The 57,087-nt window shown below is 56.8% G+C and carries 51 protein-coding genes, 4 tRNA genes and 2 pseudogenes (2 of these 57 only partly in view); 21 read left to right on the top strand and 36 right to left on the bottom strand.

All coding sequences use genetic code 11. The features are described from left to right. The 4 genes from rplK to CFBP5473_RS06150 all read right to left on the bottom strand — a co-directional run. Positions 1-156, bottom strand: the start of a protein-coding gene (gene rplK, locus CFBP5473_RS06165; protein WP_027677153.1) for a 50S ribosomal protein L11. Its footprint begins 276 nt before the window's first position; only the first 156 of its 432 coding nucleotides appear in the window; its start codon is at positions 154-156; its stop codon lies off the left edge, out of view. 214 nt (positions 157-370) lie between these two features. Further along, entirely contained in the window at positions 371-901 is a 531-nt protein-coding gene (nusG, locus tag CFBP5473_RS06160; protein ID WP_027677154.1) for a transcription termination/antitermination protein NusG, read from the bottom strand. A gap of 20 nt (positions 902-921) precedes the next feature. Next, positions 922-1,122 (bottom strand): preprotein translocase subunit SecE, encoded by a 201-nt coding sequence (gene secE / locus CFBP5473_RS06155; RefSeq protein ID WP_003523719.1) that lies wholly within the window; start codon positions 1,120-1,122, stop codon positions 922-924. Positions 1,123-1,310: 188 nt separating this feature from the next. Then, a tRNA-Trp gene (locus CFBP5473_RS06150) sits at positions 1,311-1,386 on the bottom strand. 313 nt (positions 1,387-1,699) lie between these two features. Here CFBP5473_RS06150 and CFBP5473_RS06145 point away from each other — a divergent pair. Continuing rightward, complete coding sequence (locus tag CFBP5473_RS06145) at positions 1,700-2,467, top strand: hypothetical protein (RefSeq protein ID WP_136954324.1); 768 nt, start codon at positions 1,700-1,702, stop codon at positions 2,465-2,467. A 39-nt stretch (positions 2,468-2,506) separates the two neighbouring features. Here the strand turns inward: CFBP5473_RS06145 and CFBP5473_RS06140 are convergent, their stop codons facing one another. Further along, a complete protein-coding gene (locus CFBP5473_RS06140; protein ID WP_027677156.1) occupies positions 2,507-3,193 on the bottom strand; it encodes a glycosyltransferase family protein in 687 nt (228 codons plus the stop codon). Positions 3,194-3,402: 209 nt separating this feature from the next. Then, positions 3,403-4,578, bottom strand: coding sequence for an elongation factor Tu (gene tuf, locus CFBP5473_RS06135; RefSeq protein WP_136954323.1), 1,176 nt, complete (start codon positions 4,576-4,578; stop codon positions 3,403-3,405). Between the two features lie 377 nt (positions 4,579-4,955). On the opposite strand from tuf, the gene CFBP5473_RS06130 reads away from it, so the two are divergent. Next, the gene (locus CFBP5473_RS06130; RefSeq protein ID WP_027676078.1) at positions 4,956-5,594 is read left to right on the top strand and encodes a TerC family protein; all 639 of its coding nucleotides are present in this window, start codon (positions 4,956-4,958) and stop codon (positions 5,592-5,594) included. A gap of 394 nt (positions 5,595-5,988) precedes the next feature. On the opposite strand, the gene CFBP5473_RS06125 is transcribed toward CFBP5473_RS06130, so the two are convergent. From CFBP5473_RS06125 to CFBP5473_RS06110, 4 genes are all read right to left on the bottom strand, one after another. Further along, complete coding sequence (locus tag CFBP5473_RS06125; protein ID WP_234881784.1) at positions 5,989-6,327, bottom strand: MliC family protein; 339 nt, start codon at positions 6,325-6,327, stop codon at positions 5,989-5,991. A 104-nt stretch (positions 6,328-6,431) separates the two neighbouring features. Continuing rightward, entirely contained in the window at positions 6,432-6,857 is a 426-nt protein-coding gene (locus tag CFBP5473_RS06120) for a PAS domain-containing protein (RefSeq protein WP_169696876.1), read from the bottom strand. Between the two features lie 315 nt (positions 6,858-7,172). After that, positions 7,173-7,246, bottom strand: a tRNA-Gly gene (locus CFBP5473_RS06115). Positions 7,247-7,271: 25 nt separating this feature from the next. Beyond that, a tRNA-Tyr gene (locus tag CFBP5473_RS06110) sits at positions 7,272-7,356 on the bottom strand. A 211-nt stretch (positions 7,357-7,567) separates the two neighbouring features. On the opposite strand from CFBP5473_RS06110, the gene rlmB reads away from it, so the two are divergent. From rlmB to CFBP5473_RS06095, 3 genes are all read left to right on the top strand, one after another. After that, positions 7,568-8,449: a 23S rRNA (guanosine(2251)-2'-O)-methyltransferase RlmB gene (rlmB, locus tag CFBP5473_RS06105; protein WP_027676075.1), complete on the top strand. Its 882-nt coding sequence runs from the start codon at positions 7,568-7,570 to the stop codon at positions 8,447-8,449. Between the two features lie 33 nt (positions 8,450-8,482). After that, on the top strand, positions 8,483-8,869 hold the full coding sequence (locus CFBP5473_RS06100; RefSeq protein ID WP_027676074.1) for an acyl-CoA thioesterase: 387 nt from the start codon (positions 8,483-8,485) through the stop codon (positions 8,867-8,869). A 129-nt stretch (positions 8,870-8,998) separates the two neighbouring features. Continuing rightward, positions 8,999-9,376 carry a hypothetical protein gene (locus tag CFBP5473_RS06095; protein ID WP_027676073.1) on the top strand — a complete coding sequence of 126 codons (378 nt, stop codon included), beginning with the start codon at positions 8,999-9,001 and terminating at the stop codon, positions 9,374-9,376. 26 nt (positions 9,377-9,402) lie between these two features. On the opposite strand, the gene CFBP5473_RS06090 is transcribed toward CFBP5473_RS06095, so the two are convergent. Together CFBP5473_RS06090 and CFBP5473_RS06085 are read right to left on the bottom strand one after the other, a co-directional pair. Then, positions 9,403-10,584, bottom strand: coding sequence for a DUF1501 domain-containing protein (locus CFBP5473_RS06090; protein WP_027676072.1), 1,182 nt, complete (start codon positions 10,582-10,584; stop codon positions 9,403-9,405). A 3-nt stretch (positions 10,585-10,587) separates the two neighbouring features. Then, complete coding sequence (locus CFBP5473_RS06085) at positions 10,588-12,180, bottom strand: DUF1800 domain-containing protein (RefSeq protein ID WP_027676071.1); 1,593 nt, start codon at positions 12,178-12,180, stop codon at positions 10,588-10,590. A gap of 186 nt (positions 12,181-12,366) precedes the next feature. Here CFBP5473_RS06085 and CFBP5473_RS06080 point away from each other — a divergent pair, with 186 nt between their 5' ends. After that, positions 12,367-12,771 carry a DUF2946 family protein gene (locus CFBP5473_RS06080; protein WP_027676070.1) on the top strand — a complete coding sequence of 135 codons (405 nt, stop codon included), beginning with the start codon at positions 12,367-12,369 and terminating at the stop codon, positions 12,769-12,771. A gap of 139 nt (positions 12,772-12,910) precedes the next feature. Further along, positions 12,911-14,367: pseudogene (locus tag CFBP5473_RS06075) on the top strand (PepSY-associated TM helix domain-containing protein). Positions 14,368-14,508: 141 nt separating this feature from the next. Here CFBP5473_RS06075 and CFBP5473_RS06070 read toward each other — a convergent pair. From CFBP5473_RS06070 to CFBP5473_RS06060, 3 genes are all read right to left on the bottom strand, one after another. Beyond that, positions 14,509-14,934 (bottom strand): GNAT family N-acetyltransferase, encoded by a 426-nt coding sequence (locus tag CFBP5473_RS06070; RefSeq protein ID WP_084631700.1) that lies wholly within the window; start codon positions 14,932-14,934, stop codon positions 14,509-14,511. Positions 14,935-14,996: 62 nt separating this feature from the next. Beyond that, entirely contained in the window at positions 14,997-15,806 is an 810-nt protein-coding gene (locus CFBP5473_RS06065; protein WP_027676068.1) for a cell envelope integrity TolA family protein, read from the bottom strand. Between the two features lie 13 nt (positions 15,807-15,819). Further along, positions 15,820-16,173 (bottom strand): DMT family protein, encoded by a 354-nt coding sequence (locus CFBP5473_RS06060; protein WP_027676067.1) that lies wholly within the window; start codon positions 16,171-16,173, stop codon positions 15,820-15,822. A 466-nt stretch (positions 16,174-16,639) separates the two neighbouring features. Between CFBP5473_RS06060 and uvrB the strand changes: the two genes are divergently transcribed. Together uvrB and CFBP5473_RS06050 are read left to right on the top strand one after the other, a co-directional pair. Then, a complete protein-coding gene (uvrB, locus tag CFBP5473_RS06055) occupies positions 16,640-19,690 on the top strand; it encodes an excinuclease ABC subunit UvrB (RefSeq protein WP_027676066.1) in 3,051 nt (1,016 codons plus the stop codon). 107 nt (positions 19,691-19,797) lie between these two features. Then, positions 19,798-20,838, top strand: a complete 1,041-nt coding sequence (locus CFBP5473_RS06050) for an alpha/beta hydrolase (RefSeq protein WP_084631696.1) — start codon at positions 19,798-19,800, stop codon at positions 20,836-20,838. 169 nt (positions 20,839-21,007) lie between these two features. On the opposite strand, the gene CFBP5473_RS06045 is transcribed toward CFBP5473_RS06050, so the two are convergent. Continuing rightward, a complete protein-coding gene (locus tag CFBP5473_RS06045; protein WP_051441317.1) occupies positions 21,008-22,498 on the bottom strand; it encodes an anti-phage dCTP deaminase in 1,491 nt (496 codons plus the stop codon). 213 nt (positions 22,499-22,711) lie between these two features. Between CFBP5473_RS06045 and CFBP5473_RS06040 the strand changes: the two genes are divergently transcribed. After that, on the top strand, positions 22,712-23,179 hold the full coding sequence (locus tag CFBP5473_RS06040; protein WP_027676065.1) for a PRC-barrel domain-containing protein: 468 nt from the start codon (positions 22,712-22,714) through the stop codon (positions 23,177-23,179). A gap of 356 nt (positions 23,180-23,535) precedes the next feature. Beyond that, positions 23,536-24,141: a DUF922 domain-containing Zn-dependent protease gene (locus CFBP5473_RS06035; protein WP_027676064.1), complete on the top strand. Its 606-nt coding sequence runs from the start codon at positions 23,536-23,538 to the stop codon at positions 24,139-24,141. Between the two features lie 21 nt (positions 24,142-24,162). On the opposite strand, the gene CFBP5473_RS06030 is transcribed toward CFBP5473_RS06035, so the two are convergent. Next, on the bottom strand, positions 24,163-24,801 hold the full coding sequence (locus tag CFBP5473_RS06030; RefSeq protein ID WP_169696875.1) for a J domain-containing protein: 639 nt from the start codon (positions 24,799-24,801) through the stop codon (positions 24,163-24,165). Between the two features lie 328 nt (positions 24,802-25,129). Here CFBP5473_RS06030 and CFBP5473_RS06025 point away from each other — a divergent pair, with 328 nt between their 5' ends. The 4 genes from CFBP5473_RS06025 (at position 25,130) to CFBP5473_RS06010 (ending at position 28,129) form a co-directional block, all read left to right on the top strand. After that, complete coding sequence (locus tag CFBP5473_RS06025) at positions 25,130-25,483, top strand: nuclear transport factor 2 family protein (RefSeq protein WP_027676062.1); 354 nt, start codon at positions 25,130-25,132, stop codon at positions 25,481-25,483. 98 nt (positions 25,484-25,581) lie between these two features. Beyond that, a tRNA-Thr gene (locus CFBP5473_RS06020) sits at positions 25,582-25,657 on the top strand. Positions 25,658-25,879: 222 nt separating this feature from the next. Continuing rightward, positions 25,880-26,137 (top strand): hypothetical protein, encoded by a 258-nt coding sequence (locus CFBP5473_RS06015; protein ID WP_084631692.1) that lies wholly within the window; start codon positions 25,880-25,882, stop codon positions 26,135-26,137. Between the two features lie 285 nt (positions 26,138-26,422). Beyond that, positions 26,423-28,129, top strand: coding sequence for a GGDEF domain-containing protein (locus CFBP5473_RS06010; RefSeq protein ID WP_157835806.1), 1,707 nt, complete (start codon positions 26,423-26,425; stop codon positions 28,127-28,129). 7 nt (positions 28,130-28,136) lie between these two features. Here the strand turns inward: CFBP5473_RS06010 and CFBP5473_RS06005 are convergent, their stop codons facing one another. The 6 genes and pseudogenes from CFBP5473_RS06005 to CFBP5473_RS05980 form a co-directional block, all read right to left on the bottom strand. After that, positions 28,137-29,246: an endonuclease/exonuclease/phosphatase family protein gene (locus CFBP5473_RS06005; protein WP_027676060.1), complete on the bottom strand. Its 1,110-nt coding sequence runs from the start codon at positions 29,244-29,246 to the stop codon at positions 28,137-28,139. 59 nt (positions 29,247-29,305) lie between these two features. Next, entirely contained in the window at positions 29,306-30,334 is a 1,029-nt protein-coding gene (locus CFBP5473_RS06000) for an ABC transporter ATP-binding protein (protein ID WP_027676059.1), read from the bottom strand. Then, positions 30,322-32,010, bottom strand: a pseudogene (locus CFBP5473_RS05995) (ABC transporter permease). Before CFBP5473_RS05995 ends, CFBP5473_RS06000 begins: the two are co-directional and overlap by 13 nt. Positions 32,011-32,411: 401 nt before the next feature. After that, positions 32,412-33,389: an ABC transporter substrate-binding protein gene (locus CFBP5473_RS05990; protein ID WP_027676058.1), complete on the bottom strand. Its 978-nt coding sequence runs from the start codon at positions 33,387-33,389 to the stop codon at positions 32,412-32,414. Positions 33,390-34,004: 615 nt separating this feature from the next. After that, a complete protein-coding gene (locus CFBP5473_RS05985; protein WP_027676057.1) occupies positions 34,005-34,838 on the bottom strand; it encodes a PhzF family phenazine biosynthesis protein in 834 nt (277 codons plus the stop codon). A 311-nt stretch (positions 34,839-35,149) separates the two neighbouring features. Next, a complete protein-coding gene (locus tag CFBP5473_RS05980; protein WP_027676056.1) occupies positions 35,150-36,394 on the bottom strand; it encodes an aminotransferase-like domain-containing protein in 1,245 nt (414 codons plus the stop codon). Positions 36,395-36,634: 240 nt separating this feature from the next. On the opposite strand from CFBP5473_RS05980, the gene CFBP5473_RS05975 reads away from it, so the two are divergent. Further along, positions 36,635-37,087, top strand: a complete 453-nt coding sequence (locus tag CFBP5473_RS05975; protein WP_027676055.1) for an RbsD/FucU family protein — start codon at positions 36,635-36,637, stop codon at positions 37,085-37,087. A gap of 150 nt (positions 37,088-37,237) precedes the next feature. Here the strand turns inward: CFBP5473_RS05975 and CFBP5473_RS05970 are convergent, their stop codons facing one another. From CFBP5473_RS05970 to CFBP5473_RS05955, 4 genes are all read right to left on the bottom strand, one after another. Further along, a complete protein-coding gene (locus tag CFBP5473_RS05970) occupies positions 37,238-37,744 on the bottom strand; it encodes a nuclear transport factor 2 family protein (protein WP_051441315.1) in 507 nt (168 codons plus the stop codon). Between the two features lie 144 nt (positions 37,745-37,888). After that, entirely contained in the window at positions 37,889-38,908 is a 1,020-nt protein-coding gene (gene ilvC, locus CFBP5473_RS05965) for a ketol-acid reductoisomerase (RefSeq protein WP_027676054.1), read from the bottom strand. Positions 38,909-38,953: 45 nt separating this feature from the next. After that, positions 38,954-39,607: a TetR/AcrR family transcriptional regulator gene (locus CFBP5473_RS05960; protein ID WP_027676053.1), complete on the bottom strand. Its 654-nt coding sequence runs from the start codon at positions 39,605-39,607 to the stop codon at positions 38,954-38,956. Positions 39,608-39,757: 150 nt separating this feature from the next. Beyond that, positions 39,758-40,162: a winged helix-turn-helix transcriptional regulator gene (locus tag CFBP5473_RS05955; protein WP_027676052.1), complete on the bottom strand. Its 405-nt coding sequence runs from the start codon at positions 40,160-40,162 to the stop codon at positions 39,758-39,760. 114 nt (positions 40,163-40,276) lie between these two features. Between CFBP5473_RS05955 and CFBP5473_RS05950 the strand changes: the two genes are divergently transcribed. Beyond that, positions 40,277-41,161 carry an SDR family oxidoreductase gene (locus tag CFBP5473_RS05950; RefSeq protein ID WP_027676051.1) on the top strand — a complete coding sequence of 295 codons (885 nt, stop codon included), beginning with the start codon at positions 40,277-40,279 and terminating at the stop codon, positions 41,159-41,161. Positions 41,162-41,393: 232 nt separating this feature from the next. Here the strand turns inward: CFBP5473_RS05950 and CFBP5473_RS05945 are convergent, their stop codons facing one another. Further along, on the bottom strand, positions 41,394-42,302 hold the full coding sequence (locus CFBP5473_RS05945) for an AraC family transcriptional regulator (protein ID WP_027676050.1): 909 nt from the start codon (positions 42,300-42,302) through the stop codon (positions 41,394-41,396). Between the two features lie 193 nt (positions 42,303-42,495). Here CFBP5473_RS05945 and CFBP5473_RS05940 point away from each other — a divergent pair, with 193 nt between their 5' ends. Then, positions 42,496-43,542 carry an NAD(P)-dependent alcohol dehydrogenase gene (locus CFBP5473_RS05940; RefSeq protein ID WP_027676049.1) on the top strand — a complete coding sequence of 349 codons (1,047 nt, stop codon included), beginning with the start codon at positions 42,496-42,498 and terminating at the stop codon, positions 43,540-43,542. A 902-nt stretch (positions 43,543-44,444) separates the two neighbouring features. Here CFBP5473_RS05940 and CFBP5473_RS05935 read toward each other — a convergent pair. Both CFBP5473_RS05935 and CFBP5473_RS05930 read right to left on the bottom strand, forming a co-directional pair. Then, on the bottom strand, positions 44,445-45,710 hold the full coding sequence (locus tag CFBP5473_RS05935) for an NAD(P)/FAD-dependent oxidoreductase (RefSeq protein WP_027676048.1): 1,266 nt from the start codon (positions 45,708-45,710) through the stop codon (positions 44,445-44,447). 81 nt (positions 45,711-45,791) lie between these two features. Next, a complete protein-coding gene (locus CFBP5473_RS05930; RefSeq protein ID WP_027676047.1) occupies positions 45,792-46,547 on the bottom strand; it encodes a pyridoxine 5'-phosphate synthase in 756 nt (251 codons plus the stop codon). Between the two features lie 297 nt (positions 46,548-46,844). On the opposite strand from CFBP5473_RS05930, the gene CFBP5473_RS05925 reads away from it, so the two are divergent. Next, a complete protein-coding gene (locus CFBP5473_RS05925) occupies positions 46,845-47,525 on the top strand; it encodes a MerR family transcriptional regulator (RefSeq protein ID WP_051441314.1) in 681 nt (226 codons plus the stop codon). Between the two features lie 53 nt (positions 47,526-47,578). Here the strand turns inward: CFBP5473_RS05925 and CFBP5473_RS05920 are convergent, their stop codons facing one another. After that, on the bottom strand, positions 47,579-48,706 hold the full coding sequence (locus tag CFBP5473_RS05920; RefSeq protein ID WP_027676045.1) for an ATP-dependent DNA helicase: 1,128 nt from the start codon (positions 48,704-48,706) through the stop codon (positions 47,579-47,581). A 336-nt stretch (positions 48,707-49,042) separates the two neighbouring features. On the opposite strand from CFBP5473_RS05920, the gene CFBP5473_RS05915 reads away from it, so the two are divergent. After that, positions 49,043-50,968: a methyl-accepting chemotaxis protein gene (locus CFBP5473_RS05915; protein ID WP_027676044.1), complete on the top strand. Its 1,926-nt coding sequence runs from the start codon at positions 49,043-49,045 to the stop codon at positions 50,966-50,968. Between the two features lie 50 nt (positions 50,969-51,018). Here the strand turns inward: CFBP5473_RS05915 and CFBP5473_RS05910 are convergent, their stop codons facing one another. Continuing rightward, the gene (locus tag CFBP5473_RS05910; protein WP_027676043.1) at positions 51,019-51,612 is read right to left on the bottom strand and encodes a LysE family translocator; all 594 of its coding nucleotides are present in this window, start codon (positions 51,610-51,612) and stop codon (positions 51,019-51,021) included. A gap of 143 nt (positions 51,613-51,755) precedes the next feature. Between CFBP5473_RS05910 and CFBP5473_RS05905 the strand changes: the two genes are divergently transcribed. After that, on the top strand, positions 51,756-52,601 hold the full coding sequence (locus tag CFBP5473_RS05905) for an aldo/keto reductase (protein ID WP_027676042.1): 846 nt from the start codon (positions 51,756-51,758) through the stop codon (positions 52,599-52,601). 142 nt (positions 52,602-52,743) lie between these two features. Here the strand turns inward: CFBP5473_RS05905 and CFBP5473_RS05900 are convergent, their stop codons facing one another. The 4 genes from CFBP5473_RS05900 to CFBP5473_RS05885 form a co-directional block, all read right to left on the bottom strand. Further along, a complete protein-coding gene (locus CFBP5473_RS05900; RefSeq protein ID WP_027676041.1) occupies positions 52,744-54,666 on the bottom strand; it encodes a methyl-accepting chemotaxis protein in 1,923 nt (640 codons plus the stop codon). A 352-nt stretch (positions 54,667-55,018) separates the two neighbouring features. After that, positions 55,019-55,342 (bottom strand): hypothetical protein, encoded by a 324-nt coding sequence (locus tag CFBP5473_RS05895; protein WP_027676040.1) that lies wholly within the window; start codon positions 55,340-55,342, stop codon positions 55,019-55,021. 295 nt (positions 55,343-55,637) lie between these two features. Beyond that, positions 55,638-56,210 (bottom strand): acetolactate synthase small subunit, encoded by a 573-nt coding sequence (gene ilvN, locus CFBP5473_RS05890; protein ID WP_027676039.1) that lies wholly within the window; start codon positions 56,208-56,210, stop codon positions 55,638-55,640. Between the two features lie 21 nt (positions 56,211-56,231). Continuing rightward, positions 56,232-57,087, bottom strand: the 3' portion of a protein-coding gene (locus CFBP5473_RS05885; protein ID WP_027676038.1) for an acetolactate synthase 3 large subunit. The gene runs 938 nt beyond the window's last position; the window shows 856 of its 1,794 coding nt (coding positions 939-1,794); its start codon lies off the right edge, out of view — the gene reads right to left on this strand; the stop codon is at positions 56,232-56,234.

Below are 57,087 nucleotides of genomic sequence, written 5' to 3'. Positions count from 1 at the left end.
ACCCTTTTCCATTTCCTGCGTAGCGGCGTTGAACGCCTTGCAGAATTCCATGATGTTAATGCCACGCTGACCAAGCGCCGGGCCGATTGGCGGGGACGGGTTAGCCGATCCTGCCTTAACCTGAAGCTTGAGCTGGCCTGCAACTTTCTTAGCCATATCTCTCTGCCTTTCAAATCGAACCGGTTACCCGGTCCATATGCCGGAACATCCGGCGGCTGCGGTTGCGTGGTTCGATCCCTGCCCCGGCTAAGAGCCAGGAAATCTTCCACGCGGTTTGCGGCATTGCCGCATCGCATCATTCAAGATCAACAACTTGCCGATACTTTTTGATGCATTAGCTGAAAGGCGCATGAGCGCCTTTCGAAATTCGTCAGACCTTTTCGACCTGCGCATATTCCAGTTCGACCGGAGTAGCGCGACCGAAGATCGAAACTTCGACCTTCAGACGGGCGCGCTCTTCATCGACATCCTGAACCACACCGTTGAACGATGCAAAAGGACCGTCGGAGACGCGAACCTGCTCGCCGATCTCGAACGAAACCGAAGACTTCGGACGCTCGACACCTTCCTGGACCTGACCCAGGATGCGATCGGCTTCAGAGTCCGGAATCGGAACAGGCTTGCTGTCCGAACCGAGGAAGCCGGTCACCTTCGGCGTATTCTTGATGAGGTGATAAGCCTCATCCGTCAGGTTTGCGCGCACCAGCACGTAACCCGGGAAGAACTTGCGCTCGCTATCGACCTTGCGACCGCGGCGAACCTCGACAACCTTTTCGGTTGGAACGAGAATTCTTTCGAAAAGATGATCAAGGCCCTTCTGACGGACCTTTTCTTCGATCGACTCAGCGACCTTCTTTTCAAAATTCGAATATGCTTGAACAATGTACCAGCGCGCCGCCATCTTACTCTCCGTTCAATTCGTTAGCGACCGACATTCAGCACGAGGCTGAGCAACCAGCCGATGAGCTGATCTGCCGCAAAGAAGAACAGAGCCGCAAAGATGACCATTACCAGCACCATCGCCGTGGAAATCATGGTCTCGCGGCGCGACGGCCAAGTGATCTTTGACGCTTCGGCGCGCACCTGCTGCAGAAACGTAAACGGGTTGGTTTTGGATGCCATTGACTGCCCACGCAATTACGGCGCGTAAAGCCGATACTAATCAGCCCCACGCACCGCGTGTCTGTTTTGACCCTACATAAACACCGATTCCCTTTTTAACAAGAGGAAATCGACATTCGGCGAAATTCGCCGGATAACCGGCACCCCATCCGCCATGCAGCGAAGTTGCGCGCTTGCGAGTGAGGAAGTGGCAGGGGCAGAGGGGCTCGAACCCCCGACCTGCGGTTTTGGAGACCGCCGCTCTACCAACTGAGCTATACCCCTAAATCCGAACAATCTGCTGAGCTTCAAGCCGCATCATTGCCCGTGCCGCCCGTGTAAGGCCACCTATCTGGATTGGCAAGTGTTTTTTTCATTTTTCACAGGACAGTTTCGCAGGCAATGGGAGGGGACGGCCCTATGACGCCTTAGCCCTTGGAATAGGCGTATGATGCCTCGCGAAAATAAATTCCGATTTTGGAAAGCGCAGTGCGCTAGTGCTATAGAGCGAACAATCGCACGTCGCGGATCGCAATAAGGAAGAAAGCCGATGTCTAAATCCGATGCAACGCTGGACTATGAAGGCTTTCTAGAGCTTTTGGGCTCTTACGATGCCATTGCTCTCATTGCCAACAGCGAAAGCCTCGTCATCGATTCGGTTACGGCTGCCCTTCCCCAGAATACGCTCTACGTCTTCTTCACCGGATGCGCGAAAGTACTGAGCAAGCCCTTTCCGAAGGATTCGATTCTATGTCATCGGCTTGTGGCAGAAGGGACGCGCTTCCTGAAATCCAGAAAGCATTTTGAAAGTGCCTATAGCTTCTTCCCCCAAGGCCTGAAGGCCGAGGTTGGCATTCTCGCTGACAAGGCAAAGACGGCTAGCGTTGTTCTCCCCGCCCCCAGAACGAGCCCGATCATCTCCCTTGTGATTGATTTCGATTACATGTTCCATCGGCTTTATCCCGCGGGACGAATGCCGACGACAGGCTTTGCACTTGCGCTGTCGCTGCTGGATTTCCGACCTGAAACAAAAGTCTATCTATGCGGATTTACCGGCGTTCCTGGAACCGAGTTCAACATGTATTCGGAGCACGACTGGACGTTCGAACAAACAGTGCTTCAGCTGTTCGCAAAAAAGGGACGCATCATCCAATTGCAGGAAAGCGACGTGGCTGCGGCACAGAATTGGCTCACCGGTGTATCGACTCGTTTTCCGGAATTTGCCCACGACGAAGTTGCCATGATGGCCGCGCAGGTGATCGGTAACCGTCTAACGGGAACGGAGCGTCGCGTCGCCAAGCTGTGGGACCAAACGAAATGGCAGCGGAAGATAAAGGCTTACTTCAAACGCTTCCGCAAAAAATAATGGCGAGCGTGACACTCGTTCACACTCGCCTTGGCTTATTTAAGCACGCTGAACCACGGTCAGCATTCTGTCGCGAGCAGCAAACCACTCTTCAGCATAATCGTCGTTCTTGTATTCTTCGAAATACGGGCCACCGTCGGTGAAATGCACGTTGTCGGCGTCGAGGTTATGGTCGTATTCGTTGACGAGCCAGTTCCACGTCGCAGGGATTTCGCCGATGAGCTCTTCCGATTCGAGCCACTTGAACTGGTGCAACTGCAGGCCTGTTGCCGTGTTGACATAGTCCTTGGTCAGGGCCTTGCACTTGGCATTGTTGAAGAGAATGAAGCTGGACCAGTTCTTCTTTTCATACTTCGTCTGCGTCTGGCCGAGGAACTTGGTCTCGACCTTCGGCACATAGTCATGCTTTACGCACATCGCCGCATAACGGTCGTCGCGCAATTCCCACAGCTTGGCGATATCGCTGCGCATAAGCATGTCGCAATCGGCGAAAATCGCCCATCCTTCGTAGTTGCAGAGATAAGGCACGAGGAAGCGGGAGAAGGAGAACTCCGTCGACTGAAGAGAATTGCGCTCACGCGTGAAAATGCCGTCGAGATTGTTCAGCGCAATCGGCGTGAACTCGACCGGAATGGAGCTCTTTTCCTGAATGCTCTGGCAGAACACATGGTAAGCGACGACTTCCTTGCTGTCGAAGCCGATAAAGATACGTGCCGTCTCAGACATGAAAACTCCAGTCATTTTCTGATTTCGATATGAGGCAAAAATAGTAGCGCGGATTAATCCACTTTAGAGGGGGATTCGTCAAGCGAACCCACCTGCCCTCGCGGAAATAACAATGTTTCGCGCGCAGAAGATGATCCTGATCAAAGATCGAAAATAAAAAAGCCCCGCTGTTTCCAGCGGGGCTCGTTCAATTCCCTAGCGGGAAAAGATTACTCGACGATCGAGGCAACGATGCCAGCGCCGACGGTACGGCCGCCTTCGCGGATAGCGAAGCGCAGCTTTTCTTCCATCGCGATCGGAACGATCAGCTCGACGTCAACAGTGACGTTGTCGCCAGGCATAACCATTTCCGTGCCTTCTGGAAGCGTCACGATACCGGTCACGTCCGTTGTACGGAAGTAGAACTGAGGACGGTAGTTCGTGAAGAACGGCGTATGACGACCGCCTTCTTCCTTCGTCAGGATGTAGGCTTCTGCCTTGAACTTCTTGTGCGGCTTGACAGAACCTGGCTTGCAAAGGATCTGACCACGCTCGACGCCGTCACGGTTAACACCGCGAACCAGTGCACCGATGTTGTCGCCAGCCTGGCCCTGATCGAGCAGCTTGCGGAACATTTCAACGCCGGTAACCGTCGTCTTCGATGTTGGCTTGATGCCGACGATTTCGACTTCTTCGCCAACCTTGACGATACCGCGCTCAACGCGACCCGTCACAACCGTACCACGGCCAGAGATCGAGAACACGTCTTCGATTGGCATCAGGAACGGCTGGTCGATCGGACGCTCAGGCGTCGGGATGTAGGCGTCAACCTGAGCCATCAGCTCGCGGATTGCGTCTTCACCGATCGTCTTGTTGCTGTCTTCCAGAGCTGCAAGTGCAGAACCCTTGACGACAGGAACGTCATCGCCCGGGAAGTCGTAGGACGACAGAAGTTCGCGAACTTCGAGTTCGACGAGCTCGAGAAGTTCTGCGTCGTCAACCTGGTCGACCTTGTTGAGGAACACGACCAGAGCCGGAACGCCAACCTGACGGGCAAGCAGGATGTGCTCGCGAGTCTGCGGCATCGGGCCGTCAGCAGCAGAGCAAACCAGGATCGCGCCGTCCATCTGGGCAGCACCGGTGATCATGTTCTTCACGTAGTCGGCGTGGCCGGGGCAGTCAACGTGCGCATAGTGACGGTTTGGCGTCTCATACTCAACGTGGGCCGTCGAAATCGTGATACCACGAGCCTTTTCTTCAGGAGCGGCGTCGATTTGGTCATACGCCTTGAACTCGCCGAAGAACTTCGTGATCGCTGCAGTCAACGACGTCTTGCCGTGGTCAACGTGACCGATCGTGCCGATGTTGACGTGCGGCTTATTGCGCTCAAACTTGCTCTTTGCCATGTGAATTGCTTCCTGTGAACGTGAAGTAGTTTCCCCGGAGAACCGGTTTGGTGTCGCCGTTTAAGGCTTTGTTGGCGAATGCGCAAGACTTAATTGTCACAGCGCCGATTCCACAGCCGAAAGCGGCAGGATGGCCGCCATATGGGTACTTTTCAGCCTGTTATCAAGCAGTCCACCGCCACCGATACTGTGCAGGATCGAAGGTTGGCAGACGTACAAATACACGCTCGCTCTTTACGATCACCTGATTCATGTCATATTGGCAGGATGATCGCCCGGAGGAGACCGGCGATTGAAGCAGGCTCCGCCGTTCTCATGCCCCACCTTTAAAGTCGTTTTCTCCCGCGGCCCAATTCGCATCCGCCTCAGGATTTGCCATGGAAATTTTTACAGCTGCCGGCTTCACGGCGTTTCTACAAGTCATTGCCATCGATCTCGTTTTGGCTGGCGATAATGCCATAGTCATCGGCCTTGCTGCCGCAGGCCTGCCCGCGCATCTGCGCAAGAAGGCTATTCTCGTCGGCATCATCGCCGCCACCGTTTTGCGTATCGCCTTTGCGGCGCTTACGGTTCAATTGCTTGCCATTGTCGGCCTTCAGCTTTTCGGCGGCCTGCTGCTGGCCTGGGTCTGCTGGAAGATGTGGAGCGAACTGCGCGAGCAGAACGGCTCCGTGGACGAAGAGGTGACCGACGAGGAAGCCGATCTCACCAAGGGCCACAAGACGTTCTTCCAGGCTGCGACACAGATCGTCATCGCAGACGTCTCCATGTCGCTCGATAACGTGCTGGCTGTTGCCGGTGCAGCGCAGGAACACGTCACGGTTCTGATTATCGGCCTGATCGTCTCGATCGCGCTGATGGGCCTTGCCGCGAACTTCGTTGCAAAGCTTCTGCACCGTTATCGCTGGATTTCCTATGTCGGCCTTATCGTCATCGTCTATGTGGCGCTGAACATGCTCTATCACGGCGCAGTAGAGGTCTGGCCTTACGTCCAGCCTTACCTCAACAAGGCCTGATCAGGCACCTGCCTTTCAAAGCCCGGGAGTTCGCTTCCGGGCTTTTTCGTTCAAAGACGAAACTGCACACATCGATGATTCTGCACTGCAGCAATTCAAACTCGGCAAACCTCAAGTCGCAGAATTCGCCCGTACCTTTTGGTGGTTGTCGTCAGCCTCGGGCAAGCCTACATCGCGATTACTTTAGACATAACGAATAACTATAAGGATGTCTGAACAATGGCTTATGACTGGTCCGGCGGGCGCACAAAGCGTTTTCGCCGGCTGAAGATCGGTGCGGCTATCAGTGTCATTCTGCTTGCTGCGTTCATATTGCAATTCGTTTTCTCGACTTCGAGCTGATATCGAAACCACGGGCGTCTCTTACGTCCGTGGCGCCCTCCTCAATCCAGAATCAGCCTTTCACCGTGCTGCAATGGGTGGCCGTATTCATCTGCGGGTCTTTCACCACGTCATACAATTCGGCCTCCTCCCCTTTCGACCACCAGACATAAGGGCCACCCGCATATTTGGCGCCGGATGCTGCAATGACACTGGATGCGACGATGATGGTATCGCCCATTCCAAGGCGAGCCAGATTGACGCTGCCGGCATTGATATAGGTGACAGTCACCTTCTCCTGCCCGCACTGGTAAGTGGCATCCACATGCTCCACCTTGGTATCGGCTGGCATGGGAATGGTGATATCGTCTGCCAATAGCGGCGTCGCCGTCATGGAAATGATGCTCGCCAAGATAAAAGATCGCTGCAACGTCATCTGCCTCTTGCTTGATTCTCCTCCGGCTTTTCACCGGGCAGGTATCGGTAGGGGCAAATTGTGGCGCTGTGCCGTCAGCCTCAGCTGGAGCGTCCCGTTTCGGGCAAATTGGCGTTGGAGGCTATTGCCGCACCATCGCTGCGTCCAGACTCGAAGACAACGCCGCTGAACAGCGTCGCTACGCCATCCTTGTAGCGATAGCATTTGCCGATTTCGGTAACGGTGACATAGAGGTCACCTCTCTTGACCCGATACACCATCTCGAACGGCTCGCCAGCAAATATCGAGTTGTTGATCGCTTCCGCAACATGAGGCGCATCGTCCTCATGAATAATGGACATCATGCGCTCTGCAGGCAGCCCCTCATTAAGCTCGCTGGGAGAAAAACCCATAATTCCAGCGAACACTTCATCTGCCCAAAAGACGTTTGCAATCACGTCCCAGGCGTAAAATCCGCCGCTTCGCATATCCACATAGCGTTGACGAAGAGAACTGTCGGTCATCATTACTCCGGAATCAACCATGTCTACTATGCATCAGGAATACGTACTCTGATACCTGCAACATCTTCTTGACACACTAAAAACCTGAAAAAGCCATAAAGCCCAAAAGTGTTCCATCATTTAACAAGCGATTTACCTGCGGTTATGCGGCACGACGATAAATCAACCAATACGTGTAATCAATACTGGAGTTGTATAAAGCTGCAAGCTGATGGGATTACGGAGAACCCGAAGCATTGGATCAACAGGCAGGAAGCCAAAGATCAGCGCGCATACGAAATTTCGAACGCAGACATGTTTTTGATTTGTGGGAGATTTTGGAGCGGGTAGCGGGAATCGAACCCGCGTATTCAGCTTGGAAGGCTGCTGCTCTACCATTGAGCTATACCCGCGGCGGTGATTTCGATCCGTGCAGAATGGTGGAGGAAGTTGGATTTGAACCAACGTAGGCTGAGCCAACGGATTTACAGTCCGTCCCCTTTAACCACTCGGGCATTCCTCCAGTATTCTGCGAGGATCAAGCGACCAAGCTTAGTCCAGATGTCCGTTCGGCGCTGCGCCGTTCGTCGTCTGTGGCCGCGTATATGACGGCCCTTCATCGTTCTGTCAACACGATGTGTGACGAATTTTTGTGAAAAAATTCAAGCAGTGTCAAAGCCCTGTGGATAGCTGTGGGGACTGGTACAGATCACACGGCGGAGATATAAGGCGACATGAGCAAAGACGCCCCCAAAGATAAATCCGCCCGCGATACGCACTACGCCAACCTTCGCCGCACCGTGCGCGATGCCAAGCGCGAACGGGGAGAAATCCCCACGCCGCAGCAGCAGAAGCGCCGGAACAAGGCGGGAGATGACTGGAAGCCGCCGCAACTGAGCCCCGATCAGGTCTATCTATATGGACTGCACACAGTGCGCGCCGCGCTCGCCAATAAAGAACGCGAGATCATCAAGCTTTCCGTTACGCAGAACGCCTTTGCGCGTCTTGATATCGGCGAAGCATCCGAACAGCCCTTCCCGGTAGAGACGGTTTCCCCGCAGGATATCGACAAGGTTTTCGGGCCCGAGGCGATCCACCAGGGCGTGATGCTGGAAACTCGGCCCCTGCCCGTTCGCAAGCTTTCCGCATTGAAGGATAGCCCGCTCATTCTGGTTCTCGATCAGGTAACGGATCCGCACAATGTCGGCGCCATCATGCGGTCCGCCGTCGCCTTCAATGCGGGCGCGCTGATCACCACCATGCGCCACAGCCCGACGGAATCCGGCGTATTGGCAAAATCAGCATCCGGCGCGCTGGAACTGATCCCCTATATCCAGATCACCAATCTGGCGGATGCGCTGGGCGAACTTCACAAGCTCGGTTTCACCTCCATCGGCCTCGACTCGGAAGGCCCCGCCCCCATCGAGCAGACCTTCAGCGGTGAAAAGATCGCACTGGTTCTGGGTGCGGAAGGTAAAGGCCTGCGGCAGAAGACCCGCGAAACGGTCACGCATCTGGCGCGGCTGGATATGCCGGGTGAGATAAAGTCGCTCAACGTTTCTAACGCAGCAGCAATTGCGCTTTACGCAACAAGGCAATTCCTCGCACAGAAATAACCGATTTCAGACCATTTTTTTCTTGGAGACCCAATGCCTGACATGATCAAGCCCACCGGCGAACTCACGCTTCGTACCCTCGCCATGCCTGCGGATGCCAATCCCGCCGGTGATATTTTCGGTGGCTGGGTCATGTCACAGATGGACTTGGCAAGCGGCATCCGCGCCGCTGAACGTGCCCGCTGTCGCGTGGTGACGGCAGCCGTCAAGGAAATGGCCTTCGAACTTCCGGTGAAGATCGGCGATACGCTCTCCATATATACGGAGATCATGCGCGTGGGTCGCACTTCCATCACGCTGTGCGTGGAAGCCTGGGCACAGCGTTCGCGCTACGACAAGCTGGAAAAGGTCACCGCCGGAACCTTCATCATGGTTGCCATGGATGAGGACGGCAAGCCGACACCCATTCCATCGGCTTGATTGAAGCCGCCTGCGGCGCGACGGCTAATACTGATCACGCACCGGTAACATTTTCTTTACTGGGGGCTCATAGCGTGCGGAAGATTTCATCCGCACGCGGTCCATCCATTTTCAGAAAGTGCTACTCTCATGACGACAGTATCGTCGGTTTCCAGCCTCCTCACCACCACGTCCTCCTCATCATCGTCTTCCACATCCTCATCGTCATCGACGTCGGTTTCCGATATCGAAGCTAAGATCACTGCCAAGCAGGCGGAGCTTGAAAGCGCAAAAACGGAAGATGAGAAGACCTCGATTCAGGAAGAGATCACTGCCCTGAAGGCTGAGCTTGCCAAGGCAAAAGCCGCAGAAGCCAAAGCCACTCAGTCAACCGGCCAAAAGACACCTCCGCCAAAACCAGAATCCGAAGACGGATCCAGCAAAAGCCTATCCGGCGAAAGCGACCGCATCGGCACCGTAAACTTCACCGAGGATACCCCTTTCGGTGAACGGACCGGCTGGTTCTGATCCGGCAGGCCTCTCTCAGCAACTATTTAGACCTTCAAAAACGCTGAAGACCTGTCGAAACTCAGGCTCGGGAAAATCTTGCCGGTCAGTGCTTCGCTGCCCACATCGAACTGGCGATAGAGCATAGCCGCGGCCACTTCGCGGACGTCGGCGGTTGGCATCAGGTCGCGATCCTCGAGCAGCTTGCCGTCGCCGAGGCCCGGCCAGTTGCCCAGCACGCGGCCTCCATCGATGCCGCCGCCTGCCAGAATGGCGACGCCGCCGGTGCCGTGGTCGGTGCCGCCGGTTCCGTTTTCACGGGCGGTTCGTCCAAATTCGGTCATGGCCAGAACCACGGTCTTTTTCCACACATCCGGCCCGAGCGCGTCCTTCAGCGTGGTGAGCGCGATGGTCAGATCCTTCACCGTGCGCGCAAATTGCGCCTTCTGCCCGGCATGCGTATCCCAGCCATCCACGGAAAAGCTCGCGATGCGATAATCCTCTCGCAGCATTCCACCCGCCAGCTTGGCGATATCGCGGATGCCCTGCCCGCGCTTTTCATCCTGAAAAAGCTGCTCGGCAGACATATCGGTGCGCAATGCTTCCGCCAGAACGCGGCTGAATTCCGCATCATTGGCGTAAAGCCGTTTGAAGAAACTGACCTCATCCGCCCCCATCGTCATATTGGATGTGGAGGCCCAAACATCCGCTTCGTTCGGGCCGGACAGGATCAACTCCATCGACGTATTGATGTCGATGGCCTTGCGATCTTCCGAACGCGGAATGGCCGAAAGCGCGCGGTTAAGCCAGCCGGTGCGCTCGCCATGCACGGCCTCGGCACCGCTTTCCAGCATGTCCTGCCCATCGAAATGGCTGCGCTGATCACGATAGGGCGTCGAAACCGCGTGGACGAAAGCCAGTTCTTTCGCCTGCCACATCGGCATCAGCGGCTGGGCCGCCGGGTTCAACCCGAACCGCCCATCGAGATCGATCAATCCCGTTTCGGGCGTCAGCGCCAGCGTCGGGCGAAACTGGGCAAAGGCCGGGTCGGTATAGGGTTGCACCAGATCCAGCCCGTCCATCGCACCACGCAGCACGATCGTCACGAAGCGATTGTCGCCGGGCATGGCCGCGAAACTCACCGGCGAAAACACCGGCACTGCCGCCGCACAGCAAGCGGTCATCAAGAAACTGCGGCGGCTCAACAACAAATCCTGAGAGAAGGCCATGTCCTATCTCCTGTTGAATTCGGGGGAAGAAAGCGCAAGCGTCAGCCCGCTCACGCGGTTCGGCGCCTGTCCCACAACGCGGATCGTGTCATCCCGCGCCACATCGGCCAGCGCCACCTCCAGAAGTTTCTTCGGCTCCATATCCTTGCCAAGCGAGCCGGATGCCTTGCGCGCCCACAAAATACGCTCGCTCATCTGGCTGGGGGAAAGCCAGCATGCGACACCCTCCTCGAAACCCGCCGGGCTCGGCGGCTGCCAGACCGGCTGGCCCATGCGCCGCAGCGCGGCGAGCGTCAGCGTGCGGGCAAGGCTCGCCTTCGGCTTTGGCGGCTGCTGCATCTGTGCCGTATCGGGTGCCATGCCATCCTTCATGTCGGGCTGCGGTTGGGCTGGTGCGGGCTTGTCCATCACCATCTGCCCGGCATCGGGTTTGCCGGAGGCCATCTCATCGTCACCGCCCTTCGCAGCCTGCTGCGCGGCAGCGGCAACGGGTGTATCGAATGGCGTATAGCTATCATCACCATCCGGAGACATTCTGTCCCGCCAATTCTTTTTGGTCAGGCCGAAAGCGCGCAAACCGGAGACGACATAATCGAATGGCAGCTTCATCTTGGCGCCGGGCTCCTGCCATGCGCGTGGATGGTCCAGCATCGCGGCATAGACCTTCACCAGATTGCCATCGCTCGCCTTCCATTCACCGACCATCGCCTTCACCACATCCGGCGGCGGATCGTCGGCAATGAAATGCGTCACCAGCTTGCGGCAGATATGCTGGGCGGTTTCCGGTCTGCTCGCCAGATCGTCCAGCATCACCAGACAGTCATCCGCAGAGCGCGGATCGCCACCATATTTCACGCCGAGCACCTTCATCTCGCCCGGCTCCGCCATGCGCGGGCGGAACAGCATTTCGTAACGCTCATCCACCGTCATGCCGGTCAGCACCAGCGCTGCGGAGCGCACATCCGTCTGCGTGTAACCGCTGCCCGCACCCATGGTGTGAAGCTCCAGCAATTCACGGCCCAGATTCTCATTGAGACCGCGCTTGCGGTTCTGCGCGGCGACCGATTCCGGCCCTGTGGATTGGTTTTGATCCAGATAGATCAGCATGGCCGGATGCAGAACCGCGGCCTGTAAAAGATCGCGAAACGAACCGGCAACATGCGGACGGATCGCCTCGATCTCGTAAAGCGGCGTAATCACCCGCATCGGCAGCGATTTCCGCGCATTGACCGAGAAGTGGTCGAGCCAGAAAGCCGCCAGCCTTTCGTGAAATCCATAAGGCGAAAATGTCGCCTGCATAACCCGCGCCATGCTATCGCGCTGAAAGCTCTGCTCGGCCTTTTTCTGCAAGGCCTGCCGTGCCTCCCGGTCCCGCTCGCCACCATTATTGGCAGGCCGTATCGCGATCAGACCTTGCGCGAGATCATCCGCCCGCTGCCGGGCATCGAATGCACCGCCCACCGGAAAGAACGTCTCCTTCAACGGAGCATCCACGAGCTGCACCAGCAGATCGTCCGTGTTTCGACTGAGTATCTGGTCCGGCGCCAAGCCGTAACCATAGCGGATCGCCGCCATCGTTGGAGAAAAAGGAGCCATATTCGCCACTCCTGCCAACATTCGGATGCAGCGAGAATCTCAGCGAATTCGGGCGGAAAACGAGCAAAATAGCGGTTTTTTTCCGACATGGACAATTTGTAATACGCTCGCGGAACGCGCGACGTTTTCAGGGGATGCCAGCTTGCCGCAGTGACATTACGGCGAAACTGTGCCACTCAATCTCTCATGAAACTTATTCGCAGGATCATGCAGGATCGCAGTTCGGCTGGCGCTGTCGCAGTGCTGGCCCTGTTGCTGTTCCTGCTGCAAGGTCTGGCGAACGGCGTGGCCAGCGGCAGCATGGCCGCCACGGCTCTGGCGGCAGAAGATATCATCTGCTCCGCCCACATGCCGGAAGGCGGCTCCGCCAAGCAGTCGCCTGCGGAAAAGCTTGCCAATAGCTGTTGCGGCACGCTCTGTCGTCTCGCCTCCGCCTCCTTCGCCGCCCTCCTCGTCAGCCCGACGGAAGTTGCCGGCCAGATCGTGCCGCAGGTGGAAATCACCCTGTGGCACTGGAGCGAGGCCAAGGCATTCGCTCCGCCCAACCGCGAACAGCAGCCCCGCGCGCCGCCTTACGCTCCTCACGCATAGTCGAATAGTCAGCGTTCTCGCTGATGAGGGGCGTGTCGCGCAAAGCGTTTTGCGATCACGACATGCGTTGAAACAACAAGCGGGCATGTCGCGCAATAGAAAAGCTTGCGTCTGCCTGCGCCGTTTTGCGGAGCCAATAATGTCCATCAGCACCACCTCAATGGGTGAACGCGTGAGCGCGCAGTCATCGCTCAATCTTTATCGCGCCGTCTGGCGCTGGCACTTTTACGCCGGTCTTTTCGTTCTTCCTTTCATGATCACGCTTGCCATTACCGGCGCGCTTTATCTCTTCAAGGACGAGCTGGACAATGCCATCCATGCCGATCTCAAGCGCATCGAAGTCATGCAGAACGCCCCCGCCGTCAGCCCTTCGGAGATGATCGCCAACGCGATTGCCGCCGTGCCCGGAACGGCAGTGAAATTCACCACGCCGACAGATCCCCGCGCCTCGACCGAAATCACCGTCAACACTTCGCAAGGCAAACGCGCGGTTTACGTAAATACTTATACCGGACAGGTCCTCGGCTCACTGCCGGATCGCGGCACCGTCATGTGGACGATCCGTTACCTTCACAGCCTCAAATATTTCGGCACCTACACCCGCTATCTCATAGAAATCGCAGCGGGCTGGTCCATACTTCTGGTCGCCACCGGCATCTATCTCTGGTGGCCCCGCAGCCAGACCGGCGGCGTCGTGACCGTGCGCGGCACACCGAAGAAGCGCGTCTTCTGGCGAGATATGCACGCCGTCACCGGTCTATTTGTCGGCGTCTTCATCGTCTTCCTCGCCGTCACCGGAATGCCGTGGTCGGGCGTGTGGGGCGAAAAAGTGAATGAATGGGCCAATGGCAATAATTTCGGTTATCCCGCTGGCGTTTATGTCGATGTCCCGATGTCCGGGCAGCGCCTCAACGACGTTGCAAAAACCTCTTGGTCACTGGAGCAGGCACAGGTTCCCCTGTCCGCCCCTCCCGCCGCCGCTGGTCATGACCATGGCCAGCATGGCGCAGCCCAAACCGGCGGCGAAATGGCAATGGATGGCATGGCGATGGAAGCCATGCCCGACACTCCAGAAGCCCAGCCAATTGGCATTGACAGGGCGATTGCCAGTTTCAACGAACTCGGCTTCGCACCCGGCTATAGCGTCGCTCTGCCAACCACACCAACGGGGGTCTACAGCGGCACGGTCTATCCGCACGATCTTTCCAAACAGCGCGTGACACATCTCGACCAATATACCGGCAAGCCGTTGATCGACATGCACTATGCGGATTACGGTCCACTCGGTCGCGGTCTGGAATGGGCATCAACGTCCATATGGGCCAGGAATACGGCCTCGCAAACCAGATCATCCTCACCGCCGCCTGCCTCGCCATCATCCTGCTCGCCACCTCTGGTGGCATAATGTGGTGGAAACGCCGCCCCAAGGGCTCCCTCGGCGTGCCCCCCATGCCCCAAAACAAACGCACCCTCTACGGCCTAGCCGCCATCCTCGCCATCGGCGGCATCATCTTCCCGCTGGTGGGGGCAAGTCTGGTGGTGATGCTGGTGTTGGATTTGGTAGTGCAGAGGGTTGGTCGGCGGCGTGCGGCTTAACTGCCGGTCGTTGCGAGCGAAATTCCTCGCACGGCGTACACCTTATCTCTCCCATGTGGGAGAGATAAGGTTTTCAATATCTTATCTTCAGTTAAGTGTTGAAGATTGTAAGGAGTGGTGTCACTTCTTGAGGGCTGCCCCTCATCCCACTCGATAAGCCTTACAAATCCTATCCTCAGTCGTCCGATACGTCCGAAACCCAATCCCCTCGTAATACGCCAGGCCAAGCGCATTATCGGCTCCGATACTGGCATCGATATCCTTCAAACCAGCCTTCTTCGCAGCCTCCAATGTCGCCGCAAAAAGAGCCCTGCCGACCCCCATCCGCGTTGCGGTTGGGCTGACATGCGTGCCGATAATGCCCCAGCCTTCAGCAACGCCATAGGGATTGCCCGCCGCCGTCGCGAGTCTCAAGGATTGAAAGCCAAGAACACGACCGTCCTCACTCACGGCGACCGTGCACTGTATCCGGTCGTCCGACGTGAGATAGTTGGCCCGAACGGTCTCGATATCCGTCGGCGTCTTGCGCAAACCCGCGGCGAAAATCTCGTTCTGGACGGCGGTCATGCCTTCTGCGTCGTATGAATTTGCGGGACGAACTATCATCTTCAAACCATTTTACAGAGCGCTCAGCTTTTCAGATCGCACATTTCAAGGAATTGCCCGAACTCATTATGCATGTCTTCAAACTTGAAAAAAGCCGAATGCCCATTCTCGCTGGCGAATTCGAGGTATCCCTTCGCGTCGGCCATCGCCTTCAGATGCTTCGCCGCTTCCGGACCTTCAAAACCAAGATACTCGCCCACACGCTCATAATGTCGTTTATCGGTCGTTTGACCGTACATCATCGTTACATTTTGTGGCTGTGTCTGATCTCGGCCCACGCCGAAATCGACACCGATTGCAAACCCGCTTTTTCTGTCTTTAGGCAGGCATAGAAACATCACCATAAGTTCGCGATCATCCCATGAGACAGCCTGTTGGGCGAACCCGTTCGCGGTTCTGCCACCGCTCTGGAAATTCGGCATCAACGACGTAACGCCAGTTTCCTTGTTTTGACGCTTGGGTGGATCGAAAGCGTTGTCGGACGAGAAATTCAGCGTCAATTCGCGCCAGTCGTCATAGCGGTCGGCGAATTTCGTCAAATTGAAGGGCGCGCAACGCAGAACGGCGCGCCGCGCCGCTTCTGCATACACCTTGAAGGCAGGATCTTCCGAATGGTTCAGCACCGCTACGGATTTGAGCGACCCATCCCGTTCAAGCTGGGCACTCAAGATCGGCATCACCACTGGTGTCTCGCTTGGCGTGGTCCAGCAAGACGCGATCTGCGGAACAAAAGCTGCCGAGATAACCGGATCCGGTTCTTTGGCCTCAGACTGACCTGCCAAACATGCCGCAAACACAGCAACGGAAATCGTCGCGATCCAATGGAAATTCATACCATCTCCCTCGTCAAGACTTGAACAGGAACGACGCACCAAACGCAATCAGCACGAAGCCGATGACGTGATTGATCGAGAAGCTTTCCTTCAGCCAGAACACCGAGAACAGCGCGAAAACAGTCAGGGTGATGACTTCCTGCATCGTCTTCAACTGCGCGGTCGAATAGACTTCGGAGCCCAGACGATTGGCCGGAACGGCAAGGCAGTATTCGAAGAATGCAATGCACCAGCTGACGAAGATGGCGATGAAGAGTGCCGTGCTTTTATGCTTCAGGTGGCCGTACCAAGCGAAAGTCATGAACACATTGGATGCAATCAGCATCAGCACAGGCCAGATGTGGGCGGGGGTAATCGAAAAAGGCATGTCGAACCTTTGAAAAAAGGGAAAACGAAAGACAGGAATCGGAATGCTTTGCGCTCCAATCAGGCGCGAGACAAAATCCCTTGTTGCGGCTGTTTTGGGGCAGGCTGCTCATCTTCTTCCGCCGCTTCGCGCCGCCAGCATCCTTGAGAGGGCTTAGGCAGCGGTTTATTATTATCAGGGCGGGAGAACTTGGAGTCAGGAACTGCGCAGAAGCAAGCACGTCAACGCTTGGAGTTTGTCTCGAACCTCACTGAAACATGGAACCTGTTCCGATTTGCTTTCCCTGCTTAAAGCAAGTTCAGGCAAAGCGGAACAGGCATTTGACGCGCCTCAAAGCGGGGCTTTGAAAGCGGCAGAAAACGCGGCAACAGGCATCTTGTTCCACCACCCCTTGCGTTTCCTTTTTGTACTCATTTTTTAATGCCCGCCCCTTCCCTTTGCTAATGAACCTCTCCATATTCCGTGCATGGCCAGATCACCGAAAAAATCTTCCGACAGCTCCCGTTCCGATGGTTTTGCAGAGACCCCTCAGGCATCCTTCGAAGGCGCTCCCCTTTCCGGCTCCGTTGCGGATTGGGTGAAGCAGCTGGAAGCGGAAGCCGAAGCAGGCTCCGTGGAAACGCAGCGCGAAATCGCATCCAAGGCGGGCAAGCACCGCAAGAAGATCGAGATCGAAGCGCGTAAGCAGGCAATCGCCGAGGCCGCCAAGGGCAAAACGTCCGGTGCCAGCGTCAATAAAAAGGCGACCGCGCAGAAGACTGCTCGCGGCGTCTCCATCGGCGCATCCAGCGACCCGAAAACCCGTGCCGCGGCTGGTCTCAACCCCGTCGCGGGTATGGATGTCAGCCTCGAAGATGCGGCAAGCCTTGCCACCGGCTCCGTCACCGCCACAGTCGATGCCCTGTCCAAGCTCATCGAAAGCGGCAATCCGCTGTTCAAGGATGGCAAGCTGTGGACGCCCCACCGCCCTGCCCGCCCGGCCAAATCCGAAGGCGGCATTACCATCCGCATGGCCTCTGATTACCAGCCAGCTGGCGACCAGCCGACGGCGATTGCCGATCTGGTCGAGGGCATCAATGCCAATGAGCGAAGCCAGGTGCTGCTCGGCGTCACCGGCTCCGGCAAGACTTTCACCATGGCCAAGGTGATCGAAGCGACCCAGCGCCCCGCCGTCATTCTCGCACCGAACAAGACGCTGGCAGCGCAGCTTTATTCGGAGTTCAAAAACTTCTTCCCCGAAAACGCGGTGGAATATTTCGTTTCCTACTACGATTACTACCAGCCTGAAGCCTATGTGCCGCGCTCGGATACATTCATCGAGAAGGAAAGCTCGATCAACGAACAGATCGACCGCATGCGCCACTCCGCAACCCGCTCGCTGCTGGAGCGTGACGACTGCATCATCGTCGCATCCGTCTCCTGCATTTACGGTATCGGCTCGGTCGAAACCTACACTGCCATGACCTTCCAGATGGCGGTGGGTGACAGGTTAGATCAGCGACAATTGCTGGCCGACCTCGTGGCACAGCAATACAAGCGCCGTGATATGGATTTCCAGCGCGGTTCCTTCCGCGTGCGTGGCGATACCATCGAAATCTTCCCCGCCCACTTGGAAGATGCCGCATGGCGCATCTCCATGTTCGGCGATGAAATCGACAGCATCACCGAGTTCGATCCGCTCACCGGCCAGAAGACCGGCGATTTGCAATCGGTCAAGATTTACGCCAACAGCCACTATGTCACCCCGCGCCCCACGTTGAATGGCGCGATCAAGTCGATCAAGGAAGAGCTGAAAGGCCGCCTTGCCGAGCTGGAAAAGGCCGGTCGCCTGCTGGAAGCGCAGCGACTGGAACAGCGCACGCGCTATGATATCGAGATGCTGGAAGCCACCGGCTCCTGCGCGGGCATCGAAAACTATTCGCGTTATCTCACGGGCCGCAATCCCGGTGAGCCCCCGCCGACGCTGTTCGAATATATTCCCGATAACGCCCTGCTCTTCATCGATGAAAGCCACGTTTCCGTCAGCCAGATCGGCGGCATGTATCGCGGCGACTTCCGCCGCAAGGCGACGCTGGCCGAATACGGCTTTCGCCTGCCCTCCTGCATGGACAACCGCCCGCTGCGCTTCGAGGAATGGGATGCGATGCGCCCGCTCACCGTTTCTGTTTCGGCCACGCCCGGAAGTTGGGAAATGGAACAGTCCGGCGGCGTTTTTGCCGAACAGGTCATCCGCCCCACGGGCCTCATCGACCCGCCGGTGGAGGTGCGCTCCGCCCGCAGCCAGGTGGATGATGTGTTGGGCGAAATCCGCGAAACCGCCGCCAAGGGTTACCGCACGCTCTGCACCGTGCTGACCAAGCGCATGGCGGAAGACCTGACGGAATATCTGCACGAACAGGGTGTTCGCGTGCGCTATATGCACTCGGATATCGACACGCTGGAACGCATCGAAATCATCCGCGATCTGCGCCTCGGCGCTTTCGACGTACTTGTCGGCATCAACCTCCTGCGCGAAGGTCTCGACATTCCCGAATGCGGCTTCGTCGCAATTCTGGATGCGGACAAGGAAGGCTTTCTGCGTTCCGAAACCTCGCTCATCCAGACCATCGGTCGCGCCGCCCGTAACGTGGATGGCAAGGTCATCCTTTATGCGGATAACATTACCGGCTCCATGAAGCGGGCGATGGAAGAAACCAGCCGCCGCCGCGAAAAGCAGATGGCCTATAACGAGCAGCACGGCATCACACCAGAATCGGTGAAGGCCAAGATTTCCGATATCCTTGATTCCGTTTATGAACGCGATCACGTAAGGGCCGATATTTCCGGCACGTCCGGCAAGGGCTTCGCCGATGGCGGCCACCTCGTCGGCAACAATCTTCAGGCGCATCTTAACGCGCTGGAAAAACAGATGCGCGACGCCGCCGCCGACCTCGACTTCGAAAAAGCCGCCCGCCTGCGCGACGAAATCAAACGCCTCAAAGCCGCCGAGCTTGCTGCGATGGATGACCCGATTGCGAAGCAAGAGGCGGCGAGTGCCGAAGGCGGCAAAAAAAACAAAGGCGATCCTTCGAGGCTCCGCTCTTCGAGCTCCGCGCCTCAGGATGAGGGCGGCGAGGAAGCCTACAACGGTAGCCCTCATGGTGAGGAGGCCCAGCGGGCCGTCTCGAACCACGAGGGCGGTTCGTCACCGAAATCCCTCTTCACCAAACCCACTCTGGACGACATGGGCCCCGGCACAGACACCGCCAAACCCCTCTTCCGCCGTAACACGCTGGATGAAATGACCGTGGGCCGTACCGAAAAACCCGTGCGCGGCAAGACCCCTGAAAAGCCCACAACCGAACCCGGCAAGCGCTTCTCACCTCTGCTGGAAGGCCAGCCGGAGCGCTCAACCGGCGGCAAGGACGACCCCCGCCCCATCGCCCGCAACAAGGTCGGCGTCGGCTCCTACGAAGACCCCGGCGAACAGAAGCGCAAAGGCCGCACCAAGGGCAAGACCGGCAGGCCGGGGCGATAGATCACGCCCCGCCATTCCCTATTGAACGCCTGAAGTCGTGACATGGCCGGAACTTTCGACCAAAAGAGACATTCACGCCTTGTGCAACCATAGGGAGGACCGGCCACATGCGCTTCCATATTCTTGCAACGGCAGCACTTGCCGTCATCCTTGGCTCCACGCCTGCGCTTTCAGGCACACTTGCGGATGCCACGTTTCACAGCAACGCGCTGAATGCCGATCTCCCCGTCAACATCTACCGCCCGGATGGCGAGCCGCCGGAAAATGGCTGGCCGGTTCTATATCTGCTGCACGGGCATGATGGAGACCAGAATAGCTGGCGCGATCTCGGCAACATCGAAAAGACGCTGGATGGCATGATTGCCGCAGGCACCATCCGCCCGCTCGTGGTGGTCATGCCGGGTGTGAAGAACAGCTGGTATGTGGATTCCGCCGCCGTCGATGGGCCGGGCGATTACGATACCGCCATCACCGGCGATCTGCGCAGCCACGTGGAAAAGACGCTGCCGGTGCGCAAGGACAGGCAGGGCCGCGCCATTGCCGGGCTTTCCATGGGCGGCTTCGGCGCGCTGCATCTCGCCTATTCCCATGAGGACCTATACGCCGCCGTCGCCAGCATGTCGGGTGCCATCTGGCAGAACGTCCCCGCCTCGGATCTCGACAAGACGCCTGCCGAACTGAAACTCATACAGGACAGCGCCTTCTTCCACCGCGTGGATCGCACCACCATCACCAGCGGCATCGTCCTGCCCTCCACCGGAGACCACTTCTCCGGCGCCTTCGGCACACCCTTCGATTCAAGACTGTTCAACGAAAAGAACGTCTTCACCCTCGTCGCCCAACACGTCGCCGAATCCCAAGACCTCCCCGCCACCTACCTGACCGTCGGCGACGACGACGGCTTCTCCCTCTGGCGCGGAGCAGTCGCCCTCCACGAAACCCTCCAAGCCGACAACCGAAAATCAGAACTGCGGATTACGGACGGGGATCATGTGTGGTCACTGTGGAAGGTGTCGATTATCGATGTGTTGAAGTTTGTGGATGGGGAGTGGAGTCAGACCTGTACCTTAGATGAAAACTCTATGAAACCGCCACGCGTCAAGAATGATGCGGATATTCAGATCGTTATTCATCGACACGATTGCTAACGGGACTTCACTAATCCCTTGTTTATCAATGATTCTTTGATCTTAATGTAACGTTTCCCGTCGTCGTAACCCTTATCGGAATTAACGGTTGCAGCCTTACCAACAATGCTTTTAGAGCGAGAGTTGTTGATCGGCAGCAAAAAGTTTAGCTGCTTTTCCATCTTAACCTTCATATCCTCTCCTTCTCTAACACCGGAGCCAGCACAAGTTGCTCTCGACTCACCAAAGAGTCCAGTGGCGGTGACGCCAATGGTCGAGCTTGCTTTGGTATAACAGTCTTTACCTTGCCCAAATCTTTACGATCAAGCTTGGTTCCAAAAACCCGCGAAAAGCTTGAAGGCGAAACGCCCTCATATTGAAGAAACGCTACCTTCTCGCTTTCATGGGGATTGGTAGTTATAGCATCCGAGTGTAGGGTCAATGCCAAACTTTTGGGATATGGCTCTATGTAAAACACAGTTCCGATTCCGCTAGCAACGATGTGACGTGCGCAACTGTGGCATCGAAACGTGGTGGTAAAGAGCTTGGAGCCAACTATGCCATTTTTGCCTTGTCGAGCTACGGAAATAATGGCTTCCATTTCAGCATGAACAGCACGTGAAAACTCAATGAGATTTTTCACGTCGGTGGAGCGTAATCCGCTTTTAATCACTGCAGGACTAATACTCGTGCCTACTTTGCCACTAATCTGATCAAAAAGTTTATCCTTGTGAAAATCATTCCAACATTGGCAAGCTTTCCACTTGTAACAGCGATTATCACCTGACCCGTCATCGACGTTATATGTCCCACCCCTAAATTTAGGAACATCGTTTGCACCTTGGCCAATTATTTCACCGCGTTCAGAGACAATGACGGCGCCGACTTGTCGAGAAAGACAGGCAGAATTCAGGGAGACGCCCGAAGCCGCTTGCATTGCATATTCGGCAGGAGTAGGCGTCTGAACACCAACTCCAAAAACCAGATTTAATAATCGATCCACTGATTTGCTGACACCGTCAGTGTTATCTCCATCATTTCTAAAAAAGATATCCGCGTAGTTCATGGTTTTGCGCACGGATTGACCAAAATCGAGACCTTCGTCGTAATCGGCGTCTCGTATTTTGGAAAGATATGCTGAGTTTGAGACGTTATTCTCTAATCTTGAAATTCGCTTATCTTCAGGAGAGAAAACCCCAACCAACCAAAATAAGTCACCGTAAACTTTTCTAAGAACAGCCACTTCTTCCGGGTTTTTCAGCGAATCAATAATTGTGCAGAAGCGCCGATCTTCTCCATTTTCAACGTCACCTCTAGACCTATTTATATTATCTATACTTAAAACAGCCAAAACTTCGTTCGAATGTTTCTCACGAAGCTTGTTACCTAAATTTTGCAGACGTTCTACTCTGTTAGGATCGTCATTCTTTACTTTTTGTTCGTTCAGGCTCTCTGCGCGCTCGTTAATTAGATCACTAACTTTTATTACGTTTGTCTCGTATCCAAAATTTTCAAAAATTTTTGTCCTCAATAGCTCAGCCACAGTCGAGGCGCCCGATCCAATAGGTGCGACCATTGCGAAAACGAGCTCCTGTGTCCGCCGCTGATCTAATGTTACAAGATCATCGGCAGAAATTTCCGCTGTTAGAACTGATTTTTCTTTAAGAGCTTGGACCGACATATGCACACCCGCTAGAATCACATAAACTATTTTGACGCGAGGTTGTTTAAATTGCAATTTGCCACTATTTGAATGAACGATTTATCAACACGTGTTTCAAACAGCGGTTCTCATTAGACTTGCTTTTCTGTTTTCATTATTTCGGAACCAAATCCACCCCCACCCGTTCTTCCCCCGAAAATCACGTTCAGCATACATAAGGGAAGAAACATCATGAAAAACAAGGTTTTCGCACTGGCTGCCGTTGCAGCCCTGACCTCTTCTGTTGCCTTTGCGCAAACGGCGACCCCGGCGCCTGCCGCTCCGGCTGCTGCCGGTGCTGATGCGGCGCTTTCGGGTCCGGGTTTCACCATGGGCACCAAGGCATCTGGCGCTTTGAAGTTCGTCAACGTGCAGAAGACCGACCTAACCGCCTCGCAGCTTGAGGGCATGGATATCTACAATGCCCAGAACGAGGAAATCGGTGAAATCGAAGATGTGGTGATTGGTGATGGCAAGGCCGTCATCGGCCTCGTCGCCTCTGTCGGCGGCTTCCTCGGCATCGACAAGAGCTACGTCGTCCTCGACCCATCCTCCGTCGCCATCAATAATGACAATGGCACTTGGAAGGCCTATGTCGACACCACCAAGGAAGCGCTTCAGAACGCTCCGAAGCTGGACTACGACAAGCTGGACGACTAAATTGCCCGCCTGCGGGTGATTGTAATAAGGCCCCTGCGGTTCTCCGCGGGGGCTTTTCTGTGATTGGGATTCGGCTGAGGGCGCTCAGGTGGGGAGATTGGCAAGCCGCATACTCCCCAACCTTATCCGGGAGGCAGATGTCGGCTTATATCAGGGCTCAATGATAGGAACCGATGATGCTCCGACAACGGCCGCCGGGTAGTAAACACCGCAGAGCGATCGGTCGAGGATTTTGATGCCCTCCGGTGTCCGTTGCCGGGGCATCATTTCGGATCCTATCATTGAGCCCTGGTATAACTTGCCCGCGCGCCGTTTCTTCGCTTATCCTCCCGCACATGATCATCAGGACACTCCGCTTGCCTCACCGCCTCACCCTCACATTTACCGCTCTTCTTTCACTTTTCACTCCCCTCACCGCACACGCAGAAAGCGGCAACTGGCAGCCGTCCGAGCAGATCAAGACCTATGCGATCTCAGGCAGTTCCGGCATCGAGCTTTATCGCTCCATTGGCGAGCGCGGGCCGCAGGTGGGTGTTCAGGCGGTGGCGCATACCACTTTCAAGCTCACTTGGCGGCGGGATTATCGTCCGCAGGCGGATGGCGCCTGCGTGTTGGCCACCGCGCGTCCGAACCTCACGATCATCTTTACATGGCCGAAGGCACCTGCGAAGCTTCCGCCGGATGTGGCCGCCAGCTGGCAGCGCTTTATCTCCGGGGTTGAAAAGCATGAGCGCGTGCATGGCGAGCATATTCTCGACATGGTGAAGAAGATCGAGGCCTATAGTGTCGGCCTTCGCGCGGAAAATGATCCGAAATGCCAGAAGGTGCGCGCCGTGTTGCAGCAGCGTCTGGGAGAAATTTCCGACGAGCGGCGCAATATCGAGCGGGATTTCGATAAGTTAGAGCTTTCGAATGGCGGCGCGGTGCACCAACTCATTCTGGCCTTGGTGAACGGCCCCTGAGGCCGCTGCACGAGACTAGCCCTACTCCGCCGCCTCGCCCTTCAGCACAGGCTCGGCCAGTATCGCCATCTCCAGTTCGTAGGAATAGCCTTCCAGCATGGTATAGGCCTGCTCGATAACTTCGATCTGGTTTTCCGCATTGCGGATGGCCTCGGCAATGGACTGGCTGCGGGCGCGCAGCATGGAGCCCAGCACATCCGTCTCCGGCTTTTTGCCCAGCCGGTCCATGTGCTTGCGCACACGGGTACGGTGGCGTTCCAGCTCCAGAATGTGGAAGCGGCTTTTCAGAATATCGTCGGTCAGCTTGCGCCGCATGGCCGCCACGGGGTCGAAACTGCCGGGCTCGCGCTCATCCAGAATGAACTCGTTGACCAGCGTTTCCAGCATCAGAAGACCCTTCAAATCCTTGGCGTCGGCCAGTTGCGGATCATAGCCGGTGTCATCGAAAACCTTGCGGCGCACCGGGTCCTTCAACAGCTCGTAAGCCAGTTGCAGCCTGGCAAACTGGTCGGCATCGCCGCCGCTGTCCGGATGGGCATTCTTCGCCGCCTTGCGATAGGCAGCCTTGATCGCCGCCTCATCGGCACCGCGCTCAACACCCAGCAAAACATAAGGATCGATCACCGAAACACCTGTACTCGCATTACCGAAATCACCCATCGCGTGTGAAAGCCACGCAGAATGGTTGCGGGATCATACGCAATTTTCTCTTCGCCCGGCACCCCTTGACCGAGGTTTTGAACGCAAATCATGCCGGGAAAGGCCTTCACCTCCAAATTTGTCCAGCGCGTGGCCATCATAAGCGAAGGCGGGACAAAATTGTGGACAGCACGCAATGAAATAAAACGCCGCAGATTTCTCCCCACACTCCGAAACGCACTTAAAGTGACGTCATGAACGGGGTTATGCGCTTGTTTCAAGGGGTTATGGCGTAATGTTGCAAAGAGGTGTAGTTTTAGAAACTGCTTCTGGAGGGAGGGTCAGAACAATGGCGGAAACAATAACGCAGACCGTTACCGATTATGTGCATGCCATGACTTATGCCGATGCGGGCTTGATGCGGGACGTCTTCGATCCCCGCGCCGCCATCGTCGGAAACTACGAGGGTGCGACCGAGTGGCTCTCGCTGGAAGATTTTATCGATCAGGTCCGCTCCACCGATAGCGGCTTTCCCCACCAGGAAAGCGAATTCGAAATTCTCGGCATAGACAAGTCCGGAGATTCGGCCTCGGTCAAACTGAAAACCCGCATCAGTGGCGTGGATTATTCCGAATATCTTTCCCTGCTGGAGCGCGAGCGAAACTGGACCATCGTCCACAAGCTCTATTACCTGCAAGGATAATCCCCAGCATTTTCTGGCCCGAACCAGCGTTTTTTGACATCGCCGCACATTTTCCCTTTACATAAAGAGGGAATCTGCTAATTCGACGGCACTGGATTGCCCTTGTAGCTCAGTTGGTAGAGCACCTGATTTGTAATCAGGGGGTCACGAGTTCGAACCTTGTCGGGGGCACCAGTAAAATCAAGGCTTTATATAGCCTGGCAGTTTCCCCGAACATTACAGCAGTCTAGAATAAGCCCTTCGCTCGAGTGGTCGATAATGCTAGCCACGATGGCTCGCCCCTCCTTGCTGGAATGATCTCTGTTCAGCTACGGTTAAGCCGTATTTCGGCACTCTCTCAAATATGGAACCGCGTGTAGCGGCGGACGTTAGAATCCGTCATTGGGAGATGAAATCATGAAGCTTTTGAGCGCAGCAATCTGCCTTGTTTCCGTAGGTATCTTGAGCGGGTGCGTGGATGACCGGGGCTACCGAAGCGGTGGCTATTATTCCACCGGCGTTTATTATCGCACTTACGACCGTGATCGTTACTACCGAGACTATGATCGCCGCGATTGGCGGGGTAATCGCGATTGGCGTGATCGCCGGGGCTGGCGCGGTGATTATCGTTATCGCCCCGTCGTAACGCAGGAATATGGCGTCTATGTCCGTTAAGCCAGTGCGCTGAACGTCCTCTGCGCAATCAAATATTGCGAACGCAGAAGCCTTGCATGAAAAGCCCGCAGTCGAATTGAAGACGGCGGGTTTCTCTTTGAAACCTGTCTCTTCAGCAATTCGAAAGCACGTCTTGCAAAATTGCCAAAAAAATTGGTTCTGCCGTAAAACAAATACATAATATTATACATTCGTGATTTAGAAGTAGCTCTGAAAGCTAGATAGAAATTGCAATCAGGGCACCTCGTTTCTCGCATGCGGTTAAGTATTCAGAAGATGCAACTCTTGGCAGCGGCGCTTATTGCTACAAGCTGCCTTCTGTTGGCCAGCCTCGTAACCTTCCCGAGCATCAATAATTACTTGAAGTTCAGGAACAGCACCGAGGAATTCGGGCGTTATGACGCTGCATTGAAAGCCGTCTGGGCAATTTCCGCAGAGCGCGGGCCATCGAACAACATGATGGGCCGTATCGGCAGCGAAGCCGAATTGAGGGCGGCTTTGGCAAAATCGCGTCTGGATACGGATGAAAAGCTGGCCCAGTTGCAGGCAGCCTTCCCCGATGAATTCAGAGAGCAGATGCATCTGCCGGAGGCTCTGGAGGCGGTTCGCATGAAGCTGGCGGTTGCGCGCGACATTGTCGACCGCGTTTCAAATCTGCCGGAAGAACAGCGTAACGGCACGAATTTCGCGCTCGCCATCAATGCCATGTTCGCAGCGGCCGAAAGCGGGCAACTGCTGCGGGATGCCATTGGCCGCATTGTCGTCAACAATGCACCCATTATCGGGCTCGATATCATCATGGTTGGTGCGGCTGGCACGCTGAGAGATCGTATCGGTCGGCTCGGTTCCTACGTCGTCATCAGTCTCGATGCCGATGATTTGACGAAGGCGCGCTACCGCGCCACCTTCGAGACGGAGTTGCAACGGGTCATGTCGCTGAAAACGCTGCTCAAGACCTATGCCGCAGCTTATCTTCAGACACCGGAAGTCCAGCAGGCGCTGGAGAATGTAGAGGCTGACTACTTCGAGGGAGCCCTGCGCTATGCCGAAGAAACGCTGATGTCCGGCAACGAAAAAGACAGGCCTGCAGTAGAGATTTTCTCCAAGCGCTATCTCACTGGCATGAAATCCACCGGCATCCTGCGCGACCTGCTTGTGCAGACAATCCGCGACAAGACCTCGGCTGAGAAAAACAACGCGCTTACCACAAGCATCATGTCTTCGCTGCTGGCGCTCATCTCCATCTCGGCCATGGGGCTGCTCGCATTTCTCTTCCGCAAACGCCTTTTCGTTCCCATGCTCTCCGCCCGCGAGCAGATCATGGCTATAGCGAATGGGGATCTTGCCGACTGTCCTCATTCGCCGAAAATGGCGAAGGAAATGACCAAGATGTTCCACGGTCTCGATTTTCTGAGAGAGCAATTGCGACACAAACAGTCCCTGGAACAGGAGCGGGAGGAGATGGCAAGCCAGCTCTGGAAACTTGCCCGCACGGATCCGTTGACCGGAGCATTCAATCGCCGCGCGCTGGAAGAGGTCGCCGATTACATTTTCACCGGAGCGCAGAAGGTTTCGACCGGACTTGGCGTCATGATCATCGACATCGATCACTTCAAGTCGATCAATGATCGCTTCGGGCACGCGGAGGGCGATCTGGTGTTGCAGCGCACGGCAGAGGTTCTCGGCAAGAACCTGCGCGATACCGACATATTGGCGCGATTTGGCGGCGAAGAATTCGTCATTATTCTGCAAGATGTGAACGAGACGACCACCAACGCAACGGCGGAGCGTCTGCGGCTGGCCATAGCGTCATCGGCCAGTGGCGAGATCGCCTCGACCCCAATCACCGCCAGTTTCGGCGTTGTCTGGCGGGATGCCGGAAGCGCCACGCGATGGGATCAACTGATGGCCATTGCCGATGAGAGGCTGTATCAGGCCAAGCGCGAAGGCCGAAACCGCGTTGCGGCAACCTCGCTGCAAGCAGCCTCGTAACGCGGATTCAGCCCAGATCAAGCGTCATGACGACGGGGCAATGGTCCGATGCCTTCGGCCTGTCCCAGCCGGTGCGCGGGTAACGCTCCACCTCTTGTCCCGGCGGAAAGATGGTGCGGTAAGGCTGCCCGGAACGGATGATTTCCGGCACGTTTGCCGCATTCAACTCGGCAAGGCGTGGTGAAAGCCAGATGTAGTCCAGCTGGCAAAGATGCTGCTCCTGTGGTCCCCGCGAATGATAGAGCGTCCAGCGGTCCATCACATCGCGCCGCTGCAAGGGATTGATGGCGAAGCCGTCACGGGTCAGAACATCAAGAGCGCTGCGCTCTTCCTGTACCGGCTTGAAATCATAGCCGGTTCGGCGATTGCCGTTGATGATCAAGCGCTCCTGATAATCATTCATATCGCCGCAGATGGCGAAGTTCATTCTCGATGCTTTATCCGCGCCGAAGCGGTCTTCGATGATGCGGCGAATGGCGCGGACTTCGGCCTCACGCACCGGCATCGTGCCCAGCCGCGCATCGGTCGCTTCGCGGGCGTTGCTCATGGATTTGAGGTGCGTCACGAACAGCGTAAACGGCTTGCCGCCGACCCTCAGGTCCAACTCGAGGCAATCGCGTTTGAATATCTTGTCATCGATGGCATTGGTCAGCGCCAACTCTTCATTGAACAGATCGAAATCGCGATAGGTGCGCGCCGCATGGCTGCGAATATCGACCAGCTCAATTTTTTCGCCATCCAAAGTCTCGTCGCGCATGACGACGGCGACGTCTATACCCCGGCTGTCATTGCCCTCGACAAGGTACTTATGGCGATATCCGTTACCGACCATGCGATACAGATAGCCATATTCGAAGGCCTGAAGCGCGGCCATGTTGTCCACTTCCTGAAGGCAGAGGATATCCGCATCGGCATCCGCGATGGCAAGCGCCGAAAGCTGGCGCGTATCGTCTGTGGATGCCAGCATGCGCGCGCTTTCCAGCGCCTGATAGGTCGCTTCGTCCCGCACATCGAAAAGCTGCATGGCACGGTCGCGGCGGGTCTGGTTTCTGAAACCCGTGAAATCGAAACGCGTCATCAGGTTTTCGATATTGAAGGTGGCAAGCCGTAGCGACATGAATCATCCTAAGTGGATGCTCAGATTATCGGCTTTGCACCGAAAGCCAAGCGGCGGAGTTACAGCCTCCACGCCGAGCGTATGGCAACGGGATAGGTCGAGCCGAAGGGCGCGACTTCTCGCGAATAGGCACGCAGCACCTGCCCGTCTGGAAGGGTGAGCCGCAGCGCGTAACGCTCGCCTTCATAAAGGATATGGGTCACGAGGCAGGGTATGCCCTCTGCATCGTGAAGGACATCCTGCGGGCGGATAAGGATATCACTTGACGGGGACATGGGCTTATCTATCCCAATTGCTGGTTTCAGCATGTCCCACTCCAGCGCGCGCGGCGCGGTTTCCGGGAGGCGCAGCGAAATGATCGAACCCTGCCCCACCAGCGAGCCGACGAGCCGACCCTCGGGCCGCGCATATAGCTCTGCCGGTGCTGCCATTTGCAGGAGCTTGCCTTCCGACATGACCGCGACATCCGTGGCGAGCGCCATGGCCTCGGCCTGATCATGCGTCACATAGACCATGGTCGCACCGGAATTAGCATGGAATTCGCGGAAGGTTTCTTCCATTTCCTGCCGCAGATGCCGATCAAGATTGGCGAGTGGCTCGTCCAGCAGCACCACATCCGGTTCTGTAACGAGGCAACGGGCCAGCGCCACGCGCTGCCGTTGGCCGCCGGAAAGCTCGGACGGGCGGCGATCCGCATAGGCATCCAGCCGCACGGTTGCCAGAGCATCCATGACCTTGCGACGGTAACGCTCGCCGGAAATGCCGCGAACCTTCAGGGGATATCCGGTGTTTTCCGCCACCGTCATATGCGGCCAGAGCGCGTAGGACTGGAAGACCATGGCCATGTTGCGCCGCTCCGGCGGCACCATGCTGCCCGCATCTGCCAGCACGCGTTCCCCCAGCAGGATGGAGCCATCCGTCGGCTGTTCGAAACCCGCGATCATACGTAGCACCGTCGTCTTGCCGCAGCCGGAGGGGCCGAGCAGTGCAAGGAAGCCGCCTTCGCGAATGGTCATCGATACATCGTTGACGGCGGGCTTGCCTGCGCTGAAGCTCTTGGACAGGCGATTGAGGATCAGTTTCGCCAAGGCACAACTCCCTTCGGCAATTTGCGGCCGAGCAGCTCCAGCAGCAGCATGAGTACGATCACCATAAGCACCACCAGCACGGAAAGTGCTGAGGCAAGATCGAAACTGCCACTGTCATCGAGATTATAGATCACCACGCCGAGCGTCTGCGTGCCCGCCGACCAGAGCAGCGCGGACACCGTCAACTCATTACAGGCGATGAGGAAGACGAGGATCACTGAGGCACCCGCAGCAGGCCCGACGAGCGGCAAAATGATATCCTTCATCCGCCGCCAGAACCCTGCACCGGAAAGCCGCGCCGCCTCTTCCAGCACCGGGTCGAACTGCGTGAACGCGCTGACCATCGGTTTCAGACTGACCGCGAAGAAGGACGAGAAATAGGCGAGAAGAATGATCTACAGCGTACCGTAAAGCGTGATGCCGACCAGCGGGATCGGCGCTGCGAAAAGCAGCACGTAGGACACCGAAATCACGACGCCCGGCAACGCATAGGGAATGTCCACCAGCGCCGAAAGCAGGAACATGAAGCAGCTTCTGCCACGCACGAGAAAATAGGCTGTCAACACAGTCACCAGCAGGAGACATAGTGACGTGGCCGTGGCGAGAAACAGCGAGTTGGTGAAAGCCGTACGCGTGACGGACTGACGGAAGAGGATTTCCTCATACGCGTGGATCGTGGCAGTCTTCATCGTCAGCGGCACGCCGTAAGCGGGGGCAAGCGAGCTTGCGACGAGTGCAGTCAAAGGTGCGACGAGAATGATGAGGATCGAAAGCCAGAGTGCCAGCTCCACCAAACCGCGCCACAGGCCTAGCCGGAAAGTCGCTGCCTTACCCGAGAGGCCGATGATGCGATAATCGCGGCCTTTCATGGCCCGCTCCTGAATGGCGAGGCCAAGGACGGAGATGATCGCAATCATGCCGGACAGCATGGCGATATCGCCGAAGGTGCTGCTGCCGAAGCTTGCGAAGCGGCTGTAGATGAGCGACGGCAGCGTGAAGATGGATGCCGGTATGCCGAGAATGGCCGGGATGCCGAAATTACCGACGCCTGAAACGAAGGAAATCGCGGCGCCTGCAATCAGTCCCGGCATGGAAAGAGGCAGGATAATGTCCTTCAGCACCTGCCAGGAGGAAGCACCCGAAAGCTTGGCGGCCTCGATGCCATCCTGCGGCAAGGCCAGCAGGCCCGCACGGAGCGAGAGATAAACCAGCGGCGCGTGCTGCACCCCCAGCAAAAGCGCGATACCGCTAATGGAATAAAGCGGCTGCGCGGAGCCGATGGGCGGCGCGAGACCGATAGCCTTCAGCAGCGTGCTGGATGGCCCGGTCATCCCGATCCATGACAGAGCCGTAACCTGCGGCGGGATCATCATCGGCAGCATGAAGAAAAAACTCAAAACCGACTTGCCGCGCACATCGCAGAGTGTCAAAGCCAGAGCAAAGCCGCCACCGATGGCGAGCGAAATCAGCATGCCGAGGAAGGAAGTGGAGAGCGTATTAACGACCGCCTGCCAGAGCGCCGGATCGCGCAGCAACGGCCACATGTCACCCTTCAGTGATGAGATGACACCCGTATAGGCCAGACGCCCCAGCGGCAACGCACTGAGCAGGAAAACGACCGTAATGACGAAGGGGAAAAGCCAGCGCGGTTGGGCATTTTGGGAGGTTGATGACAAACGTTACGTTCCTACTCGGGGGGCCCACCTCAGGCTCGACCTGCTGCCATCCGGGTTAAATAATGCTGTATTGATTGCACTCAACGTTGGCTCTTCGGAGTCGGCTGGAACACTATCGCAAGTGCAGTTGAGCTAAATGAAACGGTGGCCCTCTCACTTTCGTCATCCTAGGGCTTGTCCCTAGGATCTAATCACGCTTCTGCGGATGCAACGTGGCAGATCCTCGGGACAAGCCCGAGGATGACGGAGGTGGTGGGGCCGTTCAGTCTTAGTTTTTCGGCAGCGTCGAAAGATCGAACCATCCATCCGGACATCTGCAGGACAAGCCCGAGGATGACGAAAAACAGCTACCGCACTTGCCTGCAATCATCCGAAAACAGGCAAGCTTGCAGCAACCCCAATCAGCCCTTCGAACCACCAAAGATATCCGAGAAGGTCTTCAAATCCTTTTCGGAATTCTTCAGCGCTTCCGCAGCATTGATCGGCAGCACCTTGATCTTGTCGCGTGCCGGGAAGCCTTCCGGCAGGGCGACATCGTTGCGGGCCGGGATGTAGCCAAGCTTGACGAAGCCTTCCTGGCCCTTGGTGGAGAGGACGTAGTCCACGAACTTCTTGGCAGCTTCGGCGTGCTTGGTGTGGGCCAGAATGCCGACCGGCTCGGTGACGGCGGAAACGCCTTCTTCCGGGAACACGAACTCGACCGGCGCGCCCTTGGCCTTCTCGCGGATCGGCATGTAATCGACCACGACGCCATAGGCCTTTTCGCCCGATGCGACGGACTTCAGCACGGCACCGTTACCGCCAGCCGCGATTGCGCCATTGGTCTGGAGTGCCTTGTAATAATCCCAGCCGAGGCTTGGCACGCCAGCAATGGTCTGCGCGTGAATGAGAGCCGCACCGGAGGTCAGCGGGCTCGGCATTGTCACGAGACCTTTGGCTTCCGGCTTTTCCAGATCCTTCCAGCTCGTCGGCTTCATTGCGGCTTGCGTATTATACATAATGCCGGTGGTGATGAGCTTGGTGGAGTAGTAATAGCCATCCGCATCGTATAGCGAGGCATCGTAATGCGCCGCTTCCGCAGACTTGTACGCCATCAGCTGGCCAGCCTGCTTCATGCGCTCCAGCGTCACCGTATCGGCAATCAGCAGAACGTCGGCAACCGGATTGCTTGCCTCGATCTCAGCCATCAGCTTGGCCATGATCTTCGGCGTTCCATCGCGAACCCACTCGACATCCACGCCCGGATTGGCAGCCTTGAAGCCATCCACAGTGGCCTGCGCATCTTCATTCGGCTGGCTGGTGTAAAGCACCAGATCAGCGGCATTGGCAGCGCCGACGAGAAGGCCGAGAGCGGTGAAGGTGGAGAGAAGCGTTTTCATGAATGGCGGTCCCTGTTTGGAGTTGAGACCGCTAAAACACATGTGCATAACATGTATGTGACAGGAAGGATTTTAGGGGGCTCGGAAGTGGTGCGGAATGAGTTGATAGGCGATATTTGCACGCTGCGTTCCCCCTCGCGCCGTCATCCTAGGGCTTGTCCCTAGGATCTAACCACGGTCAACGTAGGGGTTCGTCAGATCCTCGGAACAAGACCACTACTGTCCGGCTTAAAGGTTCGGATGCGAGGCAAGGCTTTGAAAGCATTGCAGTTCCGTCCCTCAAAGCCGGTGGGGGCACGCTTTGACCGCGTTCGCTGCAGGGTGGCGACGGGTGCAACCCCACCTCCGTCATACCGGGCTTGACCCGGTATCCAGTCAGACCAAGTCCTTGGTCTGGAAGACTCTTTCGACGCGCAGACGCGCGTCTGCTGGACCCCGCATCAAGTGCGGGGTGACGGGTGGGGGAGCTGTTCTCGCCCCAAACTACCCACCCACTTTAAACTGGACAGAAGTGGGTCAAGCCCGAAAATGGCGGAAGAGAGTGTGTTTTCTGGCAAAGACAACATCACCCATATGGGCGACCAAAACGTCGAAGCCTCGCCCCACCCCTCCTGATCAAACGGTAACGCTGCCCTCGATCAACGTCGTCACCTTGCCGCCGATCCAGATGTCATCACCGACCTTATCGACACTAACGCGCCCTGCCCGACCAAGCACCGTGCCTTGGCTCGCGACATAATTTTCCGGCGCAATGCCAGCACCGATCAACCATTGTGCGATGCCAGCGTTCAGGCTACCGGTGACGGGGTCTTCGACATATTCGAAGAAAGCACGCACTTCGAAATCGGCATCGACGCCATCCTCCGCGCTGCACGGCGCAACGACGCCCACCTTGAAATCACCGAGGGCAACGTAATCGGGCCGAATGCCGAGAACATCCGCGCGGGATTTCAGCAGCAGCGAGAGCCAGCCGGGACCGTTATCCGTCCAGTTCGCGTCCACCACGACATCGCGCGAAAGGCCGAAGGCTGCGGCAACCGTGGCGATTGCATCGGCATCCACCGGGCCGGATTTGCGCAGCGGCGGCGCGGCGAAGGCCAGCGTGCCGTCTCTGACCTTGATCTTGATCAGGCCCGCGGCACACTCCTGCACGATCTCATTCTTCGCATTATTGCCGGACCGCGACAGAAACACATGGCAGGTTCCGAGTGTTGGATGCCCGGCAAAGGGCAACTCGCCGGTGGGCGTGAAAATCCTGACGCGGTAATCCGCGCCCGGCACGGTCGGCTTCATCAGGAAGGTGGTTTCGCTGAGGTTGGTCCAGTTGGCAAATGCTGCCATCTGCTCGTCCGACCAGTCATCGGCATCGCACACCACGGCAAGCGGGTTGCCTTTGAGAGGTTGCGCGGAGAAGACATCGACCTGCTGGAAGGGGTAGGTTTTGGTCATGCTTATATCCTGTGAAACTGTATGAAAGATCGTCATCCTCGGGCCTGTTCCGCTGCTGTCGGGTTTAAGCTGATAGGGTCATTTTGAGCGAAAACCGTTTCTCCACCCGTCGCCCCGGCCCTGAGCCGGGGTCCAGCCGACGCGCGTCTGCGCAGCGAAAATAGTCTTTTCAGCCCAAGGACTTGGGCTGACTGGACCCCGCATCAAGTGCGGGGTGACGGATGTGGACCCCAAGGCGCAAAAAGCTAACCCGCTTGAGTGGATAGCGCGAGAAAGCCCGAGGATGGTGGAGGGGCAAAGCGGCCCCTAACTCAAACCAACGGCATCGTCGCCTTCGTGCCGGTCTCGGCATTCGCAATCAAACGACCAAGGCGCTTGATGCCTTCGTCGATCATCTGCTCGTTGGCGCAGGAGAAGCTGATGCGCAGCGTGTTGCTACCGGAGCCATCCGCGAAGAAGGCCTTGCCGGGAACGAAAGCGACGCGTTCCGTGGAGAGCGACTGCGCCAGCAGTTCCGCACCGTCCAGACCTTCCGGCAGGGTGACCCAGATGAACATGCCGCCTTCCGGCTTCGTCCAGCGTGCCGAATTCGGCATATATTTGTCGAGCGCGACAAGCATGGCATCGCGGCGGGCGCTGTAAGCGGCCTTGATCTTGGCGACCTGTTTGTCGAAGCCGCGCGAAGCGACGTGCTCGATTGCCATCTGGTTGATGGTGGAGGAATGCAGATCCGCGGCCTGCTTCATCAGCACCAGCTTGCGGATGACCGGCATGGCGGCAACCACGAAGCCAACGCGAAGGCCCGGTGCCAGCGTCTTGGAGAAGCTGCCGGAATAAATGGTGCGGGTCTTCTCGATGCCGCCATTGCGGGCGATATCCAGCGCCAGGATCGGCGTGACGGGCTCGCCATCGAAGCGCAGATTCTGATAGGCCGCATCTTCGAGAACGGCGATATCCAGTTCATCGGCCAGTTCCAGCAGTTTCTTGCGGCCATTGAGATCGACCGTCTCACCCGTCGGGTTGGAGAAATCCGCAGAAAGATAGGCGAACTTGACCGCGCCGCCTGCCTTGGCCGCGTTGTCACGATAGGTTTCCGGCGTGCGATTGCCGCCCGGATTGAGCTGATCATAGGTCGGCTCATAAGCATTGAAAGCCGAAAGCGCACCGAGATAGGTCGGCCACGTTACCAGCGCCGTATCCTTCGGCGACAGGAACAGCTTGCCGAGATAATCCAGCGCCTGCTGCGAACCAGACGTGATGAAAACGTTGTCGACTGAGCACTCGATGCCGATCTTCGCCATGTCCTTGACGATCCATTCGCGCAGCGGCTTGTAGCCTTCGCTGACCGAATATTGCAGGGCCGAATTGAACTGCGAGCCGGAGAAGATATCGGCGTAGGCTTGGCGGAATTCCTGATCGGGAAACAGCGCAGGGTCGGGAATCCCGCCTGCAAAGGAAATGATGTCCGGCTGATCCAAAAGCTTCAGAAGCTCGCGGATTTCAGACGCTTTCATCCGCGAAGAGCGGGTGGCGAAAATTTGTTCCCAATCAAGCATGGGTTGGTTTCCTCATATTTCGTTTTATGGCGCAAATATGTACAGAAACATCGATAGGTCAGCAATGCTGACTTATCAGTTTTCGGTACGGTTTTTCGATTTTTTTGCGCCTGCTCCCAAGTTGCGGTCATCCAATACAATCTCTCCGAAGACTTCACAATCTGCTTCACGATGGATTGACGGCAAGGCAATTTCCGGCTCGATTGCGAACCGCATGATTTGATGTCTGGAGGAGACGAAATGCTCAAGAATATCGACCCCGCGCTGAACGCCGATGTGCTGCACGCGCTTCGCGCCATGGGCCACGGCGACACGCTCGTCGTGACCGACACCAACTTTCCTTCGGACAGCGTTTCGCAGATGACCAATGTCGGTCAGGTGCTGCGCATGGAAAACATCTCCGCCGCCCGCGCCATGAAGGCCATCCTCTCCGTCTTCCCACTGGACACACCCCTCCAGCCCTCCGTTGGCCGCATGGAAGTGATGGGCGCACCAGACCAGATCGAGCCGGTGCAGCAGGAAGTGCAGGCGGAAATCGATGCCGCGGAAGGCAAGTCCGCGCCCATGTATGGCATCGAGCGCTTTGCGTTTTATGAGAAGGCCAAGGAAGCTTATTGCGTTATCACGACGGGTGAAACGCGGTTTTATGGCTGCTTTATTTTGACGAAGGGTGTGATTGCGCCTTCGGCTTGAAATCCGGCTCCTCATTCCTGTCCTCGTGACAGGGATTAGCTGGTGCGCGTCTGCGCGACGAAAGAGTTTCCTCAGCCCACAGACTTGGGCTGGCTAGATTCCTGTGACAAGCACAGGAATGAGGGAAGAGTTACAGATACGAACCGAAAATCATGAGGGTTTTATGGGGTCGCACCCAGTGAATTCGTCGCCTCGAAGTTGCTGGACGGAGCTGTGCAATCTCTTAGCATTGGCATCATTTGAAAGGAGATGGACTGTGGTATCTGCGACATCATAGACAGGTGTCCCCTGATGAAACCGTAGCCTCCATCCATCAATGCCTCGGCTCCAGATCGACGAGCGATTGGCGCGCTCTACCTCACCGCCATATACCGCTTCACTGATATAAGTCACCTGAACGATATCTGCCGATAGATGCCGCGCATGAAAATTCAACAGCGGAATGGTCGCATCTATAATTTGCCCTGGACGAGCCTCGATAATCAAATCCGCTCTCGCATAGGTTCTTCCTGAACGCCCGAACTCAAAAAAGTCCTTCGCGAAAACCTCATTCATCAACTTTGTGTCGTAACGTGTTTCGGTAATCCAAAGACTCTCTTCCAGTCGGCGGATATCGTTAAAATCCGCGTCGGATAACGGCATGTCCTCTTCGTGCATTGCATCGCCCTTTGCATTGAAAGACCAGAAGACAACCAGTTTTCCACATTCGCCGCAAGAAAAAAAGGGACGCGGAAGTTGCCCTCCGCGTCCCTTGCAATCTTACTTTCACGCTCGTCCAAAAAACAAGGATGTCAGGCAGTATTAGTTGACAGCCTTGTCAACCAGCTTGTTCTTGCCGATCCAAGGCATCATGCCGCGCAGCTTGGCGCCGACTTCTTCGATCTGGTGGACGTCGTTCATGCGGCGGATGCCCTTGAAGCGGGCGGCGCCAGAGCGGTATTCCTGCATCCAGTCGGAGGTGAACTTGCCGGTCTGGATGTCGTGCAGGACGCGCTTCATTTCAGCCTTGGTTTCAGCGGTAATGATGCGTGGGCCGGTGACGTATTCGCCCCATTCTGCGGTATTAGAGATGGAGTAGTTCATGTTGGCGATGCCGCCTTCGTAGATCAGGTCCACGATGAGCTTCACTTCGTGCAGGCACTCGAAGTAAGCCATTTCAGGCGCATAGCCGCCTTCGACCAGCGTTTCGAAACCGGCGCGGATGAGTTCGACGAGACCGCCGCACAGAACGACCTGTTCGCCGAAGAGGTCGGTTTCGCACTCTTCCTTGAAGTTGGTTTCGATGATGCCGGAGCGACCGCCGCCAACGCCGCAGGCGTAGGACAGAGCAACTTCAAGAGCGTTGCCGGAAGCGTTCTGGTGAACGGCAACGAGGCAAGGAACGCCGCCGCCCTTCTGGTATTCGCCGCGAACCGTGTGGCCAGGGCCCTTCGGTGCGATCATGACGACGTCGAGCGTAGCCTTCGGCTCGATGAGGCCGAAGTGAACGTTGAGGCCGTGTGCGAAAGCGATTGCAGCGCCATCACGAATGTTGCCGGCGATATCGGCCTTGTAGATGTCGGCCTGAAGCTCGTCGGGCGTTGCCATCATCAGAAGGTCAGCCCACTTTGCAGCGTCTGCAACGGTCTTGACTTCGAAGCCATCGGCTTCCGCCTTCTTGATGGTCGGCGAACCGGCCTTGAGAGCGATGACGATGTTCTTCTGGCCGCTGTCCTTCAGGTTCAGCGCGTGGGCGCGGCCCTGAGAGCCGTAACCGACGATGGCGACGTTCTTCGCCTTGATGAGGTTGAGATCGGCATCACGATCGTAATAAACGCGCATTTCTAGGTCCTTCCCTATTCGAAATGAGATGATTGAAACCAGAGATCAGGCCGATTTTCCGCCCGTCTCCGAATGTACCTTTTCCGTGCCGTACAGCGTCAGGAAGGCGGCAACCGCCTTCCGCGCCCGGGCGGAAAAATCCTTTGCCTGCGCCTCGCCCAGCAGCATGCGAACATGCAGATCCGAGACGATGAGGCCGTAGAAGCTGCGATAGGCATCTTCCAGATCATCGAAGCGCAGATAGCCGCAACGACGCCCCGCCTCGATCAAGCCGCGAGCGCGCTTGTCGATCTGGCGACGTCCGCGCTCCAGAAGCAGATTGCCGAGCTTTGAGCCGTCGCGGCTGGCCTGGCCGATGGCAAGACGGTTCAGCGCCAGCGAAACATCTCCCGCCAGAACGTCCAGCAGATCATGCGCAAAAACGTCCAGATGATCGACAAGCTGCGGCGCAGTCACGCGGTCGCCCGCCTTTTCGAAAGTGCGGACCTTACTCTGCTGAAAACTGATCATCGCCGCCAGCAGACCATCGCGGTCGCCGAACCATTTGTAGAGGCTTTCCTTGGAACAGTTGGCAGCACGCGCGAGACCGGAGGTCGTCAACGCTTTTTCCCCGCCCTCGACCAGAAGACGCAACGCCTGCTCCAGAACGGCGTTCTGTCGCGGCGAAAATTCCTGCGCTGTGATCGGATCGGTCCCCACCTTGTCCACTCCACTCTCGATTATGTACCGTACGGTACGGTTCGAGAGTGATTTAAGCTGAGTGCCTTCCGGGGTCAAGCGGATTTTTACGCTGACGATGCGATTTGACGCGCCGCAATATGAGGCCTGCTGAAACTGTGAATGAACGGGTCAGGCTTCCGCGTCGAACTTCGCGCGCGCCTGCTTCACTGACTCACGATTATCGAGCGCCCAGTTGATGACGTCCGATAGAGGAGCGTAGAGCGAGCGACCCAGCGGCGTCATGCTGTACTCCACGCTTGGCGGCTTCGTGGGGAATACTTCGCGGTGAATATAGCCGTCGCGCTGAAGGTCGCGCAGCGTCTGGGTCAGCATGCGTTGGGAAATATCCGGCACCATGCGGCGAAGCTCACCGAAGCGATAAGGGCGTTCCGCCAGCGCTTGCAGAAGCAGTGTCGCCCATTTGCCGCCGATCTGATTGAGCAGATCCCGCACCGGGCAATCCGCAAAGTTGAGGTTGCCGAAGTCGGGAATGCGGGCTGGCGCAGTCTTCAATCTGGCAATTGTTGCACTCATAATGGCGGTTCCCTTTTGGTAACGTAGTGCGGCAGAAATGCCTTCTTTACAGCATGCAGTCAATTCTTATTTTAGAGCTACTCTCTTTTTGAGACCACCATAAAGGAAACAGTCATGAGCAAGATTCTCGTCACCGGCGCTTCTGGCCATCTCGGCCAGGCAGTCATTCGCCATCTTCTGGAAAGCTATAGTGTTCCTGCCGCCAACATCGTGGCCGCCAGCCGCGATACAGCAAAACTCTCTGATCTTGCCGCAAAGGGCGTCGAAACGCGCGCCGCCGATTTCGATGATTCCGCTTCGCTGGAAAAGGCCTTCACCGGCATCGACACGCTTCTTATCATTTCCACGGATGCGCTTGCCGTTCCAGGCCAGCGTCTGAAGCAGCATCAGGCAGCCGTTGCCTCCGCCCAGAAGGCAGGCATCAAGCACATCGCCTACACGTCCATGCCGAACCCGGACAAATCGCTCGTCACCTTCGCGCCGGACCATCTGGGCACTGAGGAAGCGGTGAAGGCAAGCGGCCTGCCCTACACAATCCTGCGCAACGCCTGGTATCTGGATAACTACATCCACGCCATGCCGCACAACCTCGAAACCGGCACATGGTACACCGCCACGGCAGACGGCAAGGTCTCCAACATTTCCCGCGATGACTGCGCACGCGCAGCCGCCGCCGTTCTTGCCAAGGGCAAGGCCGAAAACAAGATTTACACGCTGACCGGCCCTGAACTGCTCGACGCCGACGAAATCGCTGCACTGGTTTCAAAGGCCACCGGCAAGCCCCTTGCAACAGTCAAGGTTTCGGCTGACGATTTGAGAAAGGGCATAGAAAGCGCCGGAATGCCCGGCTTCGTCGCCGCGATGCTGGCCTCCGCCAATGCCAACATCGCGGCTGGCAATTTCGAGCTTCTGACGAATGATTACGAGACGCTGACCGGCAAGAAGCCGCAGACATCTGCCGAGTTTTTTGAGGAAAACAAGGCGGCTTTGATTGGGTGATATGATCCGCGAGGGTGCAACAACGTTACCTCTCCCCTTGTGGGAGAGGTTAGAAAATCACGATCTTAGCTTCAGCTAAGTCGTAGATTTTCTTGGTGAGGGGTTTGTCTACGACCTCAAAGCAAAACCCCTCACTTGCAATTTCTAACACTTGAGCCCTTACGGGCTAAGATGTTGAAATTGCTTTCTCTCCCACAAGGGGAGAGATAAGGCTGCGGCACCGTCCCACCTCTCACTCCGCCACCAAACTCTCCCGTGAAGCCTCAACGTCACGCGCCGGTGACATGCCGTAAACACGGCTATATTCGCGGCTGAACTGAGATGGGCTCTGGTAGCCGACGCGGTGGCCTGCTGTGCCAGCGTCCAGCCTTTCCAGCAGCATCAACCGGCGCGCCTCATGCAGGCGCAGCTGTTTTTGATATTGCACCGGCGTCATGGCGGTGACGGCCTTGAAATGCTGATGGAATGAAGACACGCTCATGCCGACGCGTTCCGCCACGTCTTCGATGCGGATGGGGCGGGCGAAGTTTTCGCGCAGCCACGCGATGGCGCGGGCTATCCTGTTGCCGTGGCTATCGGCGGCAAGAATATTCATCAGCTGCCCGCCAGCGGGACCGGTGAGAATGCGATAGAGGATTTCCTGTTCGATAAGCGGCGCCATGGCCGGTATATCGGCTGGACGATCAAGCAAGCGCAGCAGCCGGATCGCGGCATCCAGAAGTTCGGGCGTGGCCGCATTCACCACGATACCGCGCTGGCTGGTGGCGGGCGCGGACTGGCGGTCGATCTGCGCCCGGCTCATCACATCGAGCAGCTTTTCGCTGTCGATGGCAATGGAAATGCAGAAATGCGGCACCTCCGGGCTGGCCTCTACCACGCGCCATGCAACGGGCAGATCGAACGAGGTGAGGAGATAATCTCCCGCGCCGTAATTGATCGTATCGGTGCCCAGCTGCAGGCTCTTTGCGCCTTGAATAACCATGGCAAAGCAGGGATGATAACTGCCATGGCACGGCGCACTGGGAGCGGAGCGCTTGCTGATGCGCACGCCATCTATCGCAGTCTTCACCTCGCCCTCCACATCCGCGTGGCGGGAGGCAATCGAGACGATTTCCTGATAGGGGCTGAAAGGCAGCGTCATTGGATGATGAACCTGTGTAGAGAAGCGGCTGCTTCCGGTAAGCCATATCTAAAATGCCTTCCCCGTTTCGCAAAGGGCGCACGGCTCAAATTTGTAGAATTGTGCAAAAAGCTCGGAGGATCGCTCTAACGTTTCGTCACGGTCCTATCGCATGATGAACCATCACCTTCCCAAAGCTGAAAGGAAACTTCAGATGGCTATTGCAAGAGGTTACGCTGCAACGGATGCCACCAAGCCGTTGACACCATTCACGTTCGAACGCCGCGAGCCGAATGACGACGACGTCGTCATCGACATCAAATATGCCGGTATCTGCCACTCGGATATTCACACCGTTCGCAATGAATGGAAGAATGCCGTCTATCCTATCGTACCGGGCCACGAGATTGCCGGTATCGTCACCGCGGTCGGCGCGAACGTCACGAAATTCAAGGTCGGCGAACATGTCGGCGTCGGCTGCTTCGTTGATAGCTGCGTTGGCTGTGCGGCGCGCGATGTGGATAACGAGCAGTATATGCCGGGCCTCGTCCAGACCTACAACTCCGTCGAAGCCGATGGCAAGACGGCCACGCAGGGCGGCTATTCCGACCATATCGTGGTGAAGGAAGGCTATGTCCTCTCCATTCCGGACAACCTGCCTCTCGATGCTTCCGCTCCGCTGCTTTGCGCAGGCATCACGCTTTACTCCCCGCTGAAGCACTGGAATGCCGGTCCCGGCAAGAAGGTCGCGATTGTCGGCATGGGCGGCCTTGGCCATATGGGTGTGAAGATCGGCGCTGCCATGGGCGCGGATATCACCGTTCTCTCCCAGACGCTTTCCAAGAAGGAAGACGGCCTGAAGCTGGGCGCGAAGGAATATTACGCCACCAGCGATGCCTCGACTTTCGAAAAGCTTGCAGGCACCTTCGACCTGATCATCTGCACCGCAGGTGTGGCAATTGACTGGAACGCCTATCTCGGCCTGCTCAAGGTCAATGGCTCCATGGTCATCGTCGGCGCGCCGGAAGATATGATCCCCGTCCATGCCTTCTCGCTGATCCCCGGTCGCAAGAGCCTGTCCGGCTCGATGATCGGCTCGATCAAGGAAACCCAGGAAATGCTGGATTTCTGCGGCAAGCACAACATCGTCTCGGAAATCGAAACCATCGACATCAAGCAAGTCAACGAAGCCTATGAGCGCGTGCTGAAGAGCGACGTTCGTTATCGTTTCGTGATCGATATGGCGACGCTCGAGGCCTGATAGGCTCGCAATCGCAGTCAATGAAAGGCAGGGCGTTTCGATGTCCTGCCTTTTTTCTTTGGAGGCGGTGAGGAGTTCGTAGTTTCTACCCTTCCTCGGTCATCGGCATGACCCATTGCTGTCCGGTCTAAACTGATAGGTTAGTTTGAGGTCAGAACAGTTCCCCCGCCCGTCACCCCGCACTTGATGCGGGGTCCAGCAGACGCGCGTCTGCGCGTCGAAAGAGTGTCTCAGACCAAGGACTTGGTCTGACTGGATACCGGGTCAAGCCCGGTATGACGGAGGTGGGGTTGCACTCGTCGCCACCCTGCAGCGAACGCGGTCAAAGCGTGCCCCTACCGGATTTGAAGTATGGAACTGCAATGCATTCAAAGCCTTGCCTAGCATCTGCACATTTAGACCGGACAGCGGGTGGCTTGACCCGAGGATCCACAACCGCTTGATTTCGTTGATGCAATGGATCCTCGGCTCAAGGCCACTGCTGTCCGGTTGAGATTTATGGACTTGATATAGGGTATTGATTGCATTTCGTTTTTTGTACTCCTTGCGAATCCGGAGTCGCCAGTACAACGCTGGCTGTGAATGTGGCAACGGTACTTCCCACTTCCGTCATCCCGGACTTGATCCGGGATCCAGCCAGACCAAGTCTTTGGTCTGAAATACTTTTTGACGCGCAGACGCGCGTCTGCTGGACCCCGCATCAAGTGCGGGGTGACGGGTGGGGGAGCTGTTCTCGCCCCCCACACCTACTCAGTTTAAACCGGACAGCAGTGGCTCAAGGCCGAGGATGACGGCAGTGGGTTTGGCGATGGAGACATATCCCAAGCCAAGCCAAGCCAAGCCAAGCCAAACCTCTAATCCGCCTGCGTCAGCGAAGTTTCAGCCCCAAACCCCGGCCCCCACTACGCCTCGTCCTTCAGCGTTTCCTTTTGCGTAATCAAACGCGCGCTGTGATGTCCGGTAAGGTAGATCCACAGCCAGCTCCACGCCACGGCAAGTCGCGAGCGGGTGCCGATGAGGAAGTAGATGTGGGCGAGGCCCCATATCCACCAGGCGATGACGCCCTTCAGTTTGATCTTGCCGAAATCGATGACCGCCGCGCGCTTGCCGATGGTCGCAAGGTTTCCCTGATGGAAATATTTGAACGGTGCGGGCTCTGGCCGCTCTGTAAGCCGGGCCTTGAGGACCTTTGCGACATGGCTGCCCTGCTGCTTGGCCGCGGGGGCGATGCCGGGGACGGCATTGCCGCCTTCCTGTTTAACCGAAGCCGTATCACCGATGACGAAGATGCTTGGATCATCGGGAATATTGAGATGAGGGCCCACTTCCGCACGCCCTGCCCTGTCTGCCGTAACACCAAGCCATTGCGCGGCAGGCGAAGCCTGAACGCCTGCGGCCCAGATAATCGTGCGGGCAGGAATGAATTCATCGCCAATCTTCACGCCCTCTTCCGTGCAGGCGGAAACCGGCGTGCCAAGCGATACCTCGACACCGAGCTTCTCCAGCGCCTGCTTGCTGTATTCCGACAAATCTTCGGTAAAGGTCGGAAGAACGCGCTTGCCTGCCTCCACCAGCAGGACGCGGGTTTTGCGGGTATCGATGTTGCGAAACTCGGGCGGCAGGACCTTGTTGGCAAGATCGGCAATCATCCCCGCCATTTCCACGCCGGTCGGGCCAGCACCGATCACGACGAAGGTGAGATAGGCCTGCTTCACATCTTCCGTCTTTGCCAGTTCCGCCTGCTCGAAAGCAAGCAGAAGGCGGCGGCGAATGGTGGTGGCGTCTTCCAGCGTCTTAAGGCCGGGCGCATGTTTTTCCCAGGCATCATTGCCGAAATAAGCGTGGCGCGCGCCTGTTGCCAGCACCAGCGTATCGAAAGAAATGACCTCGCCATTGGTGAGATGAACCGCACGATTGGTACGATCCACGCCCGAGACTTCCCCCAGAATGGTGGAAACCTCCGGCCTGTCACGGAAAAGACGACGGATCGGCCAAGCGATTTCTGACGTTGCAAGTGCCGTGGTGGCAACCTGATAAAGCAAGGGCTGAAAAAGATGGTGGTTGCGCCGATCGATCAAGGTGATGCGAACGGGTGCGCCTTTCAGTCCATGGACGACCTGTAGTCCGCCGAAGCCTCCTCCAACGACGACGACATGATGTTCCTGCATAGATGGTGCCTTCTTAAATAAAAAAATCAAACCGCGTAGCGTCTACGCGGTTTCATTATAAAGCCAAAAAACTGACGATAGTTATGAAATAGCCTGACCGCAGGCCCGGCAAAAACGCCGTACTGTTTCGGCCATGCCAAATTCCAGCGCATCCGCCGTCAGCCCATGACCGATGGAAACTTCCGCCAGTTGCGGAATGCGCTTGACCAGAGCCGGGAGGTTGGCAACCGTCAGATCGTGACCGGCATTGACATCGAGACCGAATTCCTGAGCGAAATCAGCGGTCTTTCCGAGTTTCTCAATCCACTCGGCAGCGGCCTTCGCGTCATCGTAGCAGCCGCCGTAAGGGCCGGTGTAAAGCTCTATGCGGGCAGCGCCCGTTGCAGCAGCAAGCTCAACCGCCTCCCGGTCCCCGTCACCATCGGCAAAGAGCGACACGCGCATGCCTTGGGATTTAAGCCGCGCAACCACGTCTTTGAGAAAGTCTCCATGCTTGCGGAAATCCCAGCCGTGATCGGAAGTGGCCTGAGACGGATCGTCCGGCACGAGCGTCACCTGCTCCGGCTCGGTCTCCTCGCACAGCAACAGAAAATCCTCTGTCGGATAACCTTCCATGTTGAACTCGGCCTGCGGAAACTCATCATCGATGAGCGCGCGCAAGATCGGCAGATCGGAGAAGCGTATGTGCCGCTGGTCGGGACGCGGATGAACGGTCAGTCCGCTGGCGCCCGCCTGAAGAGCGATGCGTCCGAAGGCAGCCACATCCGGCCATGGCAGGTCGCGGCGATTGCGCAGCATGGCGATGGCATTGAGATTGACGGAGAGTTTCGTCGGCATCTTCGGCACCTGTTCTAACAGCGGATAATGCCCTGTTTCCCGCAGTATTACGCTACCCGCAAGCGGATTCGAAAAAATATTTGTTGTTACGTGGAACTAATCCCTTTGGGTTGCATTCATGCGCGGATGGCTTGGGGAAATCAAATGACACAAACATTTTCATATACTAATGTACAACTTGAAATGAATGACGATATTGCCTTTGCAGATGATGCGAGCATCGATGCCGTAATCAGCCGGAAACCGCGCAGCGCAGGCCCGGTTTCCGTCCGTAAGTCGCCTTGGAGGGAGACATCTATGGGCGAGAAAACGGGAATGCATAAGCCTGGGGCTACTCCCTTTTCCGTAGCGAAGCTGAAGGGCTTTCTACCCGACGTCAAACTCCCCTACCCGCTGCCGCCCGAACCCGTTGCCATTGCCGACATGGCCAACATGTTCGGCGTCACGCACCGGACCCTGCATTTCTATGAGGAAAAGGCGATCCTGTCTTCGCGCCGTTCCGGCCTGATGCGCATCTACTCCCATCAGGACGTTCACCGTATGGCCGTCGTGAACCTGTTCCGCGAAGTCGGCATCCCTGTCGCCGTCATTCAGGACATTATGGCGAAGCTCGAGGCAGCGTCATCGCAAGATGAAGCCGACGACATTTTCCAGACGGTTCTCGAAGCCCGCAAGCGCGAACTGACCTCCGAAATCTCCACCGTCCGCCGCCAGATCCAGCAGATCAGCGACCTGATGTCGCCGGAAGACCTGCCGGAACAGAAGGCGGATGATGCCGATGTGGAACTGACCGAGCAGGAACGCACCTGCCTCGAACTGATGGCCGAAGGCTACGCCGCTGTGCGGCTGACCCGCACCCTCGGCATTTCTTCCAACGAACTACAAAGCCTCGAAGACAGCCTGATGCAGAAATTCAGCGCCAACAATCGCTTTCAGGCCGTTGCCAAGGCAACCGTCATGGGTGTGCTGAAGGCTTGATGGACGACCCGAGAGCGTTTCCTTGTTAAATGGAAACGCGTGAGCGCCGTCGCTTACCGCACGATGGTAAGCGTTTCGGCGGCGCGGGTGATTGCGGTGTAGAGCCAGCGCTCTCGCGTATCACGGAAGGCGAAGCTTTCGTCGAACAGCACGACATTGTTCCACTGCGAGCCCTGTGCCTTGTGAACCGTCAGCGCATAGCCGTAATCGAACTCGTCATAACGCTTGCGCGTCGACCACGGAATTTCCGTTTCGGTTTCCTCGAAGGCGGCTTTCAGCAGTTTGATCTTTGCCGCACCGCGATCCATATCGTCGTCTTCCGGGCGGATCATCAGGTTGATACCGGGCTTTACTGTCTCGCGCGATGAGCTCATCACCTGCCAGAGAGAACCGTTCAGCAGACCCTTTGCCGGATCATTGCGCAGGCAGACCAGCTTGTCGCCGGATTGGGGATAGTCTGCCGTAAAGCCCTTCAGTTCCCGCAGGCGCTGGTTATAGCGCTTGCGCGTGCGGTTGGTGCCCACCAGAACCTGATCGGCGTCCAGCACAAGCCCCTGCGTCACTTCCGTTTTGGAAATGACCTGCGCCGTACCGTAATCGCCACGCATGATCTCGCGGCCCTCGCGCACATCCATGGCAAGCTGGATGATGGGGTTATCCTTCGCCTGACGGTGGATTTCCGACAGAAGATAATCCGGCTCCTGCTCCGTGAAGAACCCGCCACCGGTAACCGGTGGCAACTGGCCGGGATCGCCCAGAACGAGGATCGGTGTGCCGAAGCTCATCAAATCCTTGCCCAGCTGCTCATCCACCATGGAACACTCATCGATGATGATGAGCGCCGCCTTGGCAAGTGGGCTCTGGCGGTTGATGGAAAACATCGGCGCGATGGAGGTCTTGCCGGTTTCCTCATCTTCCACCGTCTCCTCGCCGCGTGGGCGATAGATCAGCGAATGGATGGTGCGCGCATTGGTGGCCCCGCGCGAACGCAGAACCTGAGCAGCCTTGCCGGTGAAGGCAGCAAAAAGCACTTCGCCATCCACATGTTCGGCGAAATGCTTGGCGAGCGTCGTCTTGCCCGTACCGGCATAGCCGAACAGGCGGAAGACCTGGCTACGACCTTCCTTCAACCATCGCGAAACAGCCTTAAGGGCTTCATCCTGTTGCGGTGAAAATTGCATGCGTCCTATTCGCAGGATTCGAGCAGCAAGCGCAATAGAAAAAGAACGAAAGAAGAATGACCGCTCGTTTTGACGATTGTCAATCAATTGCAAAACCAGATGTAACGAATAGCAACCAGAATAGTTGCACTGCACAATGTTTAAATTTTTAACTATCTCGGAAGTATCATTTTATCGCTCGCTGAAATTCCCTGATGTTTCTCAGCCGTGCCATGAAACGACGAAGAACGACCCACCGCTTAACCCTATGAAATTGAAGACTTGAAGGGTAGTCGCAGTTGTTCGGCGAAACGCCATGCAAAGCGTCAACACTGTGCCATCTGGAGGCCGGCCTTTATGTTTTCATTCAATAATCTTCCGACTAAAGCGAAAGTCGTCGCTGGTACCGTTGCCCCGGCATTACTGTCGGTCGCCATTGGCGCAATTGCTCTTTCCAGTATCAGCTCGATGAAGCAGAGCAGTTTCTGGGTTGACCACACGACCGATGTTCTGCGCAAGACAGATGCAATAACCGGTGCAGCGGTTGATATGGAAACCGGTCTACGCGGCTACATGATTATGGGAAATCAGGATTTCCTGGCGCCTTACAAACAAGGCAGCGCGTCCATCTACAAGACCATCGAAGACGTCAAGGCGTCGGTGAGCGACAATCCCAAGCAGGTTGCACGCATCGACAAGATCAAGACGGCGATAACAGACTGGCAGCAGAATTTCGCCGAACCACGCATCAAGGCGCGTGGCGAATTGCCGGACACGATTTCCATCGGCGACATGAACCGGCAGCTCGATGCATCAAAGGGCAAGATCTATTTCGACAGCCTTCGCGATTTGATCAAAGACATGCAGAGCGAAGAAGGCAGCCTCCTCATCGCGCGTTCCGCGGCAAACGAAGCCACTGTTTCCTCCTCCATCACGCTGATCTGGGGCAGCCTCGTCGCCGCAGCCATCATTGCGCTGACGGCAGGCATGCTCATCGGCGCGGGCATCTCACGTCCCATCATCGCCATGACCAACGCCATGAAACGCCTTGCAGGCGGCGAGACAGCCGTGGACGTTCCCGGCGTTGGCCGCAGGGATGAAATCGGCCACATGGCGGAGGCCGTTCAGGTGTTCAAGGACAACGCCATCGCCAAGGTCCGCATGGAACAGGAAGCGGAAGCCAACCGCTCCATGTCCGAGAAGGAGCGCCACGAACGCGAACGTCAGAAGGCGCAGGAAGCAGCAGATATTCAGTTCGCTGTCGATGGTCTCGGCCAGCTTGCGGATGGCAATGTCGGCTACCGCATCGCTACCCCATTCGTGGAACACCTCGACAGACTGCGGAATGACTTCAACAACTCCGTTGGCAAGCTGCATCAGGCTTTGACTTCCGTTGGCAAGAACGCCCGTGGTATCGACGCTGGCGCGAACGAAATTCGCTCCGCCGCCGATGACCTCTCGAAGCGCACCGAACAGCAGGCCGCTTCGGTGGAAGAAACCGCAGCCGCTCTGGAGCAGATCGCCACCACCGTTCGCGACTCTGCCAAGCGCGCAGAAGAAGTCGGCAGCCTGGTGACGAAAACCAGACTGAGCGCCGAACATTCCGGTCAGGTCGTTCGCGATGCCGTTCTGGCCATGCAGCAGATCGAAAAATCGTCCGGTGAAATCTCCAACATCATCGGCGTGATCGATGAGATCGCCTTCCAGACCAACCTTCTGGCGCTCAATGCCGGTGTCGAAGCCGCGCGTGCCGGTGAGGCAGGCAAGGGCTTTGCCGTCGTGGCTCAGGAAGTGCGTGAACTGGCGCAGCGTTCGGCAACCGCCGCAAAGGAAATCAAAACCCTCATCGTCACCTCGGGCGATCAGGTGCGGGCTGGCGTCAATCTGGTGGGCAATACCGGCACGGCGCTGGAAGGTATCGTTTCCGAAGTTCAGCAGATCAACCACCACGTCAACGCCATCGTGGAATCCTCCCGCGAACAGTCGGTCGGCATTCAGGAAATCAATTCCGCCGTCAACACCATGGATCAGGGCACCCAGCAGAACGCGGCCATGGTGGAACAATCCACCGCCGCCAGCCACAGCCTTGCCAAGGAAGCGGCAGAGCTGAACAAGCTGCTTGCCCAGTTCAATCTCGATGGTGACACGGGCAGCCGCTCGATCCACGTCGCATCGGCCTCTTCTGCACCCGTCGCATCCCCAACCCGGCAGTTGATGAAGAAGGTCGCTGGCGCCTTCGGCGGCGGCTCGGCTGCTGCGGCACAGTCCTGGGAAGAGTTCTGATCACTTCGGTCAGGAATGACAGAGAGCCCGCGCCATGAGCGCGGGCTTTTTCATTTCAGCATCGGCCACAGGCTGATGACGAGAAGAACGGCCATGGTAATGTTGAACCACTTCAGCCGCACCGGGACGGAAAGCCACTCCCGCAGTGCCGATCCAAAACCTGCCCATGTCGAGACGCTCGGCAGATTGACGGCGGCGAAAGCGAAGCCGACCAGCATGACGGTGAGGAAATACTGGTTTTCATCCGTGTAGGTGGCCATTGCGGTAACGGCCATAACCCAGGCTTTGGGATTGACCCACTGAAAAGCGGCAGCGCCGAAAAACGTCATCGGCTCTGCGCCGGTCTTGCTGTCGCTGAGGCTACGGGACGTGCCGATCTTCCACGCAATCCAGACGAGGTAAGCGCCGCCTGCAAATTTCAACGCCGTATAAAGCATCGGTACGGAATGCAGCAGCGCACCGAGCCCCAGCCCAACGCCGATGAGCAACGACAGAAAACCCACACCTATTCCCAGCATATGCGGAATGGTCCTTCGAAAGCCGAAATTCACGCCCGATGCAAAGAGCATCATATTGTTCGGCCCCGGCGTGATCGATGTCGTGAAGGCGAAAAGCAGCAGCGCTATGAATGTTTCGATAGTCATTTAAGTCCCCTCGGAAACGCTACATTATTCGCCCCCAGAGCCGAAAACCAGCGACCCATACGAATGCGATGCGTCACAAGTTTTGATGGATCGACGCTTCGCGCATTTCGGTTATGGTACCGAGACCAAACGGGAGAAGCCTTATGTATGATGACATTCCAACCGTCACCCTGCCCTCCGGCAAGAACATTCCAGCACTTGGCATCGGCACCTGGAACATGGGCGATAGCCGGTCTTCCGAAGCGCAGGAAGTGGCAAGCATCCGCAAGGCCATAGAGCTTGGCATGACGGTTGTCGATACGGCGGAAATGTATGCCGATGGACGTTCGGAAGACGTCGTCGGAAAGGCAATCCGGGATCTACGCAACGACGTCTTCCTCGTCAGCAAAGTCTATCCATACAATGCCAGCGCGCTTGGCACGATCGACGCCTGCGAGCGCAGCCTGAAGCGGCTGGGCGTGGAGCAGCTGGATCTCTACCTGCTGCACTGGCGCGGCTCATACCCGCTGGAGGAAACCGTCGCAGCCTTCGAGCAGCTGAAACAGGACGGCAAGATCGCCGATTGGGGCGTTTCCAATTTCGATACGGACGATATGGAAGAACTGTTTGCGGTGGAAAACGGCAGCAACTGCGCCGCCAATCAGGTGCTTTACAATCTCTCCCGTCGCGGACCGGAATATGATCTGCTGCCATGGTGCCAGCAGCATAGTGTGCCGATCATGGCCTACTCCCCCATCGAACAAGGGCGGCTTCTCAACAACCACGAACTCATCCGCATAGCAAAAGCGTATCAGGTCACACCGGCGCAGGTGGCATTGGCGTTTCTGCTGGAGCGCGATGGCGTTCTTGCCATCCCCAAAAGTGCAAGGCCTGAGAGGGTCGAGGAAAATCGCGGCGCGCCGGACCTAGAGATCAGCGAAGAGGACTGGACCGCGCTGGACGCCGCCTTCCCGCCCCAGCAAAAGAAGACATCGCTGGAGATGTTGTGATTCTGTTTCAAAGAGTTGGAGCGGTTTTCGGAATCTGTTTGGGAGCGAATTGAATCGGTAGATGAAGGGTACTCTTCAACAACAAAAAACCGGGCGCCAATGACGCCCGGTTTTCTTCTTTCACATCGTCAGTTTGCGCCTATCAAAACTCTTCCCAGTCCTGCTTCACCGCTGCATTGCCATTGAAGGCGGAGGCGATTTTGCGGCCAAGTGCGCGGGCTGGTGACGGGGCCGGGCGTTCGGCCTGCGTTGCTGCGCGAACCGGCGCTTCGTAGGAACCGGCAAGCTTGAATTGGCCGAGAAGCTGGTTGAGAGACGCCGCCTCCCGCGCAAGGCTGTGGCTGGCGGCAGTCGATTCTTCCACCATCGCCGCGTTCTTCTGCGTGTCCTGATCCATCTGGTTGACGGCAGTATTGATCTGCTGCAGACCGGAAGACTGTTCCTGTGCCGATTCCACGATGGCCATGACGTGTCGGTTGATCTCCTGCACTTCCGTCACGATGGTTTCCAGCGCACGACCGGTTTCACCGACGAGTTCGACGCCCTGCTGAACCTGCGTGTTGGAGGTCGTGATTAGCGCCTTGATATCTTTGGCGGCATTGGCCGAACGCTGGGCAAGTTCACGCACTTCCTGAGCCACCACCGCAAAGCCCTTGCCCGCCTCACCCGCACGCGCGGCTTCGACACCGGCATTGAGCGCCAGAAGGTTGGTCTGGAAGGCGATCTCATCGATAACGCTGATGATGTTGGAGATTTCAGACGAGGACTTTTCGATCTGCTCCATGGCAACGACGGCCTTGCGAACGACATTGCCCGACTGCTCGGCACCTGTGCGGGCACGGGCAACGAGGTGGCCTGCCTCCTGCGCACGCTTGGTCGAATCCTTCACCGTGGTCGTGATCTCTTCCAGAGCCGCGGCTGTCTCTTCGACCGAAGCTGCCTGCTGTTCGGTGCGCTTTGCCAGATCGTCTGCGGCAGCACGGATCTCGTTGGCACCGGCATCGATACCGCGGGCATTTTCGGCCACGCGGGAAAGAGCCGACTGAAGCTTTTCGGCGGAAGCGTTGAAGTTGTTACGCACGACATCCAGATGGTCTACGAAAGGCTGGCTGATGCGGTAGGACACATCGCCTTCCGACAGGCGCGACAGGCCGTTTGCGAGATTATCGACGGCAAACTGCGTATCGGCTGCTTCGCGTGCCTTCTGCTCTTCACGCGCAATCCGCTCCTTCTCCGACAGGCTGCGATTGGCATCGGCTTCCTGTTCCAGACGGGCGCGTTCCAGCGCATTTTCGCGGAATACGGAAACCGCCTGCGCCATCTGGCCGACCTCATCCTTGCGGTTCACGCCTTCGATTTCAGGCTTCGTCTCGCCACCGGCGAGTGAAACCATACGCGAGCTGAGGCGGCTGATGGGCCCGGTGATGCCGCGTGCGGAAACCCAAAGCGAGGTGACGATAGCCAGGATGAAAAGAATACCCAGCGAAACGAGCGAGGTAAGAATCGTGGAATTCGTCTGATCCGTCAGCGCATCCGATTTGGTCAAAACGGCCTGGAGATTTCCTTCGCTGATACCGCGAATATCCGTGCGCCATTGTTCGATTGCCGGGCCAGCGTCAAGCAGGACCTTGCGGCCAGTCTGAAAATCGCCGGTGCGCATGGCGCCCCAGACCTTGTCCAGAGAAGCGATAATTGTTTTCGCTCGGTCATTCATTGCGTCGAGTTGAGGCCCGATCTCCGGAACAAGCTTCTTCGCATTATCCAGACGCCGGGAAACCGCGTCGACATCTTTCTTGTAGGTCGCTTCGATCTCGGTCGGCTTTACCGACTGCTCGGTCATCATCAGGCCAACAGTGGTGTCGTAGCCAATTGCAACAAGCGACGTATTGGCACGAAACAACTCGCTGGCGGCGATGGCATCCTGAGAGATGAAATCCGAATAGTTGTTATCGGCATTTTTATAGTTGGAGGAAACGAAACCGACACCAGCCAGACCGACAACGGCGACCGGAACGATGAGGGACAGAATTTTTGTACGAATCTTCGCGTTCTCAAGAAACGACATGGGTCCTCGCGTAAGGCAATCTGCCAGATGGCAATAGCGTGCCCACTCCCCATCCCCCGATTGAGAGAGGAAGCCATTGCTTTGCCGATCTAAGTGAGACGCTCCATCATGGAGCAGGAGACGTGATAGTTTTGCTGCGAAACAAATTGATAAACACTTAAAAAAGTGGCCGTCCGGCGCATCCAGAACAAAAAACTTCGAAATGTCTAATTCAAAAAAGATCACTGAAATCATCAGCTTACGCAGCGTTAAGCAGAAATTCCGACCGTAGCCGACGAACTATCCAGGGTAGAGTTGAGCGAAAACGAGGATCAGATTTGCGACCGAATTTCACGGCTGATCGAAGGGTAAATCAGTTTGAAAAGACGTTGGTCTTTTTCAATATCCAGTAGAGCGGAAACGCCAAAATCATCAGAAAAATGCTGATTTCATGACCGGAAGTCCAGTCTGCCAGCCTGTCCACCATCGAGCGGCTACCGAAGATGCCTGCCGTGACGAGCGTAACGCCAAGCAGGCCGAAAACAGCGACCAGCGCCCAACCTCCAGAAGAGAGTCCTTCCACGCTGGATGTTGCCGCATAGATCACGAACAGCACGCCTGCCACCGTGATGCCACCCAGTGTCAGAAGGTAGCTTCGGCAGTACAGCGCCATTGCCTGACGGGATTTGGATTTCATTCCAGCACCTCAAAAATCTCTTGATGCGTGAAGCCCGTGAACAGAGCAATTCCCGCAAGCATCAAAAAGAAGATGAGATGGCACGCGACGAACACCGATCACCAGCCAAAACAGGATCAACAGAACTACAGCTCCGGCGCCAGAGAGAACGAAAACTTCCTGTGGACTCACGGTATCGGCATCCCCATATTTCTCGTGAAATATAATCCCCGTATCCGCATCCACAACCCATGCAGGCATGAAAAAGCCCGCAGCATGGGCTGCGGGCTACAACACACTTAGAATGTCAGTGAAGTTACATGCCCTGCGGGCCGCGGTTCATCGCTGCAATGCCAGTGCGGCAGACTTCGATCAGGCCGAGCGGCTTGATGATCGACAGGAACTGGTCGATCTTGGAAGACTTGCCGGTGATTTCGAAGATGAAGTGATCGAGCGTCGCATCCACCACCTTGGCGTGGAAGGCATCTGCAAGGCGCAGGGTTTCCGCACGGTCTTCACCACGGCCTGCAACTTTGATCAATGCGACTTCGCGTTCGATGGGACGTTCCTGCCCGGCCTGGCGGGCGCGAACCGTCAGGTCCACCACGCGGTGAACCGGAACGATGCGTTCCAGTTGCGCCTTGATCTGCTCCAGCACACCCGGCGTGCCGCGTGTGACGATGGTGATGCGCGAAAGATGCGCCTCATGTTCCGTCTCCGAAACCGTCAGGCTCTCAATGTTATAGCCGCGACCGGAAAACAGGCCGATGACGCGGGCGAGAACGCCCGGCTCGTTATTGACCAGAACGGAAAGCGTATGGTTCTCGACCATCTCCGTTTCCTTCTGGATGAAATAGGCGGAGCCGGTGGGCTGTAGGTGTGCGTTCATGTCTTTATCCTCTTCCCACTCTTAGACTAGCTGACGGCCCTTGGCGTCGATGGCGTTGGCAACAACCTCGTCGGTCGCCTCATCCGGCAACAGCATCTCGTTATGTGCCTTGCCCGATGGGATCATCGGGAAGCAGTTGGCGAGATTGGCGACGCGGCAATCGAAGATGACCGGGCGCTTGACCGCGATCATCTCGGCAATCTTGTCGTCCAGCTGCTTCGGATCGTCGCAATACATGCCGACGGCGCCGTAAGCTTCCGCCAGCTTGACGAAATCAGGCATGGCTTCGGTGTAGGAGTTGGACAGGCGGTTTCCATGCAGCAGCTGCTGCCACTGGCGCACCATGCCCATATACTGGTTGTTCAGGATAAAGATCTTGACGGGCAGATTGTACTGGATGGCGCAGGACATTTCCTGAATGCACATCTGGATCGAAGCATCGCCCGCAACGTCGATAACGAGCGCATCCGGATGGGCAACCTGAACACCGATGGCGGCAGGGAAACCATAACCCATGGTGCCAAGGCCACCGGAGGTCATCCAGCGGTTAGGCTGCTCGAAACCGAGGAACTGCGCGGCCCACATCTGGTGCTGGCCGACTTCAGTCGTGATGTAGGTATCATGCCCCTTCGTTGCAGCGGAGAGACGCTCCAGCGCGAATTGCGGCATGATGACATCGTTGGAGTTCTTGTAGGCAAAGGAATTACGCGCGCGCCAGCGCTCGATCTGACTATGCCACTCCGCCGTCTGCGCCTTCTCCGGCTTATGCGGCAGCGCCCGCCACAGGCGAACCATATCTTCCAGAACATGGCCGACATCGCCGATGATCGGAACATCGACGCGAACGTTCTTATTGATCGAAGACGGATCGATATCG

The organism is Agrobacterium larrymoorei, assembly GCF_005145045.1.
Classification (GTDB): domain Bacteria; phylum Pseudomonadota; class Alphaproteobacteria; order Rhizobiales; family Rhizobiaceae; genus Agrobacterium; species Agrobacterium larrymoorei.
This window is presented reverse-complemented; position numbering and strand designations above follow the sequence as displayed.

Excerpts from the sequence above, each read along its gene's own strand:
- nusG (WP_027677154.1), bottom strand. The coding sequence starts at position 901 with ATGGCGGCGCGCTGGTACATTGTTCAAGCATATTCGAATTTTGAAAAG.
- secE (WP_003523719.1), bottom strand. The coding sequence starts at position 1,122 with ATGGCATCCAAAACCAACCCGTTTACGTTTCTGCAGCAGGTGCGCGCC.
- CFBP5473_RS06140 (WP_027677156.1), bottom strand. The coding sequence starts at position 3,193 with ATGTCTGAGACGGCACGTATCTTTATCGGCTTCGACAGCAAGGAAGTC.
- tuf (WP_136954323.1), bottom strand. The coding sequence starts at position 4,578 with ATGGCAAAGAGCAAGTTTGAGCGCAATAAGCCGCACGTCAACATCGGC.
- CFBP5473_RS06130 (WP_027676078.1), top strand. The coding sequence starts at position 4,956 with ATGGAAATTTTTACAGCTGCCGGCTTCACGGCGTTTCTACAAGTCATT.
- CFBP5473_RS06120 (WP_169696876.1), bottom strand. The coding sequence starts at position 6,857 with ATGATGACCGACAGTTCTCTTCGTCAACGCTATGTGGATATGCGAAGC.
- rlmB (WP_027676075.1), top strand. The coding sequence starts at position 7,568 with ATGAGCAAAGACGCCCCCAAAGATAAATCCGCCCGCGATACGCACTAC.
- CFBP5473_RS06100 (WP_027676074.1), top strand. The coding sequence starts at position 8,483 with ATGCCTGACATGATCAAGCCCACCGGCGAACTCACGCTTCGTACCCTC.
- CFBP5473_RS06095 (WP_027676073.1), top strand. The coding sequence starts at position 8,999 with ATGACGACAGTATCGTCGGTTTCCAGCCTCCTCACCACCACGTCCTCC.
- CFBP5473_RS06090 (WP_027676072.1), bottom strand. The coding sequence starts at position 10,584 with ATGGCCTTCTCTCAGGATTTGTTGTTGAGCCGCCGCAGTTTCTTGATG.
- CFBP5473_RS06085 (WP_027676071.1), bottom strand. The coding sequence starts at position 12,180 with ATGGCTCCTTTTTCTCCAACGATGGCGGCGATCCGCTATGGTTACGGC.
- CFBP5473_RS06080 (WP_027676070.1), top strand. The coding sequence starts at position 12,367 with ATGAAACTTATTCGCAGGATCATGCAGGATCGCAGTTCGGCTGGCGCT.
- CFBP5473_RS06070 (WP_084631700.1), bottom strand. The coding sequence starts at position 14,934 with ATGACCGCCGTCCAGAACGAGATTTTCGCCGCGGGTTTGCGCAAGACG.
- CFBP5473_RS06065 (WP_027676068.1), bottom strand. The coding sequence starts at position 15,806 with ATGAATTTCCATTGGATCGCGACGATTTCCGTTGCTGTGTTTGCGGCA.
- CFBP5473_RS06060 (WP_027676067.1), bottom strand. The coding sequence starts at position 16,173 with ATGCCTTTTTCGATTACCCCCGCCCACATCTGGCCTGTGCTGATGCTG.
- uvrB (WP_027676066.1), top strand. The coding sequence starts at position 16,640 with ATGGCCAGATCACCGAAAAAATCTTCCGACAGCTCCCGTTCCGATGGT.
- CFBP5473_RS06050 (WP_084631696.1), top strand. The coding sequence starts at position 19,798 with ATGCGCTTCCATATTCTTGCAACGGCAGCACTTGCCGTCATCCTTGGC.
- CFBP5473_RS06045 (WP_051441317.1), bottom strand. The coding sequence starts at position 22,498 with ATGTCGGTCCAAGCTCTTAAAGAAAAATCAGTTCTAACAGCGGAAATT.
- CFBP5473_RS06040 (WP_027676065.1), top strand. The coding sequence starts at position 22,712 with ATGAAAAACAAGGTTTTCGCACTGGCTGCCGTTGCAGCCCTGACCTCT.
- CFBP5473_RS06030 (WP_169696875.1), bottom strand. The coding sequence starts at position 24,801 with ATGGGTGATTTCGGTAATGCGAGTACAGGTGTTTCGGTGATCGATCCT.
- CFBP5473_RS06025 (WP_027676062.1), top strand. The coding sequence starts at position 25,130 with ATGGCGGAAACAATAACGCAGACCGTTACCGATTATGTGCATGCCATG.
- CFBP5473_RS06015 (WP_084631692.1), top strand. The coding sequence starts at position 25,880 with ATGAAGCTTTTGAGCGCAGCAATCTGCCTTGTTTCCGTAGGTATCTTG.
- CFBP5473_RS06005 (WP_027676060.1), bottom strand. The coding sequence starts at position 29,246 with ATGTCGCTACGGCTTGCCACCTTCAATATCGAAAACCTGATGACGCGT.
- CFBP5473_RS05990 (WP_027676058.1), bottom strand. The coding sequence starts at position 33,389 with ATGAAAACGCTTCTCTCCACCTTCACCGCTCTCGGCCTTCTCGTCGGC.
- CFBP5473_RS05985 (WP_027676057.1), bottom strand. The coding sequence starts at position 34,838 with ATGACCAAAACCTACCCCTTCCAGCAGGTCGATGTCTTCTCCGCGCAA.
- CFBP5473_RS05980 (WP_027676056.1), bottom strand. The coding sequence starts at position 36,394 with ATGCTTGATTGGGAACAAATTTTCGCCACCCGCTCTTCGCGGATGAAA.
- CFBP5473_RS05975 (WP_027676055.1), top strand. The coding sequence starts at position 36,635 with ATGCTCAAGAATATCGACCCCGCGCTGAACGCCGATGTGCTGCACGCG.
- CFBP5473_RS05970 (WP_051441315.1), bottom strand. The coding sequence starts at position 37,744 with ATGCACGAAGAGGACATGCCGTTATCCGACGCGGATTTTAACGATATC.
- ilvC (WP_027676054.1), bottom strand. The coding sequence starts at position 38,908 with ATGCGCGTTTATTACGATCGTGATGCCGATCTCAACCTCATCAAGGCG.
- CFBP5473_RS05955 (WP_027676052.1), bottom strand. The coding sequence starts at position 40,162 with ATGAGTGCAACAATTGCCAGATTGAAGACTGCGCCAGCCCGCATTCCC.
- CFBP5473_RS05950 (WP_027676051.1), top strand. The coding sequence starts at position 40,277 with ATGAGCAAGATTCTCGTCACCGGCGCTTCTGGCCATCTCGGCCAGGCA.
- CFBP5473_RS05945 (WP_027676050.1), bottom strand. The coding sequence starts at position 42,302 with ATGACGCTGCCTTTCAGCCCCTATCAGGAAATCGTCTCGATTGCCTCC.
- CFBP5473_RS05940 (WP_027676049.1), top strand. The coding sequence starts at position 42,496 with ATGGCTATTGCAAGAGGTTACGCTGCAACGGATGCCACCAAGCCGTTG.
- CFBP5473_RS05935 (WP_027676048.1), bottom strand. The coding sequence starts at position 45,710 with ATGCAGGAACATCATGTCGTCGTCGTTGGAGGAGGCTTCGGCGGACTA.
- CFBP5473_RS05930 (WP_027676047.1), bottom strand. The coding sequence starts at position 46,547 with ATGCCGACGAAACTCTCCGTCAATCTCAATGCCATCGCCATGCTGCGC.
- CFBP5473_RS05925 (WP_051441314.1), top strand. The coding sequence starts at position 46,845 with ATGGGCGAGAAAACGGGAATGCATAAGCCTGGGGCTACTCCCTTTTCC.
- CFBP5473_RS05920 (WP_027676045.1), bottom strand. The coding sequence starts at position 48,706 with ATGCAATTTTCACCGCAACAGGATGAAGCCCTTAAGGCTGTTTCGCGA.
- CFBP5473_RS05915 (WP_027676044.1), top strand. The coding sequence starts at position 49,043 with ATGTTTTCATTCAATAATCTTCCGACTAAAGCGAAAGTCGTCGCTGGT.
- CFBP5473_RS05910 (WP_027676043.1), bottom strand. The coding sequence starts at position 51,612 with ATGACTATCGAAACATTCATAGCGCTGCTGCTTTTCGCCTTCACGACA.
- CFBP5473_RS05905 (WP_027676042.1), top strand. The coding sequence starts at position 51,756 with ATGTATGATGACATTCCAACCGTCACCCTGCCCTCCGGCAAGAACATT.
- CFBP5473_RS05900 (WP_027676041.1), bottom strand. The coding sequence starts at position 54,666 with ATGTCGTTTCTTGAGAACGCGAAGATTCGTACAAAAATTCTGTCCCTC.
- CFBP5473_RS05895 (WP_027676040.1), bottom strand. The coding sequence starts at position 55,342 with ATGAAATCCAAATCCCGTCAGGCAATGGCGCTGTACTGCCGAAGCTAC.
- ilvN (WP_027676039.1), bottom strand. The coding sequence starts at position 56,210 with ATGAACGCACACCTACAGCCCACCGGCTCCGCCTATTTCATCCAGAAG.